This is a genomic window from Tessaracoccus massiliensis, assembly GCF_000826065.2.
In the GTDB taxonomy this organism is placed as follows: domain Bacteria; phylum Actinomycetota; class Actinomycetes; order Propionibacteriales; family Propionibacteriaceae; genus Arachnia; species Arachnia massiliensis_A.
In genome coordinates this window covers 190070-243433 of the sequence record NZ_LN623541.1, presented here as the reverse complement: position 1 = coordinate 243433, position 53364 = coordinate 190070, and the positions used below count along the sequence as shown (strand labels likewise).

Below are 53364 nucleotides of genomic sequence, written 5' to 3'. Positions count from 1 at the left end.
AGGCCGCCGGTGGGCAGCGAGACCGTCACGTCGTCGACGACGACGGACTTGCCGTAGCGCTTGGTGACGTCCTTGACCTGGATCATGAGCGTGCAGCCTTCCTGATGACGAGCCAGATGAACGCGATGCCTCCGGCGAATTCAATGATGACGGACAGCACCGTGCCCAGCCCGAACACCTGCTCCAGGATGGCCTGCCCAGCCACGATGACCGCCACTCCGAGGAGCCCGGCCATCGGCATGATGTAGGCGTGTTTTCCCGTCCCGGCGATCTGGTAGGCGACCGCCGCCACGATGAGCCCGAGGAACGTGATGGGTCCCACCAGCGCCGTCGAGACCGACACCAGCAGGGTCGCCACGAGCAGCACTGAACGCACGATGCGGTGGTAGGGGACGCCCAGCGACACGGCCGTCTCCCGGCCCAGCGTCAGCACGTCGAGCGTGTTGCGCTGGCGCCACAGCCACCAACTGCACACCGCGACGACGGCGCCGCCGATGCCGATGAGTTCCGGGTTGACGGCGTTGAACGAGGCGAAGAGGTTGCCTTGCAGCACCAGGTAGCTCGTCGGGTCGAGCACGCGGCTGATCAGCGACGAGAACGAGCGCAGGATCGAGCCCAGCACCAAGCCCGCCAGCACCACGAGATAGACCGAGCGGCCCTTCTTCCCGAACAGCAGGCCCGTGAGCGCCATGGCCGCGGCGAGCATGATGGCCACGATGATGGCGAACATGGCGTAGGGGCCGATGGTGGAGACGAAGCTGACGCCCAGCAGGAAGATCAGCCCGGTCTGGATGAACGCGTACAGCGCGTCGAGACCCAGGATCGACGGGGTGAGCAGCCGGTTGTTGGTCACCGTCTGGAACGCCACCGTCGCCACTCCCGTGGCCCAGCCCACCAGCGCCATCGCAGCGAGTTTGCGGCCACGGAAGGGGATGATGAATTCGAGGGCGCCTGCGGCGTTGAGGGTGAGAAACGCGACGGCGGCCAGGGCACACACCGCCAGCGCCAGCCAGAGGCGAGCGCCGGGGGAGAGGCTGCGTCGGGCCTTGGTGTCGGGGTGGAACGCGACGGCGGTCATCGGGCGGTCCTCAGCCTTCCGGTGAGCAGGAGCGTGAGGAAGATGACCCCACCGAGGACGCCGGAGATGGTGCCGACGGGGATCTCGTAGGGGTGGTTGATGGTGCGGGCGAGGAGGTCGCAGATGAGCACGAAACCGGCGCCTGCCAGGGCGGTCCAGGCGATGTTGCGGCGGAGGTTGTCGCCGCGCCACATCGCGATGAGGTTGGGGATGATCAGGCCGACGAAGCCGATGGCGCCCACCACCACGAGCGTGACGGCGGAGGCCACCGCCACCAGGCCGAGGCCGAGGTTGAGGGTGGTCTTGTAGGACAGGCCCAGCGAGGTGGCCTGCTCCTCGCCGAGGGAGGCCACGGTGAAGCGGTCGGCGAACAGCCACAGCACCACGCCGACGATGGCCAGCAACCACAGGAGCTCGTAGCGGCCGCGCAGCACGCCGGAGAAGTCGCCCTGCATCCAGATGCCGAGGCTCTGGAGCAGGTCGAACTGGTAGGCGACGAACGTGGTGCCGGCGGAAATGACGCCGGCGAGCATGATGCCCACCAGGGGGACGGCGACGATGGGCGCGCGCGGTGGCAGGGCACGGATGAGGCGCACGAACAGGGCCGTGCCGGCCAGGGCCGTGACCACGGCGATGAGCATCTTCACCCACAGCGGCGCGGCGGGGAAGATCATCACCGCGATGAGAATGCCCACGCCGGCGGATTCGGAGGTCCCCACCGTCGTCGGCTCGACGAAGCGGTTGCGCACCAGCAGCTGCATCAGCAGCCCGGACAGCGCCAGCGAGGCGCCGGCCAGGAGGACGGCGACGGTGCGGGGGATGCGGGAGGCGAACAGGTTGAGGCGCTGCTGTTCGGTTGCTCCGCCGGAGATGAAGTCCCAGGGGGAGAGGTCGGCCACGCCCACGAACAGCGAGACGGCTGCCAGCGCCAACAGCGCGGCGAGCCCGCCGGCCCACCCCCCGGAGAGGGGGCGGCCGGCGGGCTTGTGCGTGGCGCGCGTGGCGGTGAGGGTCACAGCTCGTTGGCGACCTGGTTGATCATTTCGACGGCGCTGTCGACGCCGTGGATGAGGATGTACCAGCGCTGGCCATCGAGGTAGACGATGTCCTGGTTCTTCCAGGCGGTGGTGGTGGCCATCAGTTCGTTGTCGAGCACCTGCTCGGCCGCGGTGCCCTCCTCGCCGATGGCGGCGTCGCGGTCCACCACGAACAGCAGATCGGGGTTGGCCTGCTGGATGGCTTCGAAGGAGATGGCGTCGCCGTGGGCCTCAGCCTCGACGTCGGAGATCGTGGGCTCGAAGCCCAGATCATCGAAGATGGCGTTGTAGCGCGACTGGGTGCCGTGCACCGAGACCTTGCCGCCGGAGGTCATCAGCACCATGGCGTTCTTGTCCGTGGGGACCTTGCCCTTGGCCGCAGCGATGGCGTCCTCGAGTTCCTTGAGCTCAGTCTCGGCCTTCTCCTCGGTGCCGGTCGCCTCGGCGAGGATCTCAGTGGCGTAGGCGACGCCGTCGTAGAAGCCCTCGGCGTAGTCGTAGGTGATGTCGACGGTGGGGGCGATCTTGTTCAGCTCGGGCACGTGCTTGGCGGAGCGGAAGCCGGCCACGATGAGATCGGGCTGCAGGGCGGCGATGGCCTCGAAGTTGGGCTCCTGGAGGGTGCCGACGTCGGTGGTGTTGTCGCCGGCGTAGGCGCTGACGGCCTCCGGCACGTTGGTGGCCTTGGGCACGCCGACGACGGATTCCGCGACGCCGAGGGCGCCGAGCGTGTCGAGGCTGCCCCAGTCGAGGACGACGATCTTGCTGGCCGGGCCGTTGAGCTCGACGGTGCCCTGAGTGTGGTCGACGGAGATGGCTTCGGCGGCGGGGGAGGTGGCGCCGTCGGTGCCGGGTTCTGTATCGGGGTTGCCGCACGCGGTGAGCGCGAGGGCGCCTGCAGCCGCGGTGGCGGCGAGGATGCGCAGGGTCTGTTTCATCGGGATCTTTCCGTAGTAGGTGTCGTGTCGCGACTTAGGTAAGCCTAACCTCGTCGATTAACGCTACGCAACTGTGCTCAAAATATGAACCGGGGGTCTCGGTGGCCCGGCGAGGTCAACCTCACCACGTCGGATTACGGCATCGCCCACTATGGGGTCTCGACGATGAGCCGCCGATCGGTACCGAGAGCCCGCTGTTGGGCGGCGAGTCGTTCGACGAGCACGTGGTGATGTGGTGGAACTTCATCGGCCGTAGTCATGATGGCATCGTGCGGTTGCGTGAGGAGTGGAACGAGGCGCCGGATCGATTCGGCAGGGTTAAGGGCTACCGCGGTGGCGAATCCCGGCTGGCCGCAGCAGCTGCATGATGGCGTCCGGCTCAAGGCGCGCCACCGTCGCGGCCGAAGGTGAGCGACGCTGAGGAAGGCGTCTCGGGGCTTGACGGCTACACTCCTTTCTCGTGGCACTCACTATTGGAATCGTTGGTCTTCCCAACGCCGGCAAGTCGACCCTGTTCAACGCATTGACCCGCGCGGAGGTGCTCGCGGCGAACTACCCGTTCGCGACGATCGAGCCCAATGTCGGCGTCGTGGGGGTGCCCGACGAGCGGCTCCCCGTGCTCGCCAAGATCTACGGCTCCGAGAAGATCATCCCGGCGACGGTGAGCTTCGTTGATATCGCCGGCATCGTGAAGGGCGCCTCGCAGGGCGAAGGCATGGGCAACGCGTTCCTCGCCAACATCCGTGAGGCTGACGCGATCTGCCAGGTGACCCGGGTGTTCGAGGACGTCGACGTCACGCACGTCGACGGGAAGGTCGATCCGGCCAATGACATCGACACCATCACCACCGAACTGATCCTGGCCGATCTGGCCACCGTCGAGAAGGCGATTCCCCGCGTGGAGAAGGAAGCGCGCATCAAGAAGGAGATGCAGCCGAAGCTCCAGGCGTTTCTGGCCGCTAAGGAGGCGCTGGAATCCGGTAAGGGTGTGCGTGCCGCCGGCGTCGACGCCGATGAGCTCTACGAACTCCACCTGCTCACCGCCAAGCCCTACCTCTACGTCTTCAACTGCGACCAGGACGAGCTGGGCGATGAGGACCTCAAGCAGCGGATGCGCGACCTCGTCGCCCCGGCGGAGGCCATCTTCCTCGACGCGAAGTTCGAATCGGAGCTCGTCGAGATGGAGGAGGACGAGGCCCGCGACTTCCTCGCCGAGATGGGCGTCGGAGAGCCCGGCCTCGATGTGCTCGCCCGCGTCGGCTACGACACCCTCGGCTTGCAGAGCTACCTCACGGCCGGCCCCAAGGAAGCCCGCGGTTGGACGATCAGGAAGGGCGCCACGGCCCCCGAGGCCGCAGGCGTGATCCACACCGACTTCCAGAAGGGGTTCATCAAGGCCCAGGTGGTCAGCTTCGACGACCTGGTCGCCGCCGGCTCCGAGAACGCTGCCAAGGCTGCGGGCAAGATGCGCCTCGAGGGCAAGGACTACGTCATGCAGGACGGCGACGTGGTGGAGTTCCGCAGCGGAAGTGCATCTAAGCGGTAGACTGGAGGCATGAACTCAGCAGCCTCTGTCGACGCCGCTCAGCCCGTTCGCGCCGCCATCTACCTGCGCATCAGCCAGGACCGCGAGATGGACGGCCTCGCCATCGAGCGCCAGCGTCAGGACTGCGAGGCGCTGGCCCGGTTCCGTCGCTGGGAGGTCGTCGAGACCTACGTCGACCAGAGCAAGTCGGCAACGGACAAGACCAAGAAGCGGCCCGCCTACGACCGGATGGTCGCCGACTACGAAGCGGGCCGGTTCTCCGCCATCGTCTGCTACGACCTCGACCGCCTGACTCGGCAGCCCCGTCAGCTTGAAGACTGGATCGACCGGGCCGAGACCCGGGGGCTGGCCCTGGTGACGGCCAACGGGGACGCGGACCTGTCGACCGACGGTGGACGCTTGTTCGCCCGCATCAAGGCCGCTGTCGCCAGGGGTGAGGTGGAGCGGAAGTCCGCGCGCCAGTCGCGTGCCCACGTCCAGCGGGCCAGCGAGGGCCGAGTCCCGAAGGGCGTTAGACCCCTGGGCTATTCCACGGACGGCAACGTGGTCCGCAAGGAAGCCAAGGCTGTCCGCGCGATCTACGACACCTTCGACCGGGGCGCATCCCTGCGGGGAATCGCCCGGGCGCTGTCGGGCATGCAGGAGGAGGACGACCGCAAGGCCGACCAGGTCAAGGGCGTGCCGAAGTTGCCCAATCATTCCCGCACCCTGACCATTGAGCGCAACGAGAAGCGTGCCGCCGAGGACCTCCCGGCCAAGCCTGTTCCCGACGACCGGCCGTGGGCGGAGAGCACGGTGCTGGGCATCCTGCGGAACCCACGCTACGCGGGCTATTCGGTCTACACCGACGTCAGGGATCGCCGGGCAACGGTGGCCGACAACCAGTCCCGGCTCGCCAACGGCGAACGACCTCGCGGCAGGCGCAGGGACTGGCGGGAGTTCGTCGTCAAGGGTGAGGACGGCCTGCCGGTCAAGGGCAAGTGGACGCCCCTCGTCTCGGAGGACCTGTGGCAGCGGGTACAGCTCAAGCTCGATGACGACTCGCGGGTTACCAACCGTGTTGGCACCCACCGCCGCCACCTGGGCAGCGGCCTCTACGTGTGCGGGGTATGCGGCTCATTCATGCGGGGCTGGTCGCGCGGGTATCGCTGCAAACAAGCCTGCATGAGCCGCACCGGTGGCCCCATCGACGAGCTGGTGCGCGGCGTCGTCGCGGAGCGACTCCGTCAGCCTGATGCGCTTCGCTCCGTCGCGGCTACCGACTCGCCCCGGCTTACCGGTCTGCAAGCCGAGATCGATGAGCAGCGCGGGCGGATCGCGCGCGCAGAGCACGACTACGACGCCGGTCTCCTTGAAGCGGCCGACCTCAAGCGCAACCGCACCCGCGCCAAGGAGGCCATCGCCCGGCTGGAGGCCGAGATCAGGACCCTGCCGCGCGGCATCGCGAATCTGCCGATCCTGGGCAGCGACGACCCCGCACAGGCGTTCCTAGACGCCGACCTCAACGTCCAGCGCGCCACCATCGAAGCCCTGGTGCGCGTCACGCTCCACCCGCAGACGCGGGGGCGGAAGAAGTTCAATCCGGCCAGTGTCGGCATCGACTTTGGTGGCGCCAACGAGAATCCTGTTGCGACGACCTAGACGCACCCACCACGGGTTCCGAGCCCGACTTTGTCAGTGGTCGTCTATAGGCTTGAGTCACGGGCGGCAGACGGCCCACCGAACTTATCAGGAGGCACATCATGACCAAGACCATCTTCATCGCGTTCGCCATCGAGGACGAGCGCCAGCGCGACTTCCTCAAGGGGCAGTCGCTGCACCCGCGCTCGCCCTACGAGTTCATCGACATGTCCGTCAAAGAGCCCTACCAGTCGGAGTGGAAGGAGAAGGTGCGCACGCGCATCAAGCGATCGCACGGCGTGATCGTCCTGGTCAGCAAGAACTCGCTCACCTCCACCGGCCAGAAGTGGGAGATCCAGTGCGCTAAGGAAGAGGGCAAGCCGATCCGTGGTATCTGGGCGTACAGCAGCGACCGCACCAATCTGTCGGGCGTCACCACGTACCCCTGGACCGACGCAAACATCGCCGCGTTCATCGACTCCCTGTGACCATGCACAAAGCCCTCATCGTCGGCATCGACCACTACGACAAGATCGGCTCACTGCGGGGTGCGGTAAACGACGCCCACAGCGTCAAGAACATCCTCTCACGCCACGCAGACGGCACTGTGAACTTTGTGCAGCCCAAGTTAATGGCAGCCGCTGGCCCGGAGACCGCCATCTCCCGCACCGAACTCCGGGAGGCGGTGGAGGAACTGTTCCGTGACAACGCAGATATCTCGCTCTTCTATTTCTCGGGCCACGGCTACATCGACAGCGTCGGCGGCTTCCTATGTGCCAGCGACTGCGAGAGCGGCCACGACGGCCTCGCGCTCAGCGAGGTCATGACATTCGCCAGCAAGTCTCCGTCCAAGAACAAGATCATCATCTTGGATTGCTGCCACGGCGGCGTCGCAGGCGACAGCTCGACCTCACCCTCGGTCGCTGAGATCAAGGACGGGGTGACAATCCTGACGGCGTCAACTGCTGACCAGTACGCCATGGAGTCCGGTGGGTCAGGAGTGTTCACCAACCTTCTGGTGGATGCGCTGAACGGTGCAGCGGCCAACCTTGTTGGTGACATTACGCCCGGCAGCGTCTACGCACACATCGACCAGTCCCTGGGGCCCTGGAACCAGCGACCTGTCTTCAAGACGAACGTCGAGCGGTTCGTCTCGTTGAGGAAGGCGGATGCGCCGATCCAGCTCTCCGACCTCCAGAAGCTCACAAGCCTGTTCGAGCACCCGTCTACGCAGCTACGCCTCGACCCATCTTACGAGCCGGAACGTAGTGGCGCGGAGCCCGACGGGACCCCACCGCCTGACTCGGCAAAGAACGCCGACTTCGCCGTGTTGCAGGATCTGATGAAGGTCAACCTCGTGCGACCTGTTGACGCACCGCACATGTGGCACGCAGCGATGCAGTCCAAGGCGTGCGAGCTGACGGTGTTGGGACAGCATTACTGGAATCTCGTAGACAAGGACCTCATCTGATGGACGTTGAGCGTGGAGCGAGTGAAGCCCTAGAACACTCCGACCTGATCGACCGGCTCGCCAGCATCGAGCACGAGCGGTGGGCCCATTGGCAGCGCTATGTCCATGACCAGTGCGAGCGACTTGAGGACGGCTCCCTGGTCATTCCCGCGGACTTGGTGGCCCGATGGGAGCACCAGATCGCGACGCCGTACATGGACCTCTCCGAGGCGGAGAAGGAGAGCGACCGAGACCAGGTCCGCCGCTACCTTCCCGTTATCGCTGAGGCCTGTGGCTCGCGATAGCGCCTCTCACGAACTCTGTAGTAGTAACGGATAGCCTTGTCAGTTGAAGGACGAGGAGAAGGAGACGCATGGCGAACAGGAACCTAAACTCAGCGCGCTGGGAGGCCAACGACGAGTACTACACCGTGTGGGCATCAGTCGAACGCGAGATGAATGCCTACCTAGAGTACGACCCTGACGTGTTCCGAGGCAAGGTCATCCTGCTGCCCTGCGACGATCCCGAGTGGTCGAACTTCACCAAGTTCTTCGCCCTTCACTTCACCGACTTCGGTCTCAAGAAGCTGATCTCCACGTCCTACGCACCCAACAGCAACGCCGGGGCTGCCTTCTATACTCCCACGCTGTTCGAGACCGAGGACCCCGGGTACGACGAGGACAAGTCTTTGGAGCGCGGGCGAGTGTTCACCCTGACTCCCGAGGACGTCTCCGGTGACGGGCGCGTCGACATCGACGACCTAAAGTGGGCGTACCTCGACGGCGACGGCGACTTCCGCTCGGCCGAGGTCACCGCACTGCGCAACGAGGCCGACATGGTCATCACCAACCCTCCGTTCAGTCTCTTCAGAGCCTTCGTCGACTGGCTCATGGCCGGTGGCGTCGAGTTCTCAGTCATCGGCAGCAGCAACGCCATCACATATCGCGAGATTTTCCCGCTCATTCGCGAGAATTGCCTCTGGAAGGGGGCGACGGGCAACAGCAGCGACATGGTCTTCGGGATACCGAAGGGGGCACCCGTGAAGGCGGCGGACCGAGCGAAGGCCGAGCGACTCGGGTACCCCTCCGACGGTCGTCAGGACTACACGCGACTCGGCAACTCGTGCTGGTTCACCAACATCGAGCACGGCCGTCGTCACGAACCCCTCCAGTTAATGAGCTTGGCCGATAACTTGAAGTTCAGCCGGCACAAGGGTGTGCGGGGCAAAGGGTATGCCCGCTACGACAACTTCGACGCCATCGAGATCCCCTTTGTAGACGCCATTCCCGCCGACTACGACGGTGTCATGGGTGTCCCGATATCGTTCCTCGACAAGCACAACCCGGAGCAGTATGAGTTGATAGGAATGAGCGCCTATGGCCAAGTGCCCGCCGAGGTGAAGATCGCGTACAAGGAAGGCCATCACCGGCCCTACGTCAACGACGTTGCCAAGTACCAGCGCGTGCTTATCCGGAAGAAGGACTGACCCATGGATACCGACCTCCAGCAGTACACGGTGGCCGAGGTCACTAAGGGCTTCGTCTACAACGAGCTCGAAGGCAAGGGCTTGTTCGGCCTCGACGGCGACCTGGTTATCCAGCCTGAGTACCAGCGCCACTACATCTACGGCGACGGCAAGAAAGATGTTGCCGTCATCGACTCCCTTCTCAAGGGCTACCCGTTGGGTCTGATCTACTTCGTCGACAACGGGGTTGCCGACGGCCCGCACCTGGAGGTGCTCGACGGCCAGCAGCGCATTACCAGCGTCGGACGTTTCGTCACCGGCAAGTTCGCTATCGTCCGCGACGGTCGCGAGCAGACGTTCTCCTCGCTCGACCCAGCCTTGCAGAAGAAGATCACAGACAGCCAACTGCTGATCTACGTGTGCTCGGGCACTGAGACCGAGATTAAGGAGTGGTTCCAGACGATCAACATCGCCGGGGTGCCACTCAACAGGCAGGAGCTGCGCAACGCGATCTACTCCGGCCCGTTCGTCACCGCCGCCAAGGCCGAGTTCTCGAACTCCCAGAGCGCCCTCCAGCAGAAGTGGGCCCACTTCGTCAAGGGCGACCCCAAGCGGCAGGAGGTGCTTGAAGTCGCCCTCGGCTGGGTGGCTAGCTCGAAGGACCAGAGCATCGACGGCTACATGGCGGCCCACCGCCAGGACTCCGGGATCAATGAGCTGAAGACGTACTTCACCACGGTGATCGACTGGATCGACGCAGTGTTCATCGCACCACCGGACAAGGCCATGCGCGGCCTCGACTGGGGTGCGCTCTACGAGACCTACCACCACAGGTCCTACAAGGCCGACGAGATCGACGCCGACCTCCAGGAGCTGCTGGCCGACCCGGCCGTGAAGAACCCCAAGGGCATCTACGAGTACCTGCTCGGCGGCAAGGAAGACACCCGTCTGCTCGACGTGCGCCTCTTCGAGCCTTCCACGAAGAAGCAGGCATACGCCCAGCAGACCAAGAAGGCCCAGGCCGCTGGTGTCTCGAACTGCCCGCTGTGCGCACAGGGGAGCAACGCCAACAAGACGCGCATCTACAAGCAGAAGGAGATGGAGGCCGATCACGTCGCGGCCTGGTCCCGAGGCGGCGACACCAGCCTGGCCAACTGCGAGATGCTCTGTGTGCCCCACAACCGAAGCAAGGGCAACCGCTGAGAACACGGAGGTCTCTATGCCTATGGTCATTACGCTCGGCGGCGAGACCATCGACATCGATGCCGAGGTGTTCGAGTTACTCTTCGACAACTCGTCGGTCCGCAGTTACAAGGGCTATACGGCCGCAATGGAAACCGGAGAAATTGCGTTCAGCGAGCTCCTGAAACTCGCGCGTAAGGCCCACATTCCCTACCCGCTGTTCTTCGCGCCGAAGCCTGTCGCCGCAGCACAGGTCGAACTCAAGACCCAGAAGCTGCTCCAAGGTGTCAAGAAGGGGACCTATTCACTCAACTCGCGAGCCGCCGTCGACCTGGCTGACATCGAACTGATCGTGAAGGACCTGACGCGGAAGCAGGAACTTGTCAAGAAGTTCGATCCGTCATTGGGGCGCAATCCAATAGTCGGGATGCTCAAGAAGTCCAGGGGGTCACCCCAGCGTGACGCGCACGCACTCTTGTCCGCCTTGGGGCTCACGACGGCCACCATTCACGCGGCGAGGTCCAAGGAAGCCGCAGTGGAACTTCTGATCACTCATCTCGAGGCTGCCCACATCCTGGTCTCACGTAGCGTCAACGGTTTCATGCCCCAGACTTTGAGCAAAGCCAAATTCAGTGGGCTTACCGTCAAGGATGCCAAGGTGCCGTACGTCTTCCTGACAGGAGGGTCCCACGGCGAAGCGGAAGAACCCGCAGGGCGCCAGGTCTTCACACTTGCGTTACTCGCTGTCCTCGTGGCTCGACGAGTATTTATGCCAGTCACCATGGATGCGCGGTCCATCACGGCGACTCCACGACAGGAATACAGCATCGTTGCTGAAATGCTGATGCCCAGCCCTTTGCTCCGCGCCGCGTCGCTGTCGTCGCTGGATGAAATCACCGAGGTGGGCGAGAAGTTCAAAGTGACGCCTAGCGCGATCGTTGTTCGAGCCGCTCACCTCAACATTCTCGACCGAGACACTGCCAACTATCTACTCGCCGAGCTCGGGAAAGCGTTCGCTTCGCGTCCCAAGAGGGAAGCCCGGAGTCCGAAACCGGTCAACGCGGTCCGCAAGTACAACGGACGTGAGTTCTCTGTCCGCATGCTCGATGCCCTCGACAGCGATCGACTCACTCCCAGAGAGTTCTGTCAGGTCGCTTGCGCCAACAAGATCAAGATCACCGACATCCCGGAGTTTCGGAGCGCGCTCACGTGAACGAACGATGGTATCTCGTTGACAACAACGTCCTCTCGAAGCTCACTCCCGCGCAACGTGCCAGCGAGTTCTTCAGTGAGAACTGTCGTGTTTCGAGCGAGGTGCTCTACGAGGCTCGTGCCTACGTGGAGGAGTCGGTAGCAGACGCGGAGTTGCCGACGACAGCAGCGGTATTGCGGCGCTTGAAGGAGGTCATGTCGGCAGTCGACCCAGGCGACACCACTCTGGTTGACCTCTACGCGAACAAGGGCGCGGCAGACCCCGTCATGATCGCAGCCGCGCTGGAGGAGCAGGCGCACGAGAACGCGACCCTCTTCCCCAGCACATGGGTGATCGTCACCGACGATAAGGCAGTCGCATCCACTGCGCGTCGTGTTGGGTTGAAGGTGATGGCGTCTCCCGACTTCCAGGCGCAGTTTCCTTCCAGGTAGTGCGGCAGAGTCGTACCGGTGCCGTCTGAGGACCTGGGGTGAACGTGGGCCCGCCGTGGGCGGACCCGGGAGGTCTTCTGAGAGCGGTTGATGCGGCGTAAGCGCGTCATTTCATCAGAGCCTGACTGCCTGTCGCGTTCGCCGTTCTCCTCGAATCGAGGAGGAGACCTATGGACACGGACACCCTGGGCAGCACGCCACGCGTGTGGGTCGGCTGCCTGTACTGCTACAACTCCGGACGCCTCGTCGGCGAGTGGTTCGACGCGGCCGATGCCGACGAGGTCACCCTGACCGACGTGCACCGGGGCGCAGGCGGTACCCGCGCCGGTTGCGAGGAGCTGTGGTGCTTCGACCATGAGAACCTGCCCGTACGCGGCGAGATATGCCCGCACGAGGCTGCTGAGTGGGGTAGCGCCCTGGCATCGGTCCCGGAGCACCAGCGCGAGGCGTTGTGCGCGTGGGTGAGGAGCGGTGACTACGTAGCTGAGGGAACCGGTGACCTGCCGAGCATTCCGGACTTCGAGGACCGCTACTGCGGCGAGTGGGAGTCGTTCCGCGAGTACGCGGAGGAGTTGGCCGACGGTACGGGCCTCCTGTCGGGAGTTCCCGAAGACGTTGCTCGGTACTTCGACTGGGCAGCGTGGACCCGGGACCTCGCGTTCGACTACACGGTCGAGGACGCGCCGGGAGGCGGCGTGTTCGTCTTCCGCAACCTGTGACTGGAAGGAGCCGCACTGATGACTGATGACCAGTGGGAGCTGCGCGTGTGCGTGCAGTGCGACATGCCGAGCATCGCGAAGCGGGTGCTCGTTATGGGAGAGGACATGAGCGTGAGCCGGGTCTACTACTGCCCGGAGCACGGACCGCTGTCGATCGCAGAGGTGGTGGACATGCGTGCCATCCGAGCCCGGAGGAGGGGAGAAGCATGAGTGCAAAGTCCAACGCGAGCAGCCATGCCCTGGCGTTCAGCTGGTGGCGGGGCTGCTCTGAGCTTTCTGACGAGGAGGCGCGCCTACACGACCTGCTGGCGCTGCACCGGGCGACGGTCGAGCTGATCCGCGATCAGCGGGACCTGCTCGGGTACTACGACAGCGACGAGGAGCTCGGGATCAGCTCTGACCCGTGACGCCGTCCTCGTCCCAGGGGCCGCCGGTGAGGAACTCCAGCGGGTCGACCTCCAGGGTCCGGGCGATGTGGTCGATCGTCTGGAGCTGGAGGTTCATCTGGCCTGTCTCGATGCGCCTGAGGTAACGGACGTCGAAGCCGAGCAGCTCGGCCGCCGTCTCTTGCGTCATGCCCTTGTGCTTCCGGTAGGCGCGCAGGTTGCGTCCCACGTACTCCTGGAGGGGACGGGCGAGGACGGGGAGGTCGACTCGCTCCGCATCGGGGCGTTCATCTTTAGGCACTCTTTCTACAGTCAGCCTGATTCCTGCCCTATACCAGGGTATTCTGATACCCGGTAGACCTGTGCCCGTTCGAGGGGAACACCAGACCAGAGACGAGAAAGAGAGCCTGTATGCCACGCCGCAAGACCCTGCCCACCGCCCTCACCACAGCTACGGCCGTCACCGCGCTGATGCTGGCCGGCTGTTCGTCCTCGCCCACGGGAGAGGGCGCGAACGGTTCCGGCTCGAACGAGGGCAAGCCCTCGCAGGAGCAGTCGGCCACCATCTACGACTTCCCGCTCAACGGCATGGAGCCCGTGGGGAAGGGCGAGCAGCTCACCGTGGTCCTTCCTGACGACCTCAAGCAGGCGGCGGGCGAGGAGGCCAGCAGCGTTGTGGTCGAGAGCTTCACCGTCTCCTCTCACGAGCTGCAAACGGCCGAGTACTGCGCCGTGGACATCAGCGTCGAGTTCGTCTCGGACGACGCGAGAACTGCGCTCCTCGACTTCTACGACACGCTGGAGAACCACGAAAACGACACTGATGGGCAAAAGGTCGCCCACGCCACTCTGTACCGGGGCGAGATCGCCACGCTCGACGAACTCGATGAAGCGGCCCCGGAGGAGGGCATCTACGCCGCCGACGACGGTTCGCAGATCGTCCAAGTCGCCGACTGCGCCTCCTCACCGCACGACGACGACGCCGACATCACGCTCGGCTTCAGCTACCCCGGAACACGCAACTCCATCAGCGACTCGCACGAGATCTACAAGGACTTCGCGACAGCGAACCTCGCCGTCATGACCGACGGCAGCGTCTCAGTCGCCTCGACGGACACCGGCGACTGGACGCGCGACAGCTCCGGCAACTGGATCAAGGACTGATCCGACGACCCCACGAGAGAAACAACCCCGCAGCCACCCGGCTGCGGGGTTGTTCTTTTCCTCGTCGCGCCCGGCTCACCATCCGCGATAGACCTCAGCCAGCTTCCTGCCGAGCCGGTAGACGGCCCAGCACACGCCGAGCGCACCGGAGACCGTGGCAAGAGCGATGATCAACTTCAGCCACCACGCCTCCGCTGCCGCGAACGACGCCCAAGCCCACCCGAAGACCGGTCCGACGCCGAACAGCTGGCCACCGATGCCGAGGAGCACCGCCACGGCGAGCCCCACGAGTGCCAGCGGCAGCAGCGCCACGGCGACCTTCCCGACCCCTGCCCACGTCAGAGCGCCCTTGAGCTGAGCGGCGGTCTTCTCGGCCCTCTCCAGACCCTTGGTGGCTTCCTGGAGGGTCTCCTTCATCTCGGTCACCTTCTTCTCGCCGAGCGCGTCGAGGCGGCGTTCGTGGGCGCGCACGACCTCTTCCACGCGCTGCATACTGTCGGTGATCTGTGGTCCGAGCCCGGTCTCCAGCTTGGACGCGAGCCCAGCAATGAGCTTGTCTTCGTCGATCCGCAGCCGCGCCTTCGTCGCCATCTCCCTCAGCAGGCTAGAGCGAAGGTCCGCGATCTGCGCTGCGGTCTTCTCCATCAAGGCGAGGGCTTCCACGTCCGACTTCTTCAAGGAGCTTCCGTCGGCGAGCCGCACGGTCTCGCTGCTCGCCAGACTCGCGCCGAGCGCGGTCACGGCTTCCTCCAGGCTCGTGAGGCGCTTCTTCACCCCGCCGAGCTTCAGCGTCGCGTCGGGCCCGTTCGAGCTTGCGCCGGAGTTCATCGACGTCGAGAGCTCCTCCACCATCGACGTGAGGGTGTTCTGGGACTCGATCAGCTGAGCCAGTACGCGCCTGTCCTCCTGCCGCTCGTTGCGCAGCTGCTCGACCAATGCGGACATCTCCGAGAGCGACTCCTCCCTCTCCTGCTGCTCGATCCTGTCCTTGGCGCTCATGGCGCACCGTCCTTTCCTGGTTGTACTTGAAGAGCTCTTGCGCACCGTCGTGTGTGAACTCCTCGGACAGCGACGACGCCTTCCTGCGCCGCTTCCTCGGCTTCTCACCGGTGGTGTCGAGGGCCTTGTAGGTCCACCCGATCGACTCCCGGTCCTGGGTCGAGCCGTCGGCACTGCCCTTGATCGTGTGGACCTTCTCGTCCAGCTCGATGCCCTTCTCCGCGAGCACCCGCCGGTAGCTTGCGAGGTCGACCGAGCGACGGTCAGCCAGCGACTCCTCGATCTGGTCGCCGAGCTGGCGGTCGAACTCCGAGACGGCCTCGCCCTCGCGGCGGTGCTCCCACAGCGAGCGCTGGTCCACGTTGCGTGAACCGCGCTCGGCCACGCGCAGCCCGTAGTCACGCATCAGCTCGTCGTTCTGCTTCGCCACGTGCCAGTGCATGTTGTTGCCCTGGAGCGCACGGCCGGTGACGTTGTCGTGGTTGATGACCGTGATGTGGTTGTGCGGGTGACCGCCCGCACCGTCGACGTGCGTGATCACCAGCACGTCGCTGTTGGGGTGCAGCTTCTTCGCGAACTCGTAGCCCAGGTCGTTGACCGTCTGCACGGCCTCGGGATCGTTCGGGTCGAACTCGCTGCTCTCGAAGCTCTGGATGAGCGACCGGGCCTCGATCCGGCGGCCATGCGCCGTCGCGAGTGCCTCGGCGCGCTCGACGAACTCCTCGGGGCTCTCGGCGTCCACGCGCAGTGCAGCCACGCGGTCGGTGCCCTCGGTCTTGTTGCGCCGGTACTTCTCGGTGCCCTTCGCCCCGTACAGCTCGTACTCGACCTTGGGCCGGGTCTTGGCGATGCGCTTGGAGTTGGTGACGCTCATGCCGCCCGCCTCGTCCCGCCCAGCTGCTCCTCGACGCGGCGCAGCACGTCCGTCAGCTGAGCGAGCACCGCCAGCGCCGTCGGGCTGCCGAGCGTGGTAGCGCCGTCGCTGTGCACCTTGCGCACCAACTGGTTGAAGTTCACGCCGATACGGTTCACTTCGACGCGCAGCTCTCGCAGAGCAGGAGAGTCCGCAGAGACCCCTTCGGGGTCAGCGATCGCTGCCGCGATCGCCGTCGGCACGACCCCGGCCTCGACGACATCGAGGACGGATGCACGCACCAGTGCCGACGAAGCGACCCCCATCGCAAGGGCTCGCCGCCTCACACCTCCGAGTTCTCCTTCGTCGAACCGCACGGTGAGTCGCTCACTCTTACTCGGCGGCCGCGTGTCTGGGTTGTTGCTTGCCATGTGAATCCCTTCTCCTTCGTCGTCGTACTTCAAATGCCTGCTCTGCCCGGTCACCCAGACACATGAGGTGCAAGCAACCTTTTCGTCAGACATCGCTGGCGCTCGTCTTCCTCAAAGGCGCTTGCGGGGGAGGGCTGCGCCCTCCCCTCGACCCCTCCTGACCACCGGCCTCACGTCTCGGTGGAGAACGCCGACTGCTCGGCAACCCCGCCGCTCGGCGGCGTGGGCTCGGACGAACGAGTCGCCCGCTTCGCGCGCTCCCGACGACGCTGCGCCTCACCGGCCAGCCGCTCCCGTGCCTTGGCCTGGAGGCGCTCGAAGACTTCCGAGTGCTCCTCCTCCAGGAGGTCGACGACGATCTCGCGGACCTTCGAGTCCTCCTTCTCCTGCCGCTGCCGCAGCCGAGCGATACGAGCAGCGGCGTCCTCCTGCTCGACCTCGATCTCCGCCTCGATGTGCGACAGACCGCCCGCGACCTTCTCCTCGATCCGCTGTGCCTTCGTCTGCTTCGCCATGCTGGTCTCCTCTCTCCACCCGGCGGTGCCGGTCTTCCGTCGGTAGGTCGCCTTCGCGGCAACTTACTGGGGTTACTCCTGGTCCAGGTCGAAGGTCTTCGTGACGACCTCCTTCTCCTCGTCCTCGACGCTCTGCTCGCGCTTCTTGCCCTCGGTCGCCCTGCTCGCGAGGAACTTCGTGGCGTTTCCGATCAGCGAGGGGAAGATGATCAGGGAGGCGAGGAAAGCCGCCGCCGCGCCCGCGATCCACACATTGGTGAAGATCGTCAGTGCCCAGCTGATACCCGCGCGCGCGAGCATGAACGCGAGCGTGTAGCCGGTCGCCAGGGCCGCCAGGCGCCAGATCGGTGACCGTGCCTGCCACTCGCGGAAGTCCGCAGCCATCGTGCGCAGCAGACCCTTCGTGCCCTTGAATGCCGAGTCGTCCTGCTTCTCGGGGAGCCCGATGATGCCGTTCTTGAACAGCAGTGTGGTCAGCTGCACGAGGAACATCGTGAGCATGGTCGCGGCGATCTCCAGCCAGCCGTTCTTGGCCAGCGCGTACGCGACCATGCCGATCGCGCCGCACAGCAGCAGCGTGGCGATGATCTGGTAGATGCGGTTGTTCTGCTCGATGTTGACGACGACCTGGCCGCCCTTGCTCTTACCCTTCGCCATGATCAGGCTCCTTCCTTGTGCTCGGGCTCGTGCCCGACCTCGGTCTCCACTTCGATGACGATCGGCGCAATGCCCACCGGCTCGTCGTCGCGCTCCTGGTGCCCTGGGTTGTCGACCTCGACGGGCACGGCCGGTGCCTCGGTCTCGACGACGATCGGAGCGATGCGCTGCTTCGACTGCTTCTCCTTGCGTGCCACGGCCGCCCAGCCGTTCGCGCGGACCAGCCATGCCGCCCACGCGACGCCGCCGACCACCTGGAACGCGACGTATCGCGCCGCGAGGAGGGCACCGCCCTCCAATCCCGTCGTCGACAGCACCAACCACGCCACTACGCCGAGCACAGCAGCGATGAGCAGGTACGGACCGGGCATCATGCGGCCCCACTTGCGGACCATCACCCACCAGGTGCCGTACGCGGCACGGCTGATGATCAGCGCCGGTCCCGCGAGCACCGCGACGACCACGACGCCGATGAGGGCCAGCAACGCCCAGCCCGCCGTGTTCGCTGCGCCTTCCTCGCGGAAGATCGCCCGGTACAGGAGCGGTCTGGTCGTGACCTCAGCGAATCCGGCGTCACCGGCACCTGCTTCGTAGCGGTCGTTCCGCCGGGCGACGACGGCGAGCTTCTCGCCACGACGACGAGCGCCCGGGCGATGCCCGGCACGGGCGAGAACCCAGGCCGCTCGTTCCCGCTCCCAGCGGTGCTCACTCATCGGTCTGGCTGTCCTCGGGGACGTAGCGCACGCCGTCGACGATGCACACGCTCTTGTCCGTGGCCTGGCCGGTCTGAGGGTCCATCTCGCAGACACGACCGCCGTCAGAGCTGATGCCCGCCGTGTAGCCGAGGAAGAAGGTGCCGCCAAGCAGCACCAGGACGGCGATCAGGCCAAGAACGTACTTACCCATGGGGTCCTCCTTCGATCGAAGCTCGTGCCTAACATGATAGCATGTGCTACAAAGCTATGAAAGGAGTGAAGTGCCGTGGAAGTACGCTTGGGTATAACACCCGATCTAGTGCTATTGAGCTACCAGGAGGCCCACGAAATGACAGCGACGAGGCTCGCCATCTCCCTGACAGACGACCAGGCCCAACGGCTACGAGTCGCCGCTGCCGAGGCGAACATCCCGCACGGCGTACTCGGCAGAGCACTGCTGGTCTACGGCCTGGGCAAGCTCGGCAACGAGGAGCTGGAAGCCGTCATCGAACAGGAGACCGCGAGCTTCCGCGAGAGCAGATCCAAAGGCGGCAAAACCGCTACAGCCAACCGGTGGCACAACAAGGACGAACCGCACCAGAAGGAGTAGCCGTGGCTCTCTTCGGCAGCACCACGTACACCCCGCCGCCGACCCCGTTCGGCGGCTTCATCGACGGCAAGCCCGCCGAAACCGCGCCACACCTGCTTGTGAGCGGGCCCTCCGGCGTCGGCAAGTCCAGGCGTGTCCTCGGCCCGGGCATCCTCATGTGGCAGGGACCGGTCGTCGCCGTCTCCTCGAAGCCCGACCTCATCGACCTCTGCCTGGAGCAGCGGCACGAGTGGGCCGGTGGTCGACACACGTACGTCCTGGACCTCTCGGGCGAGGTGCCCGACGACGCCCTGCCGCCCGGGGCCGAGAAGGTCGTCGTCGACCCGACCGCGCTCATCCGCACGGACGACGACGCCATGGACCTCGCGAGCATCCTCATGCAGTCCGGTGCCGCCGGAGCCGGTGGCGGCAACAAGGGCGGCGGTAGCGGCGATCCGTTCTGGGAGAACGTCTCCCTCGCCCCGCTGGCGGCGCTGCTGCGAGCGACCGGTCAACGCGGCATCACCTGGACGCGAGCCGCCGTTGGCCGCTTGAGCCCCGACGACGAGGACGACACCGAGCAGCCGAGCTGGATCAACGCGATCGGCATCCTGGAGGAACTGTCGCCGATGCTCGAATCCGAGTTGAAAAGCGCGGCGCTGCTCGATGCGAAGATGCGCGACTCGATCATGGTCACCATGAAGTCCGCCGTCGCACCGTGGCTGCGCTCCACCGTGGCCGGTGACGGCACGCTGCGGGCCTTCACCCCGGACATGCTGGCCCACCCGAAGTCCACGCTGTTCATGGTGGCCCCGGCGACCGGCGTCGCGGCCGGTGCGGCCGTCTCGGCGGTCGACTTCATCTCGAAGCGGTGGCGCGCGAACCAGACCGAGAAGAACAGGTTGCCGAGGCTGCTCATGGTCGTCGACGAGCTGTGCAACACGATGCCGTGGCCGAAGCTGCCGACCGTCGTCACCGAGTCCCGCGCCATGGGCATCCACCTGCTCTGCGCAGTGCAGGCCACTTCACAGTTCGCCAAGCGCTACGGCAAGGAAGGCATGGACGAGCTGCGCGAGGTGTTCCCCGCAGTCCTGTGCCTCGTCGGCGCACCCGAGAAGGACATGCTCGAACGAGCAGCGTGGTGGTACGGCCAGAGCGAGCGCCACAAGACCACAACCGACCACCTCGGGCGCCAGTCCCAACAGTCCGAGAAGGCCGACACCCTGCACGCCACCGACCTGCTTCCGAAGTCGAAGGACGAGGGTCGGCTCCTGCGCGGCAAGCGCCCCGGCGCGGCCGCGGGCACCTTCTCTGACGCTGGCCTGCTGGTGAACCTCGTCGACATCTCCCAGCTCAGGTTCAAGGCTCGTCCCAAGGCCGCCTAAGCGCACACGAAGACCCCCGGAGCCGAGGCTTCCGGGGGTCTTCTCTTGGGGCGGGATCAGCGACTCAGGGACGAGTCGCGCTCACGCTCCTGCTGCTTACGGGCCTCGATCACCCGCTCGCGCTCGGACTGCCGCTGCCTGCCACGAGCGTCCTTCTTGGCCTGAGCCTTCGCCTGCTGCTGGCCCTGGACCGGACCGCGCTGCTGCTCCGCCGCCCGCTGGTGCTGCGACCGGGCACGCGCCTGCGCCTGCCTGCGCTGACGCTGCGCCTCGGCGTACTCGGCGCTGCCCTTCACCTCCGGACCGTAGCGGCGCTCCACTGCCTTGTCCCCGCCCTTCGCCAGCTCCTGGCGCATCGCCTTGACCAGCTCCTGGTCGGGCTTCTTCTGATCGTTGCTCATGATCGTTCCTCTCTTCGTCGACTAGCTGCCGACCCGGTCATACGACCGGATCGAGATCCCCTGGGCGATGAGGTTGTGGCTCATCTGCTCCTCGTGCTCGTCGCACACGAACGAGCTGAACCACTGCGTGATCAGCTCCCACGTCGCCCTGGAGCTGCACCACTCGCACTCATGCATCGGCATCACCCCCTCTCCGCGTATCGACCCGTGCCACCGAGTGCCGCGTACAGCGTCGACCGGCTCACACCCAGATCGCGAGCAACGACCGACTTCGCCACCCCGCCGCCGATCCGCTCACGGGCGGAGGCGATCTGCTCGGCCGAGAGCTTCGGTCCCCGCGCATACACGCCCTTGCGCTTGGCGATGGCGATGCCCTCGGCTTGGCGTTCCCGGATGGTGGCCCGCTCCAGCTCGGCGACGGCCGCGAGGATCGTCAGCATGAACTCGCCCTGGGGCGTGTCCGTGTTCAGCGCCGGGTTGTCGACGAACTCGACGGCGACACCCTTGGCCGCGAGGCCCCGGACGATCGAGAGTAGATCCGTCGTCGAGCGGGCGAGCCGGTCTGGCGACTTCACCCGCACCGTGTCGCCCTGACGCACGTACGCGAGCATCTCCTGGAGCCGCTCGCGGTCGGCGGTGTTCTTGCCCGAGACCTTCTCGGAGAACAACCGGTCGACCTCGCCGACCGCTTCAAGCTGCCGCGTCTCGTTCTGATCGGCCGCGCTCACCCGCACGTAACCGACCACCTGACCAGTGCTGTTCGATGACATCTAGACCCTCCTACAAATGTGTTCGATGAGTTGCGGATGGACCTCGTTCGACGGCGAAGTCGGCACGCTCCGAGTTGTCCGACGTGGTAGACCCTGATCGACACTCGCGAGAACGCTCCCGTCGCGAGCATCGTTGTCCTGGGGGCCGGTGGGGAGACGAGTCGATGGACACGACGGCCAGGTGTCGAGGAAACATCACAGCGGGAGCCGGTCGACCGGGCTGGGATGTTCCCCGGATGGCATCTGCCGCATACGACTCAGGTACGGTTCCAACGTCTCCCGAGGCAGCATCTGTGAGGCCCGCTCGGGGCGACGCGCGTTGTCCCAGTCCCCACGGGATGCCGTGCCGAGCCCCCACTCGGCCAGCCAGTCAAGGCGCTGCTGCACGCTCAGCGTGCGGTCTGCCAAAGTCGGGATCTCCACCACGCCCTGCCGGTGAGCCATGACGATCGACATGAGGACAGCGCGCTGCGGCGTGACGATGCGGCGTCCCTTGCCATGGGAGTACCGCACATCCCAATCGCGCCACTGCGCCACAGTGCGCAGACAGCCGGTCTGCGCCATCTCACGAGCGATCTGCCGTGCACGCAGACACTCCTCGACGGTCTCCCAGGGCTCGGTGGTGAAGGTCGCCACTTCGTGCTCCGTTCCGTCGGGGAGCGGCACGAACTCGCGAGTCATCGACGACATGACCGGCTTGCGCTTGAGGTCGTAGTCCATCGAAACGGACCGCTCAACGCGGGACGGGATGAAGTCTCGGCGATTCTCCGTCCGCGACAGCTCCTGGAAAGACGGGAACCGTGTATAGCCATTCGGAACCCGACCTTCGCGGGTGACGACCGCGCGCAGCAGGTTCTCCCTATCTTCGATGCTGTCTTCAACGATGCCCTTCGAGACCTTGAGCCGTTGTGAGCACACACACCGCCAAGCGAGAGAGACACGTTGCCGCGCGTCGTGAAGTTCACCAGATCGTCCTGCTGGTGCTTGGCCTCCCAGATGGACGGGTCGCCGGTCAGAGCAGTGCGCGACTCACTGAGCAGCTCAGCAAGTCCGTACAGGTCGAGAGAGGCGACCTCGTCAACGGAGAAATCGGTGATGAACCCGTCCGTGGTGACCGAGTAGACGCGTCCACCGCGATCAACGATCTGATTCATGGTCGCGAGGAGCTGCGCCCGCACGAAGGACGTGGTGGTAGCCGCATGGTAGGGGCTGGAAATCGCCGAACCACCGACGTTGTCCATCTCCTGCGAAAGAGCGTCCCAGGACCGCTGCTCAGCCACGTCCTGCGCGGTCTTGCCATACACGGAGTTGACGCCGGTCTTGAGGGTCTGTTCCTCCAGCGAGCCCTTGCCGAACAGCGCCTTAGCGACGTTGCGGTCGTCGATGAGCTGCTTCACGCCGTTACGCAGCGACAGGCTCGGCCCACAGTCCCGCCTCAGCTCACGCCCGAAGAAGCCGATCTGGCAATAAACCTCGGCACCGAGACGGAGCGCGAGCCACAGCTCGGGACCGCACACCCACGAACCGGCCACGCCCTCGGAAGTGCGCGGGTAAACAAGTGTGCCGTCGGCGACGATGGGCAGACACGGGTGAGCGACCTCGGCAGGGAACTCGAAGGACACGAAGCCGACGAACGGGGTCGATGCCGTCGGCAGGTCGTCGTCGGTGAGGAAACGCTCGTGAACGACCTCCTCGATGGCACCGGCCTCCCAATCGAGATCGCGCACCAGCGCCATCGCCGTGGGGTAGGCGTTCTGCGCGTCGATGTCCACGGTCGAGACGGGGTGGTAACCCGGCATCGGGCATGAGTTGAGGCCGCCGTGATAACCGCGACCGAAAGCAGACGACAGCTGCGCAGCCGAACCATCGAGCGGGTTGCGGCCTCGCTTCGCGTAGAAGCTCAGCCGGTCTCCCTCCTCGACGGCCTCCACGCCATCATCTTCGTCTACGAGACCGGCGAACTTCCGCCGGAACTCCGCCGGACTCGACGCGCCGAGGTAAGCACTCCCCGAGTCCACGAGGGCAGCGGCGGCACCTCCGCTCAGCGTGATGGGAGGTACCACACCGTCGCCCCAGAGCCTCGCGAGGTACTCCAGGACGATCACGGCATCGTTGATCCCGTACTCCAGGAACTCCGGCAGGTTCTCATGCCGGTACTCGGTCATCCGGGAGATCCAACCCTCCGGAACGTCGAGCTTCGCCACCCCGCATGCCTTGCCGAGCACCGCGAGCGTCTTCTTTCCAGCAGGTGCCTGCGACATGGTGTCGCGGACGGACACCGAGAGACTCTCCCACCAGTACCCGTTCGCATTGCCACGCTGGGAGCGGAACGGCAGCAGCGTCACGAGACCACCGGCAGCCGAGGTCAACCGGACCAAAACGTCCAGCTCCCGGCCGTGTCCTCCGGCGCGGAAGGTTGTGAGGTCCGCAGAGCCGGTGTGACAGGCAAGGACGATGGGCACGCGCAGCTTCGCCAGCGCCTCCCGGCGTTCCCACCAGTCATCTGACCAGAACGCACCGCGCGGCACGCCACGGGGACCGACCTCGTCGGGCACCAGCGGGGAGCGCCACAGCTCGGCGGCCACGACAACGGTCCACAGCGCCGTGTGCAGCGAGATGCGAGCATCAGAGCCTAGCGGAGGCAGGATGACGACCTCGACGACCACCGACGGATCGAGTGGGTCAGGCACCGCGAACTGGTACGAGTCGATCACCCGTTCACCGTCGATGGTCGTGAACTCCGTGTCGAAGCCGACGATGATCCCGAGCCGACCCGTTCCCATCGCCTTCACCGACGGAAGGTCGCGGAACGCGGTCGCGGGCACAGACCCGCTCCCACCGACACTGCTCGACGAGGACGTCGTCGAGCCGGTTGCGGAACCACGGTCAGACGGTCGTAACGCGGGGCTCCCCATAGGAGCTAATGACCGTGCCTGACCATTTACCTCCTGACCAGGGGAAACAGTGGCATCGGAGGGGTCGAGAAAGTGTGGCACTCCCGGACTGCCACAGTCGCCAACCGGGTTCTGAGCCCCCGTTGTCCCGGCCTGCGAGGCGACGACCGGCACTCCTGCTGTTCCAGCCGTGGCCCGTGCGCGCCGACGCACGAGCACCTCGAACACCGTCGCCGAGCCATCAGTACGCTGAGCGCGGGCGTCTGCGAGATCGGTGATCTCGTGACGCATCCATCCGGGGGCCGTGGCGTTCACGACGCACCGCCCAGCAGCGTCGACAGCCTGCGGACCTGCTCGTCGGTCAGCGGGGGAGCGGTGGCGGCGATCCGCGCGACAGCGGCCTCGACGGTCTCGAACGTGTGCGACGGCTGCGTCGGGACCGCCAGGGCGTCGAGATCGGAGCGCAAGACCTTGACGCGTCCGCCGATCTTGACAGCAGGCAGCTTGCCCTGCTTGATCCAGCCACGGAGGGTCTGATAGGCCCCGTAGCCGAGCTCGACGGCATCCGTCAGGTTGAGATAGTGGGTGTGGTCGCCCTGCGGGGGCGGGGAGTACACCATGAGAACTCCAGACAGCGTGAACTGTCCGGAGAGGGGTGCTTTCCCGGCTTGTCATCTGGGCGGCCTAGCGTGCCGTGCTCGTTGGCGAGGTGGTCCTCGCCGCTGCTTTACGGGAGCGCTAACTCCCCACCCAGCCTCTGGTTCTCGATCTCGGAGGAGTTGCCGGTCGCTAGCCGTTCGGAGTGCTACTCCGTGGTGCGAGGATCATGGCTCGCATCCACCCTCAGGGTGATCCTTCTTCGATCACCTTGCGGGTCGCGGTGAACAAAGACTTGACGCGATCCTATCAACGCTGTCAAGCCTGAGCAACTGACAGTGCTGTCATGCACTTCAGCTGCGAAACGCGGTGGAGTTCCGCTTCAACGTGTGATCCGTGCTCTCGAACACCGCCTCGGTTGTCTCGTGAAGAGGTGGGCGCGGTGGTGTCGTCACTGAGGTCGCCCGGCTGGCGACCTTCCATGTTCGGCGCTATCACTGCTGATAGCACAGGGGGTGGTCGCCGATGTCATCCATCATCGTCCGTGATCTCGATGACGGCGCGAAGCAGCACCTTGCCGCCCAGGCGAAGGAGCACGGGGCGGTCCATGGTGGCCGAGGTTCGCGACATCCTGACGAAGGCCACCCGACGGCCGCACATCGGCATGGCGCTGCTGTCTGCGGCACGGGATGTCGGTGGGGTTGATGAGCTGCCGATTCCGACGCGCGATGACGTCGCAAGTGCGTCGAACTCGTGGCCCCGCGGAATGCGGACGCGTGAAGCGTCATTCGATCGAGGTCCTCGTCCACCAAGAGCTCCCTGAGGACGATCTGCGTGGGCTTCGACAGCTCTTCGACAGCGAGTATCTCAAGGGGTTCGGAGAGTCGGATCCGCAACAGCCTTACGGCTACGCATCACATGATGTCGACATCATGGCGCGAATCGAAGGTCGCGCCGTCGGCCATGTGGGATGGGCGCCCGCGAGAGTGGCAGGGGCACCGCGAGGGTACAAGCTCACGAAGCAGGCCTCGATGCCGTCATCGGTGACCAGTGGGGGCGCGAATCCTCCGCGCCGAAATGAAGCGCTTCGGCGTCGAACCTCCACCAGTCATCGGCAACGCGAAGGAGGCGGCCAGGTCTGCTCGTCCGCGGTCGCTTCGGTGAACTGTGGAGCAAGGTAACTAGGATTGAGCTATGAGCACGTTCGAATCACCTGCTGGATGGACGCGACGGTCGGTCCTCGGGGGGTTACTGACGGTCCCGGTCGTCGGGCTGGTGAACGGGTGCGCACCAGCCAGCACGAACGAGCACGGGGGTTCGGACGGGCGAATCGCCCTTGTGTACCGCGGCCCCGCAGGGTGCGCAGGATGCTCGGACATTCTTGCAGAGCGGCTGTCTCGACCACCGCTTGGCCTGGACGTTGCGTTTATCGGCCCACACGAACAGGTCCCTCTCGAAGCGAGTGCCCTATCTGGAGCCGCCCTCTACGCTCAGCCAGGCGGTGGGGACGACATTGGTGGTGCGGCCCAGAGTTTTCCTTCGGATTTCATCCGCGGGCTACGTGACTATATTGCTACCGGTGGAAGCTACCTCGGAATCTGCATGGGCGCATATCTCGCCGGGAGCGAGGGCTTCGGCTTTCTTGATTATTCCGTTGAGGGGGAGGTAAACGTTCCCGGCTTCCCTGTGGAAGATGGCAGCGATCAAGTGGTGGCAGTCACGTGGGGTGAGACCTTGCGTTGGACCTATTTTCAAGAGGGTGCGCGGTTGCCAAGAGATGGTGCGGAGGAATATGCGCACTATGAAACAGGCGATCTCGCTGCCGCATATTATCGGTGCGGCGATGGAAATGTGGGCTTGATTGGCCCTCATCCGGAGGCAGACGTGACCTGGTTCGAGGACGCCGATCTCGTCGATCCCGACGGTGACGACTGGCAATATGCGCTGCCGCTCGTCAAGCGGATTCTCAGTTGATCGCTGGGAAGGCCACGTGCGGCGCATCTGCCGAGATCAAGCTACTGGAGGTGGCATGACCAACCGCACGGTGCTACGCCCTGACGGTGTCTCGATCGCGGTCACTGACATCGGTGGCGATGGCCCGGTCGTCGTACTGCTGCACGGTCTCGCGGGGAGCTCGTGCGAGCTGCTGCCCACGGCACAAGCGTTACCGGGATATCGGGTGCTACTCGTGGACCAGCGGGGGCACGGTGCGAGCACGCGGCTTCCCAATGACTTGTCGCGCGATGCCTTCGTCGGAGACGTCGTCGCAGTGCTCGAGGAGCTCGTCCCTGGGCAGCGCGCGGTGCTCGTGGGGCAGTCGATGGGAGCCCATACCGCGTTCCTCGTCGCGGTGGCGCGACCAGACCTGGTCAGAGGACTTGTGATGCTGGAAGGGCATGTGAAGGGCAGCGATGATCCGGGCGAGGCCGCACAGCTCGGCAGGTATTTCGCGTCGTGGCCAGTGCCTTTCGAGGACGCGGCCGCGGCGAGAGAGTTCCTCGGAGGGGACGCGATCGTCGACGCCTGGGTGGCAGACTTCGAACTGACGGATCATGGTCTCGTCCCACGCTTCGACGCCGCCGTCATGCAGCGCGTGATCGAGGCGGTGCACGAGCCTCGCTGGGACGAGTGGGAGGCTCTGACGGTCCCGACACTCGCGGTGTTCGCGAAGCATGGGATGTTCGGCAACGACGATCGGGACGCATTGATCCGGCGCAGGCCCCAGACAGACAGGATTGATCTCGATGGCGGTGGCCATGACGCGCACCTCGACGCTTTCGATATGTGGATCGACGTGCTCAGCCGCTGGCTGGCCCGCGAGCGAATCAACGGGACGCACGCCGGTGGGCGCTGATGGTGCGCCGTGCCGGAACGTCATGGAGTTCCGCTTCAATGTGTAACCCGTTGGGATCATGTGGTTCTTGGTGCCATAACTTCATGGCATGACGGGGAGTGATGGCTGCGTCGCGACGCGTTGCACCGTTCCGTGCGTGACGCCGAGCTCGGCCCGCAGCGTCCTCACTACCCGCACCGCCGCCGCCTTCTCTTCACTCGAGTAGCGGCGCGTCGTCGACTTCCCATTCGCCAGTTCTTCCGGCATAACTCCATCCTCGTTCCAAGATCAGGGGTCTCCAGCAACCCAGGGCGCTTCACCTTGACCCGGCCTGTCCGCGCGCGAGCGTGAAGTGTTGGCGCTGGTGGCACGAGGGAGGGGCAACCGAGACGGAGGCAGCCTCGCGATCGCCATGGGGCCATCGGTGTTTCATGCTGTGGGGAGTTCCTGCAGTGGCTCCACCGACGGGCGCAGCAGTTCTCCCGATGCCAGGAGCGTGACGAAGGTGCGGCAGACGGGCCCACTGGCCAACACCCCGCTGTAAGATCCACCCGGTGATCTTCCGGCCAGCTGCGCTCTTCGACTTCGACGGCACCCTGGCCGACACCATCCCCCTCATCGTGGATTCCTTCCACCACACGTTCGAGACGTCGGGAATCCCCGCCTTCGACGAGGTCGTGATCCGATCGTGGATCGGGAGGCCGCTGGTGTCGGTGTTCGGCGAGTACTTCCCCGGGCGCGAGGATGAGCTGATCGCCACCTATCGCACCTGGAACCTGGCCCAGCACGACGCCCTCATCCGACGCATCGACGGGATCGCCGGGCTGCTACAGGCCCTCGCCGAGCGGGGAATCGTCCTCGGCGTGGTGTCGTCGAAGAAGGCCGACACCGTCCGGCAGGGGCTGAGAGTGGTCGGTTTGGAGGGCCTGATCGACGTCGTGGCGGGCATGGATGAGACGACGCGACACAAGCCGGAGCCCGATCCGTTGTTGTTCGCCGCCGCCCAGCTCGGCGTCGATCCCGCCCATTGCGTCTACGTGGGCGACGCAGGTGTTGACGTCCTCGCAGCACGGGCGGCGGGGATGGCGGCCGTCGCCGTCACGTGGGGTGCTGGCACGCGGGAGGAGTTGGAGTCGCTCGGCCCGGCCGCCGTCGTTGATACCGTCGCAGGGCTGGGCGACACCCTCCTCCAGGCGCCCGAACGGTCGTAGCCTCGACCTGTCGGTGCAGCCGAGCGTGGCCACCGTGACCCCAACCCGGCGACGACCAGCATCGATTCGTCTGCCGGCTGATCGCCGCCCGCACGCTGACGCAGCATCTCGGTGTTGTGGATGCCGGCAGCGTACCCGTTCGATGCGCAACCCGGGTACGGCCCACGACGACAACGCGTCCTCGAGGGAAGGGGCGCGTTCGGACTGTCGACGTTGTCACTCACGCCCGTCGAGTACCTGACTCCTGCCATGAAGGACGGGGTTTGGGAGGTCCAGGTGTTGCTCGCTGATCCTGGGCAGCATCGCGCTGCGCCCATCCCTGACCTGTTGATCGCGACGACGGCGGAGAAGGCCAGGCGCACGGTGTGCCGTTGATAAGGACTTCGAGTGGATTGCTGACGTGACGGGACAAGCTGTGGAGATGCTGGTGTTGGTCTGATCAGTAGGCTCGCCCCATGCCCATCTCTCGTGAAGAACTGATCAAGATCCTGGCGGAGGCAGACCCGATGGAACTGATCTCCAGCGGCGCGCCGGAGGACGAGTATGCGTCCGAGGCCGACGAGATCCTCGGGCTCAAGGGGGTCATCACTCTCACCGAGATCACCAGCATTTTCACGGTGAGCTTCAGCGAGCCCGGTGCTTGCACACGGGAGACGGCGCGCTGGATCCTCGACGAGATGGTCAGCCGCGGACATCAGGCCTAGCAGCCCACCCCTCCCCGGACATCTTGGGAATAGTTGAGCCATCAACTAGTATGGGGTGGCTATGAGAGCTTTCGGATTCCTCAGCTTCGGGCACTACGGGCACGGCCGCGGTCCGGGCGACCCAAGCGCCCGCGACATGCTGCACGAGGCCATCGAGCTGTCCGTCGGGGCCGACGAGATCGGCGTCAACGGCGCCTATTTCCGCGTGCACCACTTCGCCAGGCAGGCCGCGGCGCCCATGCCGCTGCTGTCGGCCATCGCCGCGCGCACCCGCCACATCGAGGTGGGCACCGGTGTCATCGATCTTCGCTAGCGCATATCGGGGTTGTAGCGTTGGAGTCATTGGCTACCGTCGTCTACAAGTACCTACACACTTGATCGGTGCTGCACGTTTCAGGGTCCGGGTGCGCGGCGTCCTGTCTGAGGTCCGCGATAGTGTCGCGCAGCACGGAGAGCTGCGCGATCTGCTGCTCGATCTCAGCGAGGCGCACGTCAAGCAGGTCGCGCACGTGCTCGCAGGGCGCATGGCCGCCGTCGCGGATGTCGAGGATCTGGCGGATCTGGGCGAGGGTGAGGCCCGCGGCCTGGCCGCGGTGGACGAAGTCGATCCGGGCGACCGTCTCGGGTGCGTAGTCGCGATAGCCGGACTGCGTGCGCTCGGCCGGCGGAAGCAGCCCCTGCCCCTCGTAGAAGCGGAGCGTCTTCGCCGTGGTGCCCGCGCGTTCGGCGAGTTCTCCGATGCGCATCGCGGCCTCCGATCGTTCGGCAGGAGCAGGCTTGACCTTCCCCTGCACTGGAAGGTCCAGTATGGCTGAGACAGAGCAGAAAGCCAAGGACTGACAGGAGCAGCGATGCCTACCAAGTACGACCTCGCCATCATCGGATCCGGAGGCGGAGCATTCGCCGCCGCCATCCGTGCGACCACGCTCGGCAAGTCGGTGGTGATGATCGAGCGCGGGACGCTCGGCGGCACCTGCGTGAACACCGGCTGCGTGCCGTCGAAGGCCCTCATCGCCGCTGCCGACACCCGTCACGTCGCCGCCGACGCTTCAGGCCGGTTCCCGGGGATCGCGGCGACGGCTGAGACAGTGGACATGCCTGCGCTGATCGCCGGGAAGCAGGCGCTGGTCGAGTCGCTGCGCGGCGAGAAGTACGCCGACGTCGCCGACTCCTACGGCTGGCAGGTCCGCCGCGGCGATGCATCGTTCGCCGGCGGCCCAGACGCCCCGGTACTGGAGATCATCGCCGGCGACGGGACGGTCGAGACCATCGAGGCCGACCACTTCCTGGTCGCGACTGGTTCTCGCCCGTGGGCTCCGCCGATCGACGGCCTGGAGGAGACCGGGTACCTGACCTCGACCACGGCAATGGAACTCGCTGAGGTTCCTGAGTCGTTGCTGGTGCTCGGCGGCGGCTACGTCGCCCTGGAGCAGGCGCAGCTGTTCGCTCGCCTCGGCTCGCAGGTCACGCTGCTGGTGCGGTCCCGGCTCGCCTCGAAGGAGGAGCCGGAGGTGTCCAAGGCGCTTCAGGAGGCGTTCGCCGACGAAGGCATCCGCGTCGTCCGCCGCGTGGTGCCCACCCGGGTCTCCCGCGGCACGGGAGGCGAGGCCGTCGTGACCGCCGACGTGTCCGGCGACTCGCAGGAGTTCCGCGCCGAGCAGGTGCTCGTCGCCCTCGGACGCCGTCCCGTCACCGATGGCCTGAACCTCGATGCGGTCGGGGTGAAGACCGGGGACTCCGGCGAGGTGGTCGTCTCCGACCGGCTGCGGTCCTCGAACCCGCGGATCTGGGCCGCGGGCGACGTGACCGGGCACCCCGAGTTCGTCTACGTCGCCGCCCACCACGGCACCCTCGTCGCCGAGAACGCGTTCGCCGACGCCGATCGTGCCGTCGACTATTCCCGCCTGCCGCGGGTGACGTTCACCGGGCCCGCGATCGGAGCGGTCGGGATGACCGAGAAGGAAGTGCTTGCTGCGGGGATCCGCTGCGATTGCCGCGTCCTGCCGCTGCACCACGTGCCCCGCGCGCTGGTCAACCGCGACACCCGCGGGTTCATCAAGATCGTCGTGAACGCCGACACGAACGAGATCCTCGGCCTGACCGCCGTCGCCAAGGACGCCGGAGAGCTCGCCGCCGCCGGTGTCCACGTGCTCGGCAAGACCGTCGCCGAGATCGCCGACGCCTGGGCTCCCTACCTGACGATGGCCGAGGGCATCCGGATCGCCGCGAAGGCCTTCACCACCGACCCGTCGCTGCTGTCGTGCTGCGCATGACCGGCAGCGCAGGCAATCGGGGAGATCTCATCCTGAAGAGGTGCAGACGACGAGCGCCGATCAGGACCGCGACGAACGGCGCGCCGGTCCCGTCGTCGCTGCAGGGACCGGACTGCTCTTGCTGGCATGCTGCGCGCTTCCGTTGCTGCTCTGTTGCGGCCTGCCGCTCATCGCGGCGGGCGGAGCACTCGCGGGCGTCGGTGGGCTCCTCGGTAACCCCTGGATCATCGGTGCCGGGATCGCCGTCGTGATGGCCGTCACGGCGGGGATGCTCGTCAGGTTAGGGCGGCGGCACCGAGGCCGCAGGACCGGCTGCTGCGAAAATCCTTCGACCGCTGATCGGAACCGGTAGCTCGAGCGGATCCAGCCATCATCGCCACCTCGGCCACTTCGGCACCCCGCGACCCTTCCACGTCTCCACGAGACCGGCGGCCGAGCGGACGGACGCGAAGAGCCCGTAGCCGGCCCCGGCGAGACCCACGGAGACCACGAGCCAGCGCCCGATGCCGAGCCAGATGCGCCCGTCCACGTCGAGCGCCCACTGAGCGCCCGTGATGAGACCGGCGATGCCCATCCAGAGCCCGGCGACGACCACGACCACCGGCAGCAGGGCGAGGCACATCGCGGCGGCGGCCGACCAGAGCTGACGCGCTTCGAGCTTCGCCGTCGCCGCCATCATCCGCTCGGCGCGCTCGTTCGAGGCGTCGAGGTTCGCGGTCATCGTGGCCGAGGCCTCCCCGGCGACCTGCTCGACGGCCTTCTCGACCCGCTCCTCAGTACGCTTCTCGATCCGCTGCACCGCGCCGCCGACCTGGCTCACAAGCTTCTGGTTCGTTGTGGCCTGCACCTTCAGACCCTCAATCGCCGAGGCCGTAGCCGCGCGATTCTTCTGCGCCTCCGCGACCAAGGTTCGCGACGCGGCGTTCAAGCTCTCGCCGTTGAGACTCTGCGCGAACTCGCCGAGCGTGCTCGCGATCTCGTTCTGCCTGCTCTCGATACTCGCGATCCTCGCGGACACGTCGCTGGAGGGCGAGGAGGTCGACGCCGGGGTCGTGATCCGCTCCAGCCGCCTCGTCGTCTCCTCGTCCATGACCTTCACGAACCCCGCGAGCTTCTTCTGCTGCTCGGTCAGCGTGGCAATCCTCGTATTCTGCGCCTCGACGGCGGCGAGGATCGAGGTCAACAGCTCCATCGTCTCCGGACTGCCGAGCGGCTGCGGCGACTGCACGGGCCCGTTCTGCTGCTTCAGCCTGTCGAGCGCTGCGCTCATGTTCCTGCTCCTTCTGCTGCTGGTGGTAGTCGAAGAACGCCTGCGCGCCCTCCGGGGTGAAGTCCGCCGAGAGCGCGCTCGCGCGTTTGCGGCGATCGGCGCGGCCGGACTCGCCGCGGCGGTCCTCGATGTAGAGCGTCCAGGTCTCCTGCCCGGCGCGCTTGCCCTTCTTGCTGACGGGGCTGTGCAGCCGCATCCTCGGCACACGTTCCCCGGCGTCGTCGAGCTGCTGGTTCTGCTCCTCGATCACCGCTTCGAGACCGGCCTTGTCCACCACGCGGGGGTCGGCCAGTGCGGCGCTCATCCGGTCACCCATCTCGCGGTCGAGCCCGCCCTCCGCGAAGTCCTCGCGGCGCAGCTCCCAGTCCTTCGGCGCGTGCTCCAGCCGCTTCACGACCGAGAGCCCGTGCTCTCGCATCAGCTCGTCGTTCGCCGACTGCACGCCCCGCTGGTTCCCGGCCTTGCGATCGTGGAACGTCCGGTAGTCCGAGAGCGCCTTTCCGGTCCGGTTGCTGTGATTGATGACCAAGATGTGGTTATGCGGCTTTCTGCCCCGGCCATCCACGTGACTGACCACGAGGCAGTCCGAGTCGGGGTGCATCCTCTTCGCGAGCTGATAGCCGAGATCGTTCACCCGCTGCACGTGCTCCGGGTTCTTCGGGTCGAACTCCTCGTCGCTGAAAGACTGCCGGTAATGCAGCGCCTCGACCTCGCGCGTGGTGTTCTGCGTGAGCGCCCGTGCGCGCGCCGAGAATGCGCCAGGGCCTCCCGGCACTTCGCACGTGATCGCGACGCCCCGCTCGTCCTCCTTCCCGCGGATATAGCGCTCGGTGTCGGCGGCGCTGGTGCTCGGGCTGTAGTGGGTGGTGCTCATGCGGCCGTCCGATCCCCGAGCAAGGCGCGGACCTCGCGCAGCAGCTCGATCAGCTCGGGCACCTCCGACGACAGCGCCACCGCCTCACCGGCGCGCGCGCGGCGATCCAAGTCGTTGACGTTGATCGCCAGCGGGCGCACCTGGGCAGCCAGCTCACGAGCGTCCGCCGACGCCTGCACACGCGCCTCTACCCCGAGCAGGTGCGCCGCCACGGCGGCGTCCAACTCCTCCGAGCGGGAGGCGTGGAGGGCATCGCGTACGACGGTCCGTACCCACGTGCTCGGAGCCAGCCCGAGCCGCTTCGCACGAGTGCGAAGCGCCGCGAGCGTCTCCTCCCCGAAGTCGGTATCGAGCTTCGCGCGGCCCCCACGACGACGCTTCGCGCCGCCGTGACTCTGACGCACAGCCTCCGCATCAGCCCGACCGGTGTTCACCTGGGAGTCGGTCTGCTGCTCCACCTGTACGCCAGAGTGGCAAGCAGTAGGCCTGTCGGACACATCGCTGACGCTCGTGTCCTCCAGCCCTGCTTGCGAGGGGCCTCCGGCCCCCTCGACCCCCTGGAAGAGCGAATGCTGATCGGTGCTCATGCGGCACCTTCGATCAGCGCCAGCGGCACGTCCGGACTTCGCACCGCGAGCCCGCTGAGCAGCTCCGCGACCGCACCGTCCGCGTCGTGTTCCGCCGAGGTCTCCGGACCGTACGTCAGTTCCCGCGACCCGGCGTTCTGGTGGTACGCGTTGCCGTACATGCCGGGCGTGTGCGCGGCGGTCGGGATGCTGCACTGGTGCCACTCGTAGGGCTCGATCTTCCCGATGTGCTGCACGAGGTAGCGGTTGATGTCGTCGGCGCGGTAGACCTTCACGACCGACGCCAGGCGGCGGATGAACTGGTCCAGCGCCTCGTCCACGTTGCCCTTCTGGCGGGCGTAGTAGAAGAACTCGACCGGCTCGATCGTCGCCGTAATCACGATGAGGCGCGGAGCCACCTCGCCCTTGTTCTTGTACCGAGCCTTCGCAGGCGAGGCGTTATACGGATCGAGCAGCAGCAGCCAATCGTTCGCGTCCATCGCCGAGGCCCGCAGATCGTCCAGCAGCAGCACCTCCTCGCCCCGCCAGTCATCCAATGGGTTCCCCGTCGCGGCACGGTAGACCTGCCACCGCTCGCCATGTGCATTGGCCGCGCTAATCGCCTCGGTGATGAAATCCGTTGCGAACCGAGTCTTGCCGATCCCGGCATCCCCGTGGACGAACACCACGTGCGTCGAGAAGGCACCGGCGCGCAGCTTCGCGGCCGCCCGGTACGCGCGGCGCTGGCCGTAGGCCGACAGCGCGTCGTCGATCTCCCGCTGATGCCGCGAGTAGATGTCGAACAGTTCGTCCGTGAGCATGATCTGATCCCGCGTGATTTCGCCCTGCAGCACCCGCTCCCGCATGTCCTCGAAGTTCTCCGCGACGACCTTCTTCTTCACGTGGGCGCGCCCCTTGAGCCAGGTCTCCCGGCGCTGGGCGTCGATCCCGAGGTAGTCCGGCCCGCGCACCGTGGCGACCTCCGACGGCGCGTACTGATGCTTGTCCGCATACTTCACGTGAGTCAGGTACGACAGCATGTTGTCGAAGGCGTACCGACCGCGGCCCGGCTTCTCGACGTACTGGGGCTCGACGCCGATGCCGAACGCGAGCCGATCCAGCGGCGCGCTCTTCGCACGGCTGGCGAACTTGATGACCGCGTGCAGGTGATCGGGCTTCGGCTCGACCACCAGAGCCTTCTCCGTGTCGCTCCAGACCTCGCGCTCATCCTTGTCGTGCACGATTCCGTAGGCCTCGATGACCTCGCAGCCGATGGCCTCGAGCCGCTGCGCGACGTAGGCGAGGATCGCCCCGGCTCCCTGCTCGAGCAGCGCGGCCCCGTTCGGGTCCTCGGCAGCCCAGGTCCAGTACGACGGATCGAGGTACTGCGTGAGCCCGATGCTCGTCGGGTTGTTCTCCTGCTTAGCCACGGCGACCACCCCCGTCGCAGGCGGCGTGGAGGGCCGCAGAGGGGGTGCGGCGCCTAAATGACCCCGTATTGACCCCCAAATGAGACCTCAAATGAACCCGCGAGGCGACGCGACGCAGCGAAGACGGAATCGGCTTCTGACCAGGCGCGTTGTTGCAAGGCGCGGCAATCGACAAGCCCTTGCCGCGCCCGTAGGAACGAATGAGGCCCCCGAAACTCTTGGAGTGCGAAGCACGGCTGCGGACCGTCATCACGGCGATGGGCAGCCCGCCTTCGGCGGGTGCCAGGCCAGGCCCTCCGGGCGGGGTCAGGTCGGCGGGTGCGGTGCTGAGGTTGCGTGCGTCGGCGTGCATCAGCGACCACCGCCCCGGCCGTAGCGCTTGATGACAGCCTGATGCGTGACGCCGAGGGCGTCGCCGATCCTGGCCCAGGTCACCCCGTCGGCGCGGGCGTCGGCGACGGCGATCTCGACGGCCTCCTCCAGCACGGAGCGGAGCACGCCGAGGTCGTAGAGCTGGGCCTCGCCATCGGCGAGGGACGGGTCGCCCTGTCGCCAGCGGAAGCTGGTCAGGTGATCGAAGGCGGCGGAGTTCGCGCTCATCAGCGACCACCGCCCATCACGGCGGCGACGGCGGCGCGCTGTCGCGGCGTCAGCGGAGTGAGTGCCAGGCGCTCACCGGCTCGGCGACCGGCGGCGCGGGCGGCGGCGATGACGGGATCGAGCCCATCAGCATGCGGAACGGGAGACGAGTCCTGATCGAGAGCAGGGCAGTCAAGCGCGGATGCGCGGGGAACGTCGATAACGACAGACATCGGAAGTCCTCAGATATGAGTATCTTCCGGTTCCCCGCCACGGTAGTTGGGCTGTTTGACCGGCTACTCATCCGGGAGCAGAACCCCGCGCTTCTAAGTCGCGGCCCCGGTGGGATCTTCTTGTCTGCAACCACTCTCCCACGAGTCGACTCACCATTGCAATGACGAGTTGACTCATGAGTCAGTCGCGACGCGGCTCTATGCGAATGAGGTCGGGGTCGAACTTCACGTGACCGGGCGCGATGGGCTCGATGGTCACAGTCACCAGCTCGTCCACGAGCATCCGGCGGCGGTCTATGTCCAACGCCTTCCACTTCGACTCGACAACCTCGCGACGCTCCGCGGTGCCGACCGCCTCCTCCACGTCTGCCAGCAGCTTCGCCGCCACGGATACCGAGCGGTCGAGCAGCTCCGCGTCGATCTCGTCGATGCGGACCTTCACGTCGTTGATCGCCGCGGTGATCTCCAGGACCGGCTGATGGATGTCGCGCAGCAGCGGGCTCAGCTCCTTTACGCGCTCGACCAGGGCGTTCCGCTCGGTCAGCAGCTCCTCGCGGTCCGGCCCGTCGTCCTCCTGCGGCATCACGAGGTCGTGCACGTCCACCGACGACAGGCGGGTGAGCACTGCCTCGGTGACCATCGCATCGACGGGCTCGCGTTGGCGGGTGAGGTGGAACTGCTCGCCGCAGCGATACGTCGGCTGCTTGCGGCTGTTCGTCCCCGAGACGAGCGTCGCACCGCACTTCCCGCACAGCCCGATCGTCGACAGGAGGTATTTCGGCTGGTTGCCCTGCCTGGCCGACCTCCGCACGTTGTCCTCCAGCTTCGCCACCGCGGTCCGCCACGTCTGCTCGCTGACGATGGGCGGGAACGCCTCGCCCTGCACCGGGTACAGCTCGCCGGATGCGTAGTGCTTGATGTAGCCACAGTAAAGCGGGTTCGCGAGCAGGTAGCGCACGGCATCGACGGAGAATTCCGAGCCGCGGGCGGTGAGGTGACCAGCGCTGTTCAGGTCCTCGCGGATGCGCCGGATCGACAGCGACGGCTCGCCGAGGAACGCGTCGAAGGCCCGCCGAACCGCGTCGGCCTCTTCCTCGATCAGCTCACCCTCCCTCGACCATCCGAACGCCTTCCAGGCGGACGTGGGGATGCCCTCGGCACGTCGGCGCTCGTTCGACCTGATCTGTCGCTCGGCCTTGCGACGCGCCTCGAACCGGGCGAGAGCGGCGAGCATCGTCGCCCGGAACTCGCCGTCCGCCGTCGAGAGATCGATCTCGCCGTCCACGGTGACGACGCGCAGACCGAGGTCGATCAGCGTGTTCAGGTCCTTCGTGCTGCGCAGGAGCCGGTCCATGTCCACGGCGACCACCATCGAGAACCGGCCCGCGCGGGCGTCGTCCAGCATCTCGGCCCACCGGGTGCCAGCGCGGCGCTTCTTCGTCGCCGACACCGCGTTGTCCTCGTAGACCTCGACGACGTTCCAGTCCTTGGCCTCGGCCAGCGCCCTGATCTTCCTCAGCTGCGTATCGACCGTCCAGCGGTCGCCCTTGCGGTCCATGGAGGCGCGGACGTACGCGGCCACCTCGTTCGTCTTCCTCAGCGCTACCAGTTCGACCATGCAACCAAGCTTACGTGAACGGGCGTTGCAACCACGATATGCGGTACGAGAACCCTCTCTACCTCGCGGAGGAGGCCGCCGCGCTCGACCTCATCTCTGACGGCAGGGTGGCGCTCGGCGTCAGCCGTGGATCGCCGGAGCCCGCACTGCGCGGTTGGGAGGCCTTCGGCTACGAGGGCGTGGAGGATCCGCGCGGAGCTGACCTCGCCCGTCGCAAGTTCGACCTCTTCATGGCCGCCATCCGTGGGGAGGGGATCGCCGACGCCGATCCCGCCCAGTTCGGACAGGCGGGCAAACTGTCCATCGAGCCGCACTCGCAGGGATTGGATGAGCGCATCTGGTGGGGTGCAGGCACCCGCGAAACCGCCGAGTGGGCCGCCCGGCAGGGGGTCAACCTGATGAGCTCGACGCTGCTGACCGAGGCGACGGGGGAGTCATTCGCAGACCTCCAAGCCGAGCAGATCGAGCGCTTCCGCGCCACCTGGCGCGAGGCCGGACATGTGCACACGCCGCGCGTTTCCGTCAGCCGCAGTATCTTCCCGATCGTGAGCGAGGTGGACCGCCGGTACTTCGGCCTCCGGGGTCAGCACGGGCATGACCAGGTGGGCGTCATCGACGGTTTCGCCTCCACGTTCGGTAAGACCTACGCCGCCGAGCCCGACGAACTGATCGAGCAACTCAAGGCTGACGCGGCGCTTCAGGCCGCCGACACTGTCATGCTCACCATCCCGACGCAGCTCGGTGTGGACTACAACCTCCATGTCCTCAGCGCTTTCGCGCAGCACGTTGCGCCAGATTTGGGCTGGCGACCCAACGCCGAGGGTCCCGTCGAGGGGCACCCGATCAGTCACCAGGCCTGAAGCCGGTCTGCGGCTCCGGGAAGCCGACCACGTGGGCGAACACACGCCGACGCCTCGCCGTCCCCGGCTGGACGTCAGGTCCGTGAGGCTGGCGTCCACTTCATCGCCCGGGCATTGGGCGCCACGTCGAGGTCGTCACAGTCTGCGGAAGACGAGCAGCGCGTCGGCGACGAGGTCATGGGGCAGCCTGTCCCACGAGATCGGCGTGGCGCCGATGGGGCTGAAGTACTGCGCCAGGACGCGGGCGCAGTCGTCGACGAGGTGGGTGGTGTGACCCATGTGGTGGATGTCCGCCACGTTCCACACGATGAAGCCGCCCCGCTTCAGCAGATCTGCGCACTGCGCTGCGACGAGTCCCAGTTCGGCGAGGTAGCGGGGGTAGTTGCCCGTGTTCTCCTCGTAAGCGGTGAGTGGATCGGCGTCGTGATGTGTCTCGGTCATGTACGGCGGGGAGGAGACGATCAGATCGACGCCGCCGCGACCCAGGGCGGGAAGGGCGCCAGAAAGGACCTCTCGGAGTTCCCGAGCGTCACCCTCGACGATGCCCGCGTCGGGGATGTGCTCGCGGATGTGATCGACCCGCTCTGGGAGCAGTTCGACGCCCACCGCCCGGCGGCCGAGCGCGAGTGCGCGCCCGAGCGTGGTGCCGAACCCGGCAAACGGGTCGAGCACCATGTCGCCGGGCTGGCTGAGCCGCTTGATTACCTGATCCACGACGGTGGGGACCATGTGCACGTCCTCCTCTGCCCCGGCTGGCCGCGAGGCCGTGAAGTCGGCATGCGTCACAGCGAACCCTCCGGGGAAGGGGGAGTTGGTCCCCGCCGTGCCTGTCATGACAGCAGGGTAGCGGCACCCGGTCAGACCATGGCTGGCGCTCGACGGGTGGGTGCATCGGCGACGGCCTGTCCGATGAACATGGCCCCGCTGATGGACGTCGCCCGCGGGGGGTCTCACGGACGACGAGGTGGCCGCCGTCTAGCTGAGGCATCTCCTCCTCAAGCCTGCTGGCCGCCGCGCACGCCGTCGACGCACATCAGAGCGATGGACAGGACTCTGGCGTGGGGGCGTCTGGTTTCGACGGTGACGTTGCCATGGAAGAGGAGTTCCTGCATGAGGTCGACCTCGGAGCGCCGGTGGCCCTGCGGCCCGGTTGCACTGGGTACGTCACACCAAATCTCCCGTCCGGTACGAAGTGTAGACAGCCCGAATTTCAGCATCATTAGTAGTTGAGCCCAGAACAGGGTAGGCTTCAGTTATTGCTCGGATAAGTTGGTGTTGGACTCAGCCACTCGGCGACGGGGCCCACAAGGCCCGTTCCTTTCTGATTTGTGTGACGAGCAAGCACCCGGAGGGTCGAAAGTCGGCCACTCCACGCCAGAAGGGGAAAATTATGGCTACAGGTACTGTCAAATGGTTCAACGGCGACAAGGGCTTCGGTTTCATCGAAGCTGACGACGGCTCGGCTGACGTGTTCGTGCACTTCAGCGCGATCCAGTCCACCGGATTCCGCACCCTCGACGAGGGCGCCAAGGTCGAGTACGACGTCGAGCAGGGCCCCAAGGGTCCGCAGGCTTCGAACCTCTCCGTGATCCGCTGATCTCAGAACTTCACACCCTCAGGGCCGCTGTCTCCTCGGAGACGCGGCCCTGAGGCTTTCCTGTGCTCATCCCTTGGAGACGTCGGGCAGCCGGGCGCCCGCGAAGACTCCCACCAGGCCCATGGCCGCCAGGAAGAGCAGCGCCAGGAAGATGTGGTTGACCGCCAACAACGACGTGACGGCGCCCACGATGAGCAGGATCAGGCCCATGGCGGAATTGGACACGGCCACGTAGGCGGTGCGCTTGTCGCCGTCGGCCATGTCGACCACGTAGGTCTTGCGGCCCACCCGCACGCCGGTGTGCATCAGCGTCAGGGAGAAGTACGCCGCCACAAAAACGATGTTGGCCGCCCAGCCGTCGATCTCCGTCAGCGCGGCGACGGCGACGGTGGCGATGATGATCGCCGAGGCCACGCCCGCGCCGATACTCATCAGGCGTTTGCTGGAGCGGTCTGCGAAACGTCCGAAGAGGCGCCCACCGATCAGGGCGGCGAGCCCCGAAGCGATCACGAACCCGCCCAGCCCCGCGAGACTGTCCGCACCCGCCTGGATCGACAAGGTAACGATGAACGGGGGGCTCAGCGACGAGACCAGCAGCAGGCTACGGACCCCCACGAAGTTCCGGAACGGCTTGTCCTCGCGCAAGAGCCTCACCGTTGCCAGGAACCAGTTCTCCCCGCGGTCCTGTGCTGCTGTCGCGGGCTCGCCGGCGGGCTCCATGATGGAGGCGTAGGCCAGCGCCACCCCCACCCAGAGGGCCGCGCCCGCAGCGAGCAGCCAGGCCAGTTGCCCGGGGGAGAGGTGCTCGCCGCCCAGGAGACGGATGCCGAGGCCGAGCGTGACGGCCACGAGACCGGCCGCGGTGGTGGACAACCCGTTGATCTGGCCCCGTTCGCCCTTGGGCACGGTACGGCCCTGGACGTCCTTGGAGGCGATCGAACCCAGGCACCGTCCCAGCGAGAAGACCGCCAGCGCCGCGACGATGATCAGGCCCGCGGCCAGACCCTCGGCGAGAGCAGCGGTCGCCGCCATTACAGCAACAGCGGCGGCCTGGATCAGCGCGCCTGCGACGAAGATCCACTTGCGGCGCCTGAACCGCACCACCAGGGGAGTGAGGAAGGCCTGCGGCAGCATCGAGCCGGATTCGCGGATGGGCACCAGCACGCCGGTGAGTGCCGACGGCACGCCCAGGGCTGCGAACAGCCAGGGCAGCACCGTCGAGGCGTTGACGATCTGGTCGCCCGAAGACTGCAGCGCATGGGCCAGCACCAGCCGCAGGCCGTTGCGCGGGACGTGCTCGCGCACCTCGGCCGGCATCGCCTGCTCGGCCTCATGGTTGCGGCTCACCAACGCTGAATAGATGCTCTCTGCTGCGCTCACGTGCCTCCGCCTGCTCTCTCGGATCGCCAGAGAGGCGACCACCAGCGGATGCTAGGGCCGCAGCCGCCGGATTTCCAGCGAGGGGAGCCTAACTGTCCCCTGGTGCCGCTGTTGACCCACCGCATAGGCTGGGGTGGACACCGACGCAAGGGAGCGTTTGACGTTGACCGAATCCATCCTGCTGTCCGTCGACGACGGGCTCGCGCACATCACCCTGAACCGCCCGCAGCGGCTCAACGCCTTCGACGTGGACATGGCCCGCGCGTGGGAGCGCGCCGCGACGGAGGTGACAAGCCGCGATGACGTGGGCGCCGTGCTGCTCAGCGGCGCGGGCTCCTCGTTCTGCGCAGGCGGCGACGTCGCCGAGATGTCCATGGCGCTCAGCGGTGGCGCCGAAGTGGCCGAGTTGGCGCGCACGATCAACAGCGGCATCCGCGCGCTGACTGAATCCATCGTGCCGGTGGTCGTGGCGCTGCAGGGGGCCACCGCCGGTGGCGGCCTGGGCATCATGCTCAGCACCGACTACGCCGTCGCCGGTGCCGGCGCCCGCATCGGCAGCCGCTATGCCGCGATGGGGCTCACCCCGGACCTGTCGGTCACGGCACACCTGAGCCGGGCCGTGGGGGAGCGACGCGCCCTCCAGTTGGCGCTGACAGACCGGATGCTCACGGCAGACGAGGCGCTGGCCTGGGGCCTGGTGGCCGAGGTGGTGCCAGACGACGACGTGCTGCGGCGGGCAGAAGAGGTTGCCCGCTCCTGGCTGCAGGGCGCCATCGCAGCCTTCGGCGAGGCGAAGCGGCTCATCCGCAGTTCTCCGTTGCGGTCGGTCGCCGAACAACTGGAGGAGGAGGCCGTCACGATCGGGCGCGCCTTTGATACCGATGAGGCCAAGCGGCGCATCGCGGCCTTCGTCGAGGCGTCGCGCAGGAAGAAGGAGCAGTCATGAACGAGCGCAGCCTGGCCGGCCGGACCATCCTCATGTCCGGCGGCAGCCGCGGCATCGGGCTCGCCATCGCGGTGCGGGCCGCGGCGGACGGCGCCAACGTCGCCATCCTCGCCAAGACCGACCAGCCCCACCCCAAGTTGGAGGGCACCGTCCACACCGCCGCCGAACAGATCCGCGAGGCCGGGGGCCGGGCGCTGGCCATCGTCGGGGACGTGCGAGAGGGTGCAGACATCGATCGGGCAGTCAGCGCCACCGTGGAGGAGTTCGGCGGCATCGACATCGTGGTCAACAACGCCAGCGCCATCGACCTGTCGCGCACCCTGGAACTCGACCCGAAACGCTACGACCTCATGCAGGACATCAACGTGCGTGGCACCTTTCAGCTGTCACGGGCGGCGATCCCGCACCTGCGTGACAGCGACAATGCGCACATCCTGTCGCTGTCGCCGCCGCTCAACCTTGACCCGAAGTGGCTCGGCGCACACACCGGCTACACGCTCGCGAAGTACGGCATGACCATCGCCACGCTCGGCCTGGCCGCCGAGTTCGCCGAGGAGCAGATCGCGGCCAACACACTGTGGCCCAAGACGACCATCGCCACCGCGGCCATCGCGAACCTCCCGGGAGGGGACCGCCTCATGGCCGCGAGCCGGACGCCGGCCATCTACGCCGACGCCGCCTACCAGATCATCACCCGCCCCGCCGGGGACTTCACCGGGCGGAGCCTCCTCGTCGAGGACGTCCTCGCCGAGGCCGGGATCACGGACCTCGCTGGCTATGCGGCCGTGCCCGGCACCCCTGACGGGGCGCTGTACCCGGACATCTTCCTCTGAACCCGCTGGTTGAGCGACCGCTCCGGTGGTGCGCTGGTTGAGCCTGCGAGCGCAGCGAGCAGTGTGGAACCGCCTCAGCGTTTCTGGCGCCTGGGCTGCAGCCGGGCTCCGCAGCCTCTGATGAGTGCCTTCGCCGCCTATGCAGAAGGCGGTCACTTCCGTTGTCGGGCTGCGCGCGGGAAGGGGGTGACCCGCCTTCTGCAACGCCCGCCCCATCTACTCAGACCCTCATCAGAGACTGCTGCACAGCTCCGCCAGCCCGGCGGCGACGGCGGCGTCGTAGGCGCCGCGCTCGAAGCTGAACGCCAACCCGTAGTCCAACTCCTCGCGGAAGCCGTCCTGAAGGTCTGTCCAGGTGACCCGGTCGTCGCTGACGGCGATACGGCACAGCAGGGGCCCGCATTCGATGTCTGTGCAGGTGCAGCCGAGGATCGGCGTGAAGCCGCCCCACTGCTCCCACCGGAACTCGCCCGGTTCGTCGTCGGGCGGATAGGCGAGGCCGCCGCTCAACAGTGCGGCCAGGTCGACGCTGACGTGGTGGCCCAGGTAGTGCTGAGGCTCCCGGCGTGCGGGAGTGGAGCGTCGGACCCAGTCCTGCAGTGTCCGTCCGTCGAGCGTGAACTCGACGGTGGGGTAGGGTTGGTCCTCGGCCTCCGGGACGGTGCCCGGCACGACGTGCACCTCAAGGCGTCGGATGCTGATCATGTGAACCGCACGAACGCACGGATGGGGAAGGCCATGTCCCTGATCTCCGTGAAACCCATCGCCTCGTAGAAGTGTCGCTGGCGGGGCTCGTCGTCGGTGATCAGCACCTTCTGGCGCACGTCCGCATAGGGCTCGAGCACCTCGGTGAACAGCTTCCGGCCGACGCCGCGCCGATGATGAGCGGGATCCACGAGGATGTCCTGCAGGTAGACGATGGTCAGCCCGTCTCCCACCAGGCGGGCCAGCCCGATCAGTCTGCCGTCATCGCGGGCGCACACCACCCGGAGGGACCGGCTGACCGCGTCGTAGAGGCGCTCCGGATCCTTGGTGTAGGCGCTCCACCCCACGCTGTCGTACAGCGCGACGAGCTCCTCCTTCGTGGGGAGGTCGTGGTTGGTCAGTTCGATGCCGGACATGCTGGAAACAGTAGTGAGTCGACTGGTTCAGGGGCGGGAGGAACGCGGGCGATGGCATCGATTCCCGCCGCCGCCTACAATCTCGCGCATGACGAACCTCGACCTCATCTGGAACCGCGCCGCCGACGGCAAGGGCACCGGCGACGGCGACGTCGCCCTCGCGGCGGCACTCCTGGTCCACGGGATGGTGATGAACGGCGGCGCCCTCAACGCCGTCGAGACCATCGACGCCGAGGATCTCGCCGATGGCAAGGAGGGGTTCCGCTGGCTCGGGCTCGAGCAGGTGGCTGACCTGTTCACCCGGATCGAGGCGGAGGCCGCAGAGATCGACCACGACGACGAGGAGGCGCGCGACGACCTGGAGGTCCAGGCCGATGACGACTACTACGCGCTGCTCCCTGATGACGCTGCGCTCGAGGAGGCCTTCACGGCGCGTCACGCCGAGGAGCCGGACGCGTTCGACGCCCTCTGATCTGCCGGGTAGGGGGGCCGATGTGGCAATCCCCGCAGGAATCGTTTATCGTTCAACTAGTTGCTTCCGCGAAAGGTTCCTGCGTGCGCATCGGCTACATCGTCGGCTCCCTGTCGTCCACCTCCATCAACCGTCGCCTGGCCAACGCGCTGGGCACCGTGCTCCCCAGCGGCATCGAGTACGTGGAGGTCGCCATCTCTGACCTGCCGCTGTACAACCGCGACGCGGACGTCGACTACCCGCAGGTCGCGCTTGACTTCAAGGCCCGGGTCGACGATCTGGACGCCGTCATCTTCGTCACCCCCGAGTACCAGCGCACCATCCCGGCCGCACTGAAGAACGCCCTCGAATGGGGCGGCCGCCCGTGGGGCACCTCGGTGTGGGGCGGCAAGCCCGCCGCCGTCATCGGCACCTCGCCCGGCGGCGCCGGCACCGCGATGGCGCAGCAGCACCTGCGCAACATGCTGGCCCACCTCGACATGCCCACCATGGGCCAGCCCGAGGCCTTCGTCCAGTTCCGCGACGGTGACCTGGGCGAGGACGGCACCATCCAGTCCGAGGCGCTGCGCTCGATGCTCGAAGGCTTTGTGAATGGTTTCGTCGCCTTCGCAGGCTACGACGCCGAGGCTGCCGAGGCCGCCGCCTGATCGTTACTGACCTAGCGCTACCGCGACGGACGCCGACTGTGGAGTACCCACAGCTGGCGCCCGTTGCCGTAGCGATAGAGTGGGAAACGGAGCGCTCCGGCGAAGGTGCGGACGCGCCCTGCCCCGCAGCGCGGCAAAAAATGGCAACCTGCGGGGACTGCGTTGCCAACTCCGTAATGTGGGTACATCACCCAGGGCTTGAGAACTGGAGCTTCAATGACGACTGATGTGATGACCCCCTCCCCGGTGGAGCGCCTGCGCAACTGGGTGACCCGCGAGACGACGGGCGGCGCGCTGCTGCTCGCTGCCGCACTGGTGGCGTTGATCTGGGCCAACACGCCGTGGGGCGATGCGTACCACGCGCTGTCGCAGATGCATATCGGGCCCGAGTCGCTGGGGCTGAACCTCTCGCTGGCCCACTGGACCTCCGACGGATTGCTCGCCCTGTTCTTCTTCCTCGTCGGTGTCGAACTCAAGCACGACCTAGTGGTGGGCGCCCTGCGCGACCTGAGGTCCGCCGCGGTCCCGGTACTCGCGGCGGTGGGCGGCATGGCGATGCCCGCCATCATCTACTCCCTGGTCATCTTCTTCTCCGGCGACCGGACGGCCACCCAGGGCTGGGCCATCCCCACTGCCACCGACATCGCCTTCGCGCTGGCAGTGCTCGCCGTGTTCGGCCGTGGCCTGCCCCGCGCGCTGCGCGTGTTCCTCATGACCCTGGCCGTGGTGGACGACCTGCTGGCGATCATCGTGATCGCCGTGTTCTACACCGCGGAACTCAACATCGTCATGCTGCTGGGCACCGCCGCCGCGGCCGTCGCGTTCTTCCTCATCGTGCGTGCCAAGCGGTGGCCGTGGTGGCTGCTGGTGCCGCTGGCGCTGGTGGCCTGGTGGTTCATGTTCGCCTCCGGCGTGCACGCCACCATCGCCGGCGTGATCCTCGGCTTCTGCGTGCCCGCCCGTCCCGTGCATGGCGAGGAGGAGCCCCGCACGGTGCAGATCGAGCACAGGCTGCAGCCCTTCTCCGCCGGCCTGGTGCTGCCGATCTTCGCGTTCTTCGCCGCGGGTGTGACCTTCCTCACCGGAGACAGCATCGGCGAGGTGCTTCTGCAGCCCGTCGTCCTCGCGATCGTGCTGGGCCTGTTCGTCGGCAAGATCACCGGTGTCCTGCTCACCACCGCCATCGTGACCAAGCTCACCCCGCTGCGCCTGCCGGATGCCATCGGCTTGCGTGACCTCGTCCCCGTCGGCCTGGTCTGCGGCATGGGATTCACCGTCTCGCTGCTGATCGCGGACCTGTCTTTCGTCGACGGTGAGCACACTGCCGGCGGCAAGATCGGCGTGCTGCTCGGCACTGCCGTCTCCGCCATTGCCGGCGCCATCGCCCTGTCGCACGCCGTGAAGCTCGCCCGCAGCGCCGACATGAACGAGGACGGCGTCCCGGATGTCGACACCGCCTCCATCTCCGGCGACGAGCGCCGCGGCCTGGAGTGGCGCGTCGAGCGGGTCGGCTACATGGACGGCGAGGAAATGCCCGAGCCCGAGCTCGACTACCAGGCCGCGCTCGATGGCTTCGACCTGGACAGCGAGGCGGAGTTCGTCGATTCCATCAATGAGGACCGCGACGCCCGCTACGGCCCCCGCGACGAAGACTGGCTCTGACCCGGCCCCGCAGCCAGCCTGTCACCCCAACCACAGGGTCATCTGATCGGAGGACCCGAGGTCGGGCCGCCTGCCTGATGTCCGAGAGCCGCGCGGCCCGCACGATGGAGTCATGGCATCGATTCAGGTCACCGGACTCACGAAGAGCTACGGGACCAACCATGTTCTACGCGGCATCGATCTCAGCGTCGATGAGGGTGAGATCCTCGGCATTCTCGGGCCCAACGGAGCGGGAAAGACCACGCTGGTCGAGTGCATCGGCGGGCTGCGCGCCCGCGATGGGGGCACCGTCACCGTCGACGGCATGGATCCCGCCATCAGCCCTGAGCAGTTGCGCGAGCAGGTGGGCATGCAACTGCAGCAGTGCAGGCTGCCCGGCAAGCTCACCTCCAGAGAGGCGTTGAACCTGTTCGGTTCCTTCTACCGCGACCCCATCCCCAGCGGCGAACTCCTCACCCGGTTCGGTCTCGGTGAGCATGCCGACAAGCGCTTCGAGAAGCTCTCCGGCGGCCAGCAGCAGCGGCTTTCCGTCGCGCTGGCGCTCATCGGCCGCCCCCGCATCGCGATCCTGGACGAGTTGACCACAGGCCTCGACCCGTCGGCCTGGCGCGACATCTGGGGCTACCTCGCCGACCTCCGCGCCTCCGGCATCGTCCGCGACGGGCTGACCGCCATCCTCGAACGCGACCCCGACATTGAGGTGGTGGGCCAGGCGGGAGGTGGGCGCGAGGCGCTGGCCCTCATCGCAGGCCTCCAGCCCGACGTCGTGCTGATGGACCTGCGGATGCCCGACGGCGACGGCGTCTCGGCGATCAGCTCGCTGCGCGCCCAGTCGCCCGTCACGCCCCGCATCCTCGTGCTGACCACGTACGACACCGACCATGACATCCGGCGCTCGCTCGAGGCCGGCGCCGACGGCTATCTGTTGAAGGACACCCCGCGAGAGGATCTGCTGGCCGCCATCCGCCAACTCGCGGCAGGGCGGCCGGTGCTCACGCCCAAGGCGTTGAGCGTGATGACCGGCCGCGGCCGGGATGTCTCCCTGACCGAGCGGGAACTGGAGGTGCTGCGCGAGGTGGCCGCGGGCGGCACCAACCGCGAGGCCGCGGTGCGCGTCGCCTACGACCGTGGGCTCCTCTAGACCGTGAGCAATTGGATAGGGTCACGGGCCCGGCAGCGCGTTTTTCCCGGCGTGTCGCGCCGTGACCCTATCCAATTGCTCACGGCGAACAGCGACGAGGGGGAGGCGCGGGGACGGTAGCCTGAGGGGGAACCGATCAAGGAGGCCCACATGGACCCGGCGCTCATCGTGCCCGACGACCAGATCTGGGATTCGATCAAGCGCGAGTGTCGAGAGGCCGCAGACAGCGAGCCGTTGCTGGCCGGCTTCCTGCACGCGACGGTGCTGTCCCAGCCGGACATCGAGGAGTCGCTGGCCTACCTGCTGGCCAGCAAGCTCGACAGCCCCACGCTGCCCGGACTTGGCCTGCGCGACATCTTCTACGACGTGCTGCGCGAGGACGAGTGCATCCAGCAGGCGATCCGGGCGGATCTCCAGGCCGTCGTCACGCGCGATCCCGCCTGCCCCGGCTACGCCAACCCGCTGCTCTACTTCAAGGGTTTCCAATCCATCCAGGCCTACCGGGTGGCCCACTTCTACTGGATGAACGACCGCAAGCCGCTGGCCCTCTACCTGCAGAGCCGGATCTCGGAGGCGTTCGCCGTCGACATCCACCCCGGCGCCCGGATCGGCAAGTCGATCATGTTCGACCACGCCACCTCCGTCGTCATCGGCGAGACCGCCGTCGTGGAGGACGAATTCTCCATGCTGCACGAGGTCACGCTCGGCGGCTCCGGCAAGGAGGGCGGCGACCGGCACCCGAAGATCGGCCGCGGCGTGATGATCGGCGCCGGCGCCAAGGTGCTGGGCAACATCCGCGTGGGGGAGTGCGCCAAGATCGGTGCCGGCTCCGTCGTGCTGCGCGACGTGGAGCCGCACACCACCGTCGCGGGCGTGCCCGCCAAGGTCGTCAACGTGCCGCCCGCGTCGCTGCCCGCCTTCGACATGATCCAGACGCTCGGCAACGGCAACGGGACCAGTCACCAGAGCGACGCGCCGCCCTGCGCGTAACGCCGATCACCTGCGCCTGACCCGCCCAGCGGGTTAGCGTGGGTCATGCGGATCAACGAAGTCATCAACACCAAGGGCAGCACGGTGGTCACCGCCCGCGCTGACCAGAGCGTCAAGGAACTCGTCGACCTCCTCGGAGAGCACCGGATCGGTGCCGTGGTCATCACCGACGACGGGGAACGCGTCACAGGCATCGTCGGGGAGCGCGACATCGTCAACGGGCTACGGGAGCACGGCACCGGAGTCCTCGAGCGCCCCATCGCGGACCTGATGGATCAGGACGTGCACACCTGCGGGATGGACGACGAGCTGGCGGCCGTCGCCGGCGAGATGACCGAGTACCGGGTGCGGCACCTGCCCGTCCTGGTCGACGGGAAGCTGGCGGCCATCGTCTCGATCGGCGACATCGTCAAGAGCCGCATCGACCAGCTCCAGGACGAGCAGGAGCATCTCGTCAAGTACCTGCGCGGGGATGCGCGCTCCCTCTGAGCCGCTCGCCAGGTCCGCCAAAGACCTGGTGGAGGCGGCCAACGAGATCGTGCCCCCGCTCCCGCTCAGCGAGGCGGAGGCGCTCCTCGGCGACGACGGCGTGCTGTTCGTCGACATCCGCGAGCCCGCGGAGCTCGCCAAGCTGGGCGCCATCCCCGGCGCCTATCGCGCGCCGCGGGGGATGCTGGAGTTCTGGGTGGACCCTGCCTCGCCCTACTACCGGCAGGCGCTCGACGACGGGCGCAGGCTGGTCCTCTACTGCGGGTCGGCTTGGCGCTCGGCGCTGGCAGCTAAGGCGCTGCACGAGATGGGGCGCACCGATGTGACGCACATCCAAGGGGGCTTCACTGGCTGGGCAGAGGCGGGCCTCCCCGTCGAAGCGGTCGCACCCGGGTAATGGAGCGCACACCGTAGACGGCGCAGCTGTCCAGCCTTTGGGAGACCGGTGCAGCGGTCCTCGCCAACCCCACCCCGGGGGAGGGGGACGGGGTTAGTCTGGGCGCATGCAACCACTTCAGGGGGACGAGGAGTTGCGGCCCGTCATGCTCGCCGCCACCGCCGGTGGGCGCAACACCTGGCTGGTCGGAGACGAGCGAGAGGTGATCGCGGTCGACGCCGTCGCGGATCCCGACACAGTGCTGGACGCCGTCGATGGCCGACGCGTGGTCCCCGTGGTGTGCACCACCGACCCGCGGGACAACAGCGCGGTGCTCCACCTGGGGGAGCGCACCGGGGCGCCTGTGTGGACCCGTCCTGAGGTGGGCCAGGAGTTCACCGTCGGTGCCGTCACGCTGCAGGCCGTGGGCGCGCCCGGCGGGCATCCCGGGGTGCTGCTCTATTCGCCGACGCTCGGCTGCGCCTTCACCGGGGACGCCCCGCTGGGCGACGGCCTGGGCCTTCCCGCCGAGACGGTGGCCTACTCCGGCTGAGCCTCAGACCTCGAGGGTGAACGCCAGGCGGTGCTCCCCGCCGGCGGGGAGGGTGACCGCGCCGTCGCGCACGTTGCCGTACTCGACGCAGACGAATTCCCGCCATTCGCCCTCGGCCACCTGATCGTTGACGGGGCCTGGGTTCCACACGACGGTGCGGGTCGCCCCCTGGCTGGACAACCGGCGGGTGCGCGAGCCGTCGCTGAGGAACACCGGAGGGGCCTCGGCGTAGACACGGTCCACGTGCCCGTCGAAGGCGAACTCGCCGTCCTGATGCCCCGGCTGCCAGTCTGCGGCGGCGTCCAGGTAGCGGGTGTTCTCCAACCCCGAGATGGTGGCGCGGGTGGCGTCGACGCGCAGGTACGGGTGGAAGGCCAGGTCGACGCCGGCCTCGCGGGTGGGGGACGTGATGGTCAGCGCCACGGTGAGCGAGGTGCGGCCCACCTCGATCTCGAGCCGGTAGGCCAGGTCATCGGGGTAGCGCCCGGCCCCCGGGATCTCCGCCACCGCAGCCGAGGTGAGGCTCATGACCACCTTGGCCCCGTCGTCGTTCTGCTCGACGACCTCGGTGGCCCAGGCGACCCGGCTGACGAGCCCGTGCGTGTGCGGGACCTCCCAGTCGCCCTGGCCCTTGCCGAACCACGGCGCGCACACCGGGATGCCGCCGTGCCACATGGTGCCCGGCGTCAGCTCGGCGTCCTGCGACAGGAAGAGCACGTCGTCGCCGCCGGCGGGCCGCCACGACAGCACGCAGCCGCCGAGTTCAGCGACCCGCGCCGTGCCCCAGGCGCCCGAGAGTTCATGAATCCTCATGCGGCAGACAGTACTAGCCGTGCCCAGGCGGCCCTACCATGGGACCATGCCGACCATCCGCCCCGCGCATACCCGAGACATCCCGGCCATCACGGACATCTACAACGAGGCGGGCGTGGGCACCACGGCGTCCTACGCGCTGGAACCGGTCAGCGTCGCGGACCGCCAGGCGTGGTTCGACCGGCTCACCGCAGCGGAGTACCCCATCCTGGTGATGGAGGACGCCGACGGTCTGATCACCGGTTACGCCAGCTACTCGCAGTTCCGGCCGTTGGAGGGCTACCGGCACACCGTCGAGCACAGCGTCTACATCCGCGACGGGCACCGCGCCGCAGGTGGGGGTCGGATGCTGATGGGCGCGCTGATCGACTATGCCCGCGGGCGTGGGGTGCATGTCATGGTGGGCGTGGTCGACGGCTCCAACGAGGCCTCCGTGGCCTTCCACCGGAAGCTCGGCTTCGAGGAGGCGGGCCGCCTCCCGCAGGTGGGGCGCAAGTTCGGTCGCTGGCTCGACGTGGTCTTCGTCACCATGATCTTCGAGGGCAACGAACCCCGGTAGGCCCGCGCCACTACCATTGGCCCATGGCTTATCACGCGGACGCTCGAGACCTCACCAACAAGGAAGTCCTCACCTGGGAGTGCTTCGGCCAGGCACAGCGCGACCTCGCGCGCGCCGTGGCCGAATCGGATTTCTTCCCTGAGATCATCATCGCGGTGGCGCGCGGGGGCATGACGCTCGGTGGGGCCATGACCTACTCGTTGGGCGTGAAGCTGACCGACGCGATCAACGTCGAGTTCTACACCGACGTCAACGAGACGCTGCCTGATCCCATCCTGCTGGCCCCCATGCTGGACACCGAGTCCATCGCCGGGCGCAA

69 protein-coding genes and 1 pseudogene (2 of these 70 only partly in view) are annotated in these 53364 nt (G+C 66.8%); 37 read left to right on the top strand and 33 right to left on the bottom strand.

What is annotated here, in order from left to right; all coding sequences use genetic code 11:
• The 4 genes in view from BN1186_RS05430 to BN1186_RS05415 are tightly spaced (each overlapping or abutting the next) and all read right to left on the bottom strand, a layout consistent with a single transcriptional unit that may run on beyond the window.
• Window positions 1-86: the start of an iron ABC transporter ATP-binding protein gene (locus tag BN1186_RS05430; protein ID WP_074436940.1), read on the bottom strand. 781 nt of this gene lie to the left of the window's left edge; 86 of the gene's 867 nt are visible here — the first part of the coding sequence; the start codon lies at window positions 84-86; its stop codon lies off the left edge, out of view.
• The gene (locus BN1186_RS05425; protein WP_040283081.1) at window positions 83-1078 is read right to left on the bottom strand and encodes an iron chelate uptake ABC transporter family permease subunit; all 996 of its coding nucleotides are present in this window, start codon (window positions 1076-1078) and stop codon (window positions 83-85) included. The genes BN1186_RS05430 and BN1186_RS05425 overlap by 4 nt, the downstream gene beginning before the upstream one ends.
• Window positions 1075-2094: an ABC transporter permease gene (locus BN1186_RS05420; protein ID WP_082031123.1), complete on the bottom strand. Its 1020-nt coding sequence runs from the start codon at window positions 2092-2094 to the stop codon at window positions 1075-1077. Before BN1186_RS05420 ends, BN1186_RS05425 begins: the two co-directional genes overlap by 4 nt.
• Complete coding sequence (locus BN1186_RS05415) at window positions 2091-3053, bottom strand: siderophore ABC transporter substrate-binding protein (RefSeq protein ID WP_040283080.1); 963 nt, start codon at window positions 3051-3053, stop codon at window positions 2091-2093. The genes BN1186_RS05420 and BN1186_RS05415 overlap by 4 nt, the downstream gene beginning before the upstream one ends.
• A gap of 197 nt (window positions 3054-3250) precedes the next feature.
• Between BN1186_RS05415 and BN1186_RS15970 the strand changes: the two genes are divergently transcribed.
• The 13 genes from BN1186_RS15970 (at window position 3251) to BN1186_RS05350 (ending at window position 13086) form a co-directional block, all read left to right on the top strand.
• Complete coding sequence (locus BN1186_RS15970; protein ID WP_246043245.1) at window positions 3251-3421, top strand: pirin-like C-terminal cupin domain-containing protein; 171 nt, start codon at window positions 3251-3253, stop codon at window positions 3419-3421.
• A gap of 92 nt (window positions 3422-3513) precedes the next feature.
• Window positions 3514-4599 (top strand): redox-regulated ATPase YchF, encoded by a 1086-nt coding sequence (gene ychF, locus BN1186_RS05405; protein ID WP_040283079.1) that lies wholly within the window; start codon window positions 3514-3516, stop codon window positions 4597-4599.
• A gap of 9 nt (window positions 4600-4608) precedes the next feature.
• The gene (locus tag BN1186_RS05400; protein WP_040283078.1) at window positions 4609-6240 is read left to right on the top strand and encodes a recombinase family protein; all 1632 of its coding nucleotides are present in this window, start codon (window positions 4609-4611) and stop codon (window positions 6238-6240) included.
• A 101-nt stretch (window positions 6241-6341) separates the two neighbouring features.
• Window positions 6342-6707: a TIR domain-containing protein gene (locus BN1186_RS05395; protein ID WP_040283077.1), complete on the top strand. Its 366-nt coding sequence runs from the start codon at window positions 6342-6344 to the stop codon at window positions 6705-6707.
• Between the two features lie 2 nt (window positions 6708-6709).
• Complete coding sequence (locus BN1186_RS05390) at window positions 6710-7690, top strand: caspase family protein (RefSeq protein WP_040283076.1); 981 nt, start codon at window positions 6710-6712, stop codon at window positions 7688-7690.
• Complete coding sequence (locus BN1186_RS05385) at window positions 7690-7974, top strand: hypothetical protein (protein WP_040283075.1); 285 nt, start codon at window positions 7690-7692, stop codon at window positions 7972-7974. Before BN1186_RS05390 ends, BN1186_RS05385 begins: the two co-directional genes overlap by 1 nt.
• Before the next feature lie 68 nt (window positions 7975-8042).
• Entirely contained in the window at window positions 8043-9155 is a 1113-nt protein-coding gene (locus BN1186_RS05380; RefSeq protein WP_040283074.1) for an adenine-specific methyltransferase EcoRI family protein, read from the top strand.
• A 3-nt stretch (window positions 9156-9158) separates the two neighbouring features.
• The gene (locus tag BN1186_RS05375) at window positions 9159-10337 is read left to right on the top strand and encodes an HNH endonuclease family protein (protein ID WP_040283073.1); all 1179 of its coding nucleotides are present in this window, start codon (window positions 9159-9161) and stop codon (window positions 10335-10337) included.
• Window positions 10338-10353: 16 nt separating this feature from the next.
• Entirely contained in the window at window positions 10354-11529 is a 1176-nt protein-coding gene (locus BN1186_RS05370; RefSeq protein WP_040283072.1) for a hypothetical protein, read from the top strand.
• A complete protein-coding gene (locus BN1186_RS05365) occupies window positions 11526-11960 on the top strand; it encodes a hypothetical protein (protein ID WP_040283071.1) in 435 nt (144 codons plus the stop codon). Before BN1186_RS05370 ends, BN1186_RS05365 begins: the two co-directional genes overlap by 4 nt.
• Window positions 11961-12130: 170 nt before the next feature.
• Window positions 12131-12679, top strand: coding sequence for an antirestriction protein ArdA (locus tag BN1186_RS05360; protein ID WP_040283070.1), 549 nt, complete (start codon window positions 12131-12133; stop codon window positions 12677-12679).
• An 18-nt stretch (window positions 12680-12697) separates the two neighbouring features.
• Window positions 12698-12889 carry a hypothetical protein gene (locus BN1186_RS05355; protein WP_040283069.1) on the top strand — a complete coding sequence of 64 codons (192 nt, stop codon included), beginning with the start codon at window positions 12698-12700 and terminating at the stop codon, window positions 12887-12889.
• Window positions 12886-13086: a hypothetical protein gene (locus BN1186_RS05350; RefSeq protein ID WP_040283068.1), complete on the top strand. Its 201-nt coding sequence runs from the start codon at window positions 12886-12888 to the stop codon at window positions 13084-13086. The genes BN1186_RS05355 and BN1186_RS05350 overlap by 4 nt, the downstream gene beginning before the upstream one ends.
• Here BN1186_RS05350 and BN1186_RS05345 read toward each other — a convergent pair.
• Entirely contained in the window at window positions 13070-13366 is a 297-nt protein-coding gene (locus BN1186_RS05345) for a helix-turn-helix domain-containing protein (RefSeq protein WP_040283067.1), read from the bottom strand. The genes BN1186_RS05350 and BN1186_RS05345 overlap by 17 nt on opposite strands.
• A gap of 110 nt (window positions 13367-13476) precedes the next feature.
• Here BN1186_RS05345 and BN1186_RS05340 point away from each other — a divergent pair, with 110 nt between their 5' ends.
• Window positions 13477-14229, top strand: a complete 753-nt coding sequence (locus BN1186_RS05340) for a hypothetical protein (RefSeq protein WP_040283066.1) — start codon at window positions 13477-13479, stop codon at window positions 14227-14229.
• 75 nt (window positions 14230-14304) lie between these two features.
• Here BN1186_RS05340 and BN1186_RS05335 read toward each other — a convergent pair whose 3' ends face one another.
• The 7 genes from BN1186_RS05335 to BN1186_RS05305 all read right to left on the bottom strand — a co-directional run bounded on the left by BN1186_RS05335 (window position 14305) and on the right by BN1186_RS05305 (window position 18590).
• On the bottom strand, window positions 14305-14892 hold the full coding sequence (locus BN1186_RS05335) for a hypothetical protein (RefSeq protein WP_139650860.1): 588 nt from the start codon (window positions 14890-14892) through the stop codon (window positions 14305-14307).
• The gene (locus tag BN1186_RS05330; RefSeq protein ID WP_052459826.1) at window positions 14834-16102 is read right to left on the bottom strand and encodes a relaxase/mobilization nuclease domain-containing protein; all 1269 of its coding nucleotides are present in this window, start codon (window positions 16100-16102) and stop codon (window positions 14834-14836) included. The genes BN1186_RS05335 and BN1186_RS05330 overlap by 59 nt, the downstream gene beginning before the upstream one ends.
• Window positions 16099-16545 (bottom strand): MobC domain-containing protein, encoded by a 447-nt coding sequence (locus tag BN1186_RS05325; RefSeq protein WP_139650858.1) that lies wholly within the window; start codon window positions 16543-16545, stop codon window positions 16099-16101. The genes BN1186_RS05330 and BN1186_RS05325 overlap by 4 nt, the downstream gene beginning before the upstream one ends.
• A 137-nt stretch (window positions 16546-16682) precedes the next feature.
• A complete protein-coding gene (locus BN1186_RS05320) occupies window positions 16683-17027 on the bottom strand; it encodes a hypothetical protein (RefSeq protein ID WP_040283063.1) in 345 nt (114 codons plus the stop codon).
• A gap of 72 nt (window positions 17028-17099) precedes the next feature.
• Window positions 17100-17684 (bottom strand): hypothetical protein, encoded by a 585-nt coding sequence (locus BN1186_RS05315; protein WP_040283062.1) that lies wholly within the window; start codon window positions 17682-17684, stop codon window positions 17100-17102.
• Between the two features lie 2 nt (window positions 17685-17686).
• Window positions 17687-18397 carry a hypothetical protein gene (locus BN1186_RS05310; RefSeq protein ID WP_040283061.1) on the bottom strand — a complete coding sequence of 237 codons (711 nt, stop codon included), beginning with the start codon at window positions 18395-18397 and terminating at the stop codon, window positions 17687-17689.
• The gene (locus BN1186_RS05305) at window positions 18390-18590 is read right to left on the bottom strand and encodes a hypothetical protein (RefSeq protein WP_040283060.1); all 201 of its coding nucleotides are present in this window, start codon (window positions 18588-18590) and stop codon (window positions 18390-18392) included. The genes BN1186_RS05310 and BN1186_RS05305 overlap by 8 nt, the downstream gene beginning before the upstream one ends.
• Before the next feature lie 138 nt (window positions 18591-18728).
• Here BN1186_RS05305 and BN1186_RS15420 point away from each other — a divergent pair, with 138 nt between their 5' ends.
• Window positions 18729-18989 (top strand): hypothetical protein, encoded by a 261-nt coding sequence (locus tag BN1186_RS15420; protein WP_040283059.1) that lies wholly within the window; start codon window positions 18729-18731, stop codon window positions 18987-18989.
• Between the two features lie 2 nt (window positions 18990-18991).
• Complete coding sequence (locus tag BN1186_RS05300; RefSeq protein WP_040283058.1) at window positions 18992-20353, top strand: type IV secretory system conjugative DNA transfer family protein; 1362 nt, start codon at window positions 18992-18994, stop codon at window positions 20351-20353.
• 56 nt (window positions 20354-20409) lie between these two features.
• Here the strand turns inward: BN1186_RS05300 and BN1186_RS05295 are convergent, their stop codons facing one another.
• From BN1186_RS05295 to BN1186_RS15405, 7 genes are all read right to left on the bottom strand, one after another.
• On the bottom strand, window positions 20410-20754 hold the full coding sequence (locus tag BN1186_RS05295) for a hypothetical protein (protein WP_040283057.1): 345 nt from the start codon (window positions 20752-20754) through the stop codon (window positions 20410-20412).
• Window positions 20755-20775: 21 nt separating this feature from the next.
• The gene (locus tag BN1186_RS15415; RefSeq protein ID WP_159440585.1) at window positions 20776-20937 is read right to left on the bottom strand and encodes a hypothetical protein; all 162 of its coding nucleotides are present in this window, start codon (window positions 20935-20937) and stop codon (window positions 20776-20778) included.
• Window positions 20937-21524, bottom strand: a complete 588-nt coding sequence (locus BN1186_RS05290) for a recombinase family protein (protein ID WP_040283056.1) — start codon at window positions 21522-21524, stop codon at window positions 20937-20939. Before BN1186_RS05290 ends, BN1186_RS15415 begins: the two co-directional genes overlap by 1 nt.
• A 195-nt stretch (window positions 21525-21719) precedes the next feature.
• Entirely contained in the window at window positions 21720-22244 is a 525-nt protein-coding gene (locus BN1186_RS05285; RefSeq protein WP_052459825.1) for a hypothetical protein, read from the bottom strand.
• A complete protein-coding gene (locus BN1186_RS15410; RefSeq protein WP_180349022.1) occupies window positions 22202-24349 on the bottom strand; it encodes a hypothetical protein in 2148 nt (715 codons plus the stop codon). The genes BN1186_RS05285 and BN1186_RS15410 overlap by 43 nt, the downstream gene beginning before the upstream one ends.
• A gap of 380 nt (window positions 24350-24729) precedes the next feature.
• Window positions 24730-25038 carry a helix-turn-helix domain-containing protein gene (locus tag BN1186_RS05275; RefSeq protein WP_040283055.1) on the bottom strand — a complete coding sequence of 103 codons (309 nt, stop codon included), beginning with the start codon at window positions 25036-25038 and terminating at the stop codon, window positions 24730-24732.
• Window positions 25039-25543: 505 nt separating this feature from the next.
• Window positions 25544-25681 carry a hypothetical protein gene (locus BN1186_RS15405; protein WP_180349021.1) on the bottom strand — a complete coding sequence of 46 codons (138 nt, stop codon included), beginning with the start codon at window positions 25679-25681 and terminating at the stop codon, window positions 25544-25546.
• A gap of 528 nt (window positions 25682-26209) precedes the next feature.
• Here BN1186_RS15405 and BN1186_RS16235 point away from each other — a divergent pair.
• Complete coding sequence (locus tag BN1186_RS16235; RefSeq protein WP_074436937.1) at window positions 26210-26989, top strand: BPL-N domain-containing protein; 780 nt, start codon at window positions 26210-26212, stop codon at window positions 26987-26989.
• Window positions 26990-27044: 55 nt separating this feature from the next.
• On the top strand, window positions 27045-27869 hold the full coding sequence (locus BN1186_RS05260) for an alpha/beta fold hydrolase (RefSeq protein WP_040283054.1): 825 nt from the start codon (window positions 27045-27047) through the stop codon (window positions 27867-27869).
• Window positions 27870-27974: 105 nt separating this feature from the next.
• Here BN1186_RS05260 and BN1186_RS05255 read toward each other — a convergent pair.
• Window positions 27975-28115, bottom strand: a pseudogene (locus tag BN1186_RS05255) (IS3 family transposase); the annotation flags it as partial.
• A 287-nt stretch (window positions 28116-28402) separates the two neighbouring features.
• Between BN1186_RS05255 and BN1186_RS05250 the strand changes: the two are divergent.
• From BN1186_RS05250 to BN1186_RS05235, 4 genes are all read left to right on the top strand, one after another.
• Window positions 28403-29059: an HAD-IA family hydrolase gene (locus BN1186_RS05250; RefSeq protein ID WP_052459824.1), complete on the top strand. Its 657-nt coding sequence runs from the start codon at window positions 28403-28405 to the stop codon at window positions 29057-29059.
• Between the two features lie 249 nt (window positions 29060-29308).
• Window positions 29309-29434, top strand: a complete 126-nt coding sequence (locus BN1186_RS16230) for a PIN domain-containing protein (RefSeq protein WP_281278439.1) — start codon at window positions 29309-29311, stop codon at window positions 29432-29434.
• Window positions 29435-29514: 80 nt separating this feature from the next.
• Window positions 29515-29763, top strand: coding sequence for a hypothetical protein (locus BN1186_RS05240; protein ID WP_040283053.1), 249 nt, complete (start codon window positions 29515-29517; stop codon window positions 29761-29763).
• Window positions 29764-29824: 61 nt separating this feature from the next.
• Window positions 29825-30076: an LLM class flavin-dependent oxidoreductase gene (locus BN1186_RS05235; protein ID WP_040283052.1), complete on the top strand. Its 252-nt coding sequence runs from the start codon at window positions 29825-29827 to the stop codon at window positions 30074-30076.
• Between the two features lie 43 nt (window positions 30077-30119).
• On the opposite strand, the gene BN1186_RS05230 is transcribed toward BN1186_RS05235, so the two are convergent.
• Window positions 30120-30509, bottom strand: coding sequence for a heavy metal-responsive transcriptional regulator (locus tag BN1186_RS05230; protein WP_006215441.1), 390 nt, complete (start codon window positions 30507-30509; stop codon window positions 30120-30122).
• Between the two features lie 105 nt (window positions 30510-30614).
• Between BN1186_RS05230 and merA the strand changes: the two genes are divergently transcribed.
• On the top strand, window positions 30615-32036 hold the full coding sequence (gene merA, locus BN1186_RS05225) for a mercury(II) reductase (protein ID WP_006215442.1): 1422 nt from the start codon (window positions 30615-30617) through the stop codon (window positions 32034-32036).
• Window positions 32037-32406: 370 nt separating this feature from the next.
• Here the strand turns inward: merA and BN1186_RS05215 are convergent, their stop codons facing one another.
• From BN1186_RS05215 to BN1186_RS05180, 7 genes are all read right to left on the bottom strand, one after another.
• Window positions 32407-32883: a hypothetical protein gene (locus BN1186_RS05215; protein WP_006215443.1), complete on the bottom strand. Its 477-nt coding sequence runs from the start codon at window positions 32881-32883 to the stop codon at window positions 32407-32409.
• Between the two features lie 10 nt (window positions 32884-32893).
• Window positions 32894-34180: a relaxase/mobilization nuclease domain-containing protein gene (locus BN1186_RS05210; protein ID WP_006215444.1), complete on the bottom strand. Its 1287-nt coding sequence runs from the start codon at window positions 34178-34180 to the stop codon at window positions 32894-32896.
• On the bottom strand, window positions 34177-34767 hold the full coding sequence (locus BN1186_RS05205; protein ID WP_006358982.1) for a hypothetical protein: 591 nt from the start codon (window positions 34765-34767) through the stop codon (window positions 34177-34179). Before BN1186_RS05205 ends, BN1186_RS05210 begins: the two co-directional genes overlap by 4 nt.
• Window positions 34764-36176: a Rep family protein gene (locus tag BN1186_RS05200; RefSeq protein ID WP_006358981.1), complete on the bottom strand. Its 1413-nt coding sequence runs from the start codon at window positions 36174-36176 to the stop codon at window positions 34764-34766. Before BN1186_RS05200 ends, BN1186_RS05205 begins: the two co-directional genes overlap by 4 nt.
• Window positions 36177-36527: 351 nt before the next feature.
• Entirely contained in the window at window positions 36528-36776 is a 249-nt protein-coding gene (locus BN1186_RS05190) for a hypothetical protein (protein ID WP_006215448.1), read from the bottom strand.
• Entirely contained in the window at window positions 36776-36988 is a 213-nt protein-coding gene (locus BN1186_RS05185) for a hypothetical protein (RefSeq protein WP_006215449.1), read from the bottom strand. Before BN1186_RS05185 ends, BN1186_RS05190 begins: the two co-directional genes overlap by 1 nt.
• Window positions 36989-37169: 181 nt before the next feature.
• The gene (locus BN1186_RS05180) at window positions 37170-38606 is read right to left on the bottom strand and encodes a recombinase family protein (RefSeq protein WP_006358979.1); all 1437 of its coding nucleotides are present in this window, start codon (window positions 38604-38606) and stop codon (window positions 37170-37172) included.
• A 38-nt stretch (window positions 38607-38644) separates the two neighbouring features.
• On the opposite strand from BN1186_RS05180, the gene BN1186_RS05175 reads away from it, so the two are divergent.
• Window positions 38645-39466, top strand: a complete 822-nt coding sequence (locus BN1186_RS05175; protein WP_040283051.1) for an LLM class flavin-dependent oxidoreductase — start codon at window positions 38645-38647, stop codon at window positions 39464-39466.
• A 135-nt stretch (window positions 39467-39601) separates the two neighbouring features.
• On the opposite strand, the gene BN1186_RS05170 is transcribed toward BN1186_RS05175, so the two are convergent.
• Window positions 39602-40300, bottom strand: coding sequence for a TRM11 family SAM-dependent methyltransferase (locus BN1186_RS05170; RefSeq protein WP_040283050.1), 699 nt, complete (start codon window positions 40298-40300; stop codon window positions 39602-39604).
• Between the two features lie 556 nt (window positions 40301-40856).
• On the opposite strand from BN1186_RS05170, the gene BN1186_RS05165 reads away from it, so the two are divergent.
• A complete protein-coding gene (locus BN1186_RS05165; RefSeq protein ID WP_040283048.1) occupies window positions 40857-41063 on the top strand; it encodes a cold-shock protein in 207 nt (68 codons plus the stop codon).
• Between the two features lie 66 nt (window positions 41064-41129).
• Here BN1186_RS05165 and BN1186_RS05160 read toward each other — a convergent pair whose 3' ends face one another.
• The gene (locus BN1186_RS05160; protein WP_040283047.1) at window positions 41130-42443 is read right to left on the bottom strand and encodes an MFS transporter; all 1314 of its coding nucleotides are present in this window, start codon (window positions 42441-42443) and stop codon (window positions 41130-41132) included.
• Window positions 42444-42606: 163 nt separating this feature from the next.
• On the opposite strand from BN1186_RS05160, the gene BN1186_RS05155 reads away from it, so the two are divergent.
• Together BN1186_RS05155 and BN1186_RS05150 are read left to right on the top strand one after the other, a co-directional pair.
• Window positions 42607-43389 (top strand): enoyl-CoA hydratase/isomerase family protein, encoded by a 783-nt coding sequence (locus BN1186_RS05155; protein WP_040283172.1) that lies wholly within the window; start codon window positions 42607-42609, stop codon window positions 43387-43389.
• Window positions 43386-44222, top strand: coding sequence for an SDR family oxidoreductase (locus tag BN1186_RS05150; RefSeq protein ID WP_040283046.1), 837 nt, complete (start codon window positions 43386-43388; stop codon window positions 44220-44222). The genes BN1186_RS05155 and BN1186_RS05150 overlap by 4 nt, the downstream gene beginning before the upstream one ends.
• Before the next feature lie 231 nt (window positions 44223-44453).
• Here the strand turns inward: BN1186_RS05150 and BN1186_RS05145 are convergent, their stop codons facing one another.
• A complete protein-coding gene (locus BN1186_RS05145) occupies window positions 44454-44927 on the bottom strand; it encodes a hypothetical protein (protein ID WP_052459822.1) in 474 nt (157 codons plus the stop codon).
• Window positions 44924-45343: a GNAT family N-acetyltransferase gene (locus BN1186_RS05140; protein ID WP_040283045.1), complete on the bottom strand. Its 420-nt coding sequence runs from the start codon at window positions 45341-45343 to the stop codon at window positions 44924-44926. Before BN1186_RS05140 ends, BN1186_RS05145 begins: the two co-directional genes overlap by 4 nt.
• Before the next feature lie 88 nt (window positions 45344-45431).
• Here BN1186_RS05140 and BN1186_RS05135 point away from each other — a divergent pair, with 88 nt between their 5' ends.
• From BN1186_RS05135 to BN1186_RS05100, 8 genes are all read left to right on the top strand, one after another.
• Window positions 45432-45815 carry a DMP19 family protein gene (locus tag BN1186_RS05135; RefSeq protein WP_040283044.1) on the top strand — a complete coding sequence of 128 codons (384 nt, stop codon included), beginning with the start codon at window positions 45432-45434 and terminating at the stop codon, window positions 45813-45815.
• An 83-nt stretch (window positions 45816-45898) separates the two neighbouring features.
• Complete coding sequence (locus BN1186_RS05130) at window positions 45899-46462, top strand: NADPH-dependent FMN reductase (RefSeq protein ID WP_040283043.1); 564 nt, start codon at window positions 45899-45901, stop codon at window positions 46460-46462.
• 216 nt (window positions 46463-46678) lie between these two features.
• Window positions 46679-48124 carry a Na+/H+ antiporter NhaA gene (nhaA, locus tag BN1186_RS05125; RefSeq protein WP_074436936.1) on the top strand — a complete coding sequence of 482 codons (1446 nt, stop codon included), beginning with the start codon at window positions 46679-46681 and terminating at the stop codon, window positions 48122-48124.
• 112 nt (window positions 48125-48236) lie between these two features.
• Window positions 48237-49265 carry an ATP-binding cassette domain-containing protein gene (locus BN1186_RS05120; RefSeq protein ID WP_082031120.1) on the top strand — a complete coding sequence of 343 codons (1029 nt, stop codon included), beginning with the start codon at window positions 48237-48239 and terminating at the stop codon, window positions 49263-49265.
• 150 nt (window positions 49266-49415) lie between these two features.
• The gene (gene cysE, locus BN1186_RS16225; RefSeq protein WP_040283042.1) at window positions 49416-50255 is read left to right on the top strand and encodes a serine O-acetyltransferase; all 840 of its coding nucleotides are present in this window, start codon (window positions 49416-49418) and stop codon (window positions 50253-50255) included.
• Between the two features lie 45 nt (window positions 50256-50300).
• Complete coding sequence (locus BN1186_RS05110; RefSeq protein WP_040283041.1) at window positions 50301-50744, top strand: CBS domain-containing protein; 444 nt, start codon at window positions 50301-50303, stop codon at window positions 50742-50744.
• On the top strand, window positions 50728-51141 hold the full coding sequence (locus BN1186_RS05105) for a rhodanese-like domain-containing protein (RefSeq protein WP_040283040.1): 414 nt from the start codon (window positions 50728-50730) through the stop codon (window positions 51139-51141). The genes BN1186_RS05110 and BN1186_RS05105 overlap by 17 nt, the downstream gene beginning before the upstream one ends.
• Window positions 51142-51247: 106 nt before the next feature.
• On the top strand, window positions 51248-51673 hold the full coding sequence (locus tag BN1186_RS05100) for an MBL fold metallo-hydrolase (protein WP_139650856.1): 426 nt from the start codon (window positions 51248-51250) through the stop codon (window positions 51671-51673).
• A gap of 3 nt (window positions 51674-51676) precedes the next feature.
• On the opposite strand, the gene BN1186_RS05095 is transcribed toward BN1186_RS05100, so the two are convergent.
• Window positions 51677-52486: an aldose epimerase family protein gene (locus tag BN1186_RS05095; protein ID WP_040283039.1), complete on the bottom strand. Its 810-nt coding sequence runs from the start codon at window positions 52484-52486 to the stop codon at window positions 51677-51679.
• A gap of 46 nt (window positions 52487-52532) precedes the next feature.
• Here BN1186_RS05095 and BN1186_RS05090 point away from each other — a divergent pair, with 46 nt between their 5' ends.
• On the top strand, window positions 52533-53045 hold the full coding sequence (locus tag BN1186_RS05090; RefSeq protein ID WP_040283038.1) for a GNAT family N-acetyltransferase: 513 nt from the start codon (window positions 52533-52535) through the stop codon (window positions 53043-53045).
• Window positions 53046-53068: 23 nt separating this feature from the next.
• On the top strand, window positions 53069-53364 hold the 5' portion of the coding sequence (locus tag BN1186_RS05085; protein ID WP_040283037.1) for a phosphoribosyltransferase. The gene runs 217 nt beyond the window's last position; 296 of the gene's 513 nt are visible here — the first part of the coding sequence; it begins with the start codon at window positions 53069-53071; its stop codon lies beyond the right edge, outside the window.

Coding starts and splice junctions, on each gene's coding strand:
- BN1186_RS05425 (WP_040283081.1), bottom strand. CDS start 1,078: ATGACCGCCGTCGCGTTCCACCCCGACACCAAGGCCCGACGCAGCCTC.
- BN1186_RS05415 (WP_040283080.1), bottom strand. CDS start 3,053: ATGAAACAGACCCTGCGCATCCTCGCCGCCACCGCGGCTGCAGGCGCC.
- BN1186_RS05400 (WP_040283078.1), top strand. CDS start 4,609: ATGAACTCAGCAGCCTCTGTCGACGCCGCTCAGCCCGTTCGCGCCGCC.
- BN1186_RS05395 (WP_040283077.1), top strand. CDS start 6,342: ATGACCAAGACCATCTTCATCGCGTTCGCCATCGAGGACGAGCGCCAG.
- BN1186_RS05390 (WP_040283076.1), top strand. CDS start 6,710: ATGCACAAAGCCCTCATCGTCGGCATCGACCACTACGACAAGATCGGC.
- BN1186_RS05385 (WP_040283075.1), top strand. CDS start 7,690: ATGGACGTTGAGCGTGGAGCGAGTGAAGCCCTAGAACACTCCGACCTG.
- BN1186_RS05380 (WP_040283074.1), top strand. CDS start 8,043: ATGGCGAACAGGAACCTAAACTCAGCGCGCTGGGAGGCCAACGACGAG.
- BN1186_RS05375 (WP_040283073.1), top strand. CDS start 9,159: ATGGATACCGACCTCCAGCAGTACACGGTGGCCGAGGTCACTAAGGGC.
- BN1186_RS05370 (WP_040283072.1), top strand. CDS start 10,354: ATGCCTATGGTCATTACGCTCGGCGGCGAGACCATCGACATCGATGCC.
- BN1186_RS05360 (WP_040283070.1), top strand. CDS start 12,131: ATGGACACGGACACCCTGGGCAGCACGCCACGCGTGTGGGTCGGCTGC.
- BN1186_RS05355 (WP_040283069.1), top strand. CDS start 12,698: ATGACTGATGACCAGTGGGAGCTGCGCGTGTGCGTGCAGTGCGACATG.
- BN1186_RS05350 (WP_040283068.1), top strand. CDS start 12,886: ATGAGTGCAAAGTCCAACGCGAGCAGCCATGCCCTGGCGTTCAGCTGG.
- BN1186_RS05340 (WP_040283066.1), top strand. CDS start 13,477: ATGCCACGCCGCAAGACCCTGCCCACCGCCCTCACCACAGCTACGGCC.
- BN1186_RS05330 (WP_052459826.1), bottom strand. CDS start 16,102: ATGAGCGTCACCAACTCCAAGCGCATCGCCAAGACCCGGCCCAAGGTC.
- BN1186_RS05320 (WP_040283063.1), bottom strand. CDS start 17,027: ATGGCGAAGCAGACGAAGGCACAGCGGATCGAGGAGAAGGTCGCGGGC.
- BN1186_RS05315 (WP_040283062.1), bottom strand. CDS start 17,684: ATGGCGAAGGGTAAGAGCAAGGGCGGCCAGGTCGTCGTCAACATCGAG.
- BN1186_RS05310 (WP_040283061.1), bottom strand. CDS start 18,397: ATGAGTGAGCACCGCTGGGAGCGGGAACGAGCGGCCTGGGTTCTCGCC.
- BN1186_RS05305 (WP_040283060.1), bottom strand. CDS start 18,590: ATGGGTAAGTACGTTCTTGGCCTGATCGCCGTCCTGGTGCTGCTTGGC.
- BN1186_RS15420 (WP_040283059.1), top strand. CDS start 18,729: ATGACAGCGACGAGGCTCGCCATCTCCCTGACAGACGACCAGGCCCAA.
- BN1186_RS05295 (WP_040283057.1), bottom strand. CDS start 20,754: ATGAGCAACGATCAGAAGAAGCCCGACCAGGAGCTGGTCAAGGCGATG.
- BN1186_RS15415 (WP_159440585.1), bottom strand. CDS start 20,937: ATGCCGATGCATGAGTGCGAGTGGTGCAGCTCCAGGGCGACGTGGGAG.
- BN1186_RS05290 (WP_040283056.1), bottom strand. CDS start 21,524: ATGTCATCGAACAGCACTGGTCAGGTGGTCGGTTACGTGCGGGTGAGC.
- BN1186_RS05285 (WP_052459825.1), bottom strand. CDS start 22,244: ATGGACTACGACCTCAAGCGCAAGCCGGTCATGTCGTCGATGACTCGC.
- BN1186_RS05275 (WP_040283055.1), bottom strand. CDS start 25,038: ATGGTGTACTCCCCGCCCCCGCAGGGCGACCACACCCACTATCTCAAC.
- BN1186_RS15405 (WP_180349021.1), bottom strand. CDS start 25,681: ATGCCGATGTGCGGCCGTCGGGTGGCCTTCGTCAGGATGTCGCGAACC.
- BN1186_RS16235 (WP_074436937.1), top strand. CDS start 26,210: ATGAGCACGTTCGAATCACCTGCTGGATGGACGCGACGGTCGGTCCTC.
- BN1186_RS05260 (WP_040283054.1), top strand. CDS start 27,045: ATGACCAACCGCACGGTGCTACGCCCTGACGGTGTCTCGATCGCGGTC.
- BN1186_RS16230 (WP_281278439.1), top strand. CDS start 29,309: ATGAAGGACGGGGTTTGGGAGGTCCAGGTGTTGCTCGCTGATCCTGGG.
- BN1186_RS05240 (WP_040283053.1), top strand. CDS start 29,515: ATGCCCATCTCTCGTGAAGAACTGATCAAGATCCTGGCGGAGGCAGAC.
- BN1186_RS05235 (WP_040283052.1), top strand. CDS start 29,825: ATGAGAGCTTTCGGATTCCTCAGCTTCGGGCACTACGGGCACGGCCGC.
- BN1186_RS05230 (WP_006215441.1), bottom strand. CDS start 30,509: ATGCGCATCGGAGAACTCGCCGAACGCGCGGGCACCACGGCGAAGACG.
- merA (WP_006215442.1), top strand. CDS start 30,615: ATGCCTACCAAGTACGACCTCGCCATCATCGGATCCGGAGGCGGAGCA.
- BN1186_RS05210 (WP_006215444.1), bottom strand. CDS start 34,180: ATGAGCACCACCCACTACAGCCCGAGCACCAGCGCCGCCGACACCGAG.
- BN1186_RS05205 (WP_006358982.1), bottom strand. CDS start 34,767: ATGAGCACCGATCAGCATTCGCTCTTCCAGGGGGTCGAGGGGGCCGGA.
- BN1186_RS05190 (WP_006215448.1), bottom strand. CDS start 36,776: ATGAGCGCGAACTCCGCCGCCTTCGATCACCTGACCAGCTTCCGCTGG.
- BN1186_RS05185 (WP_006215449.1), bottom strand. CDS start 36,988: ATGTCTGTCGTTATCGACGTTCCCCGCGCATCCGCGCTTGACTGCCCT.
- BN1186_RS05180 (WP_006358979.1), bottom strand. CDS start 38,606: ATGGTCGAACTGGTAGCGCTGAGGAAGACGAACGAGGTGGCCGCGTAC.
- BN1186_RS05175 (WP_040283051.1), top strand. CDS start 38,645: ATGCGGTACGAGAACCCTCTCTACCTCGCGGAGGAGGCCGCCGCGCTC.
- BN1186_RS05170 (WP_040283050.1), bottom strand. CDS start 40,300: ATGACAGGCACGGCGGGGACCAACTCCCCCTTCCCCGGAGGGTTCGCT.
- BN1186_RS05165 (WP_040283048.1), top strand. CDS start 40,857: ATGGCTACAGGTACTGTCAAATGGTTCAACGGCGACAAGGGCTTCGGT.
- BN1186_RS05150 (WP_040283046.1), top strand. CDS start 43,386: ATGAACGAGCGCAGCCTGGCCGGCCGGACCATCCTCATGTCCGGCGGC.
- BN1186_RS05145 (WP_052459822.1), bottom strand. CDS start 44,927: ATGATCAGCATCCGACGCCTTGAGGTGCACGTCGTGCCGGGCACCGTC.
- BN1186_RS05140 (WP_040283045.1), bottom strand. CDS start 45,343: ATGTCCGGCATCGAACTGACCAACCACGACCTCCCCACGAAGGAGGAG.
- BN1186_RS05135 (WP_040283044.1), top strand. CDS start 45,432: ATGACGAACCTCGACCTCATCTGGAACCGCGCCGCCGACGGCAAGGGC.
- nhaA (WP_074436936.1), top strand. CDS start 46,679: ATGACGACTGATGTGATGACCCCCTCCCCGGTGGAGCGCCTGCGCAAC.
- BN1186_RS05120 (WP_082031120.1), top strand. CDS start 48,237: ATGGCATCGATTCAGGTCACCGGACTCACGAAGAGCTACGGGACCAAC.
- cysE (WP_040283042.1), top strand. CDS start 49,416: ATGGACCCGGCGCTCATCGTGCCCGACGACCAGATCTGGGATTCGATC.
- BN1186_RS05110 (WP_040283041.1), top strand. CDS start 50,301: ATGCGGATCAACGAAGTCATCAACACCAAGGGCAGCACGGTGGTCACC.
- BN1186_RS05105 (WP_040283040.1), top strand. CDS start 50,728: ATGCGCGCTCCCTCTGAGCCGCTCGCCAGGTCCGCCAAAGACCTGGTG.
- BN1186_RS05100 (WP_139650856.1), top strand. CDS start 51,248: ATGCAACCACTTCAGGGGGACGAGGAGTTGCGGCCCGTCATGCTCGCC.
- BN1186_RS05095 (WP_040283039.1), bottom strand. CDS start 52,486: ATGAGGATTCATGAACTCTCGGGCGCCTGGGGCACGGCGCGGGTCGCT.
- BN1186_RS05090 (WP_040283038.1), top strand. CDS start 52,533: ATGCCGACCATCCGCCCCGCGCATACCCGAGACATCCCGGCCATCACG.